Source organism: Klebsiella sp. JN_Kp126, from assembly GCF_033843325.1.
GTDB lineage: Bacteria > Pseudomonadota > Gammaproteobacteria > Enterobacterales > Enterobacteriaceae > Klebsiella > Klebsiella michiganensis.
Genome location: NZ_JAWXQV010000081.1, coordinates 1 through 56,711, shown reverse-complemented (window position 1 = coordinate 56,711; position 56,711 = coordinate 1). Strand labels below are relative to the sequence as shown.

Annotated in this window: 52 protein-coding genes and 1 pseudogene (1 of these 53 running past the window's edge); 25 read left to right on the top strand and 28 right to left on the bottom strand. The window is 57.6% G+C overall.

Going from position 1 to position 56,711, the window contains the following annotated elements; genetic code table 11:
- The 3 genes from SIK97_RS19790 to SIK97_RS19780 form a co-directional block, all read right to left on the bottom strand.
- On the bottom strand, nt 1-301 hold the start of the coding sequence (locus tag SIK97_RS19790) for an ABC transporter ATP-binding protein (protein ID WP_014229231.1). Its footprint begins 710 nt before the window's first position; the window shows 301 of its 1,011 coding nt (coding positions 1-301); its start codon is at nt 299-301; its stop codon lies beyond the left edge, outside the window.
- A 19-nt stretch (nt 302-320) separates the two neighbouring features.
- Nucleotides 321-1,466: a putative ABC transporter substrate-binding protein YdcS gene (gene ydcS / locus SIK97_RS19785; RefSeq protein ID WP_014838383.1), complete on the bottom strand. Its 1,146-nt coding sequence runs from the start codon at nt 1,464-1,466 to the stop codon at nt 321-323.
- 443 nt (nt 1,467-1,909) lie between these two features.
- On the bottom strand, nt 1,910-3,322 hold the full coding sequence (locus tag SIK97_RS19780) for a PLP-dependent aminotransferase family protein (RefSeq protein ID WP_004850592.1): 1,413 nt from the start codon (nt 3,320-3,322) through the stop codon (nt 1,910-1,912).
- Between the two features lie 784 nt (nt 3,323-4,106).
- Here SIK97_RS19780 and SIK97_RS19775 point away from each other — a divergent pair.
- The 4 genes from SIK97_RS19775 to SIK97_RS19760 all read left to right on the top strand — a co-directional run bounded on the left by SIK97_RS19775 (nt 4,107) and on the right by SIK97_RS19760 (nt 7,042).
- Entirely contained in the window at nt 4,107-5,504 is a 1,398-nt protein-coding gene (locus tag SIK97_RS19775; protein ID WP_014229228.1) for a cytochrome ubiquinol oxidase subunit I, read from the top strand.
- On the top strand, nt 5,504-6,514 hold the full coding sequence (gene cydB / locus SIK97_RS19770) for a cytochrome d ubiquinol oxidase subunit II (RefSeq protein WP_004850589.1): 1,011 nt from the start codon (nt 5,504-5,506) through the stop codon (nt 6,512-6,514). The genes SIK97_RS19775 and cydB overlap by 1 nt, the downstream gene beginning before the upstream one ends.
- Nucleotides 6,514-6,639 (top strand): DUF2474 domain-containing protein, encoded by a 126-nt coding sequence (locus SIK97_RS19765; protein ID WP_004850587.1) that lies wholly within the window; start codon nt 6,514-6,516, stop codon nt 6,637-6,639. The genes cydB and SIK97_RS19765 overlap by 1 nt, the downstream gene beginning before the upstream one ends.
- A gap of 169 nt (nt 6,640-6,808) precedes the next feature.
- The gene (locus SIK97_RS19760) at nt 6,809-7,042 is read left to right on the top strand and encodes a DUF2554 family protein (protein ID WP_004850586.1); all 234 of its coding nucleotides are present in this window, start codon (nt 6,809-6,811) and stop codon (nt 7,040-7,042) included.
- An 11-nt stretch (nt 7,043-7,053) separates the two neighbouring features.
- Here the strand turns inward: SIK97_RS19760 and SIK97_RS19755 are convergent, their stop codons facing one another.
- Both SIK97_RS19755 and SIK97_RS19750 read right to left on the bottom strand, forming a co-directional pair.
- A complete protein-coding gene (locus SIK97_RS19755) occupies nt 7,054-9,018 on the bottom strand; it encodes a peptidase U32 family protein (RefSeq protein WP_057173857.1) in 1,965 nt (654 codons plus the stop codon).
- 166 nt (nt 9,019-9,184) lie between these two features.
- Nucleotides 9,185-9,797 (bottom strand): annotated as a pseudogene (locus SIK97_RS19750) (helix-turn-helix domain-containing protein).
- 179 nt (nt 9,798-9,976) lie between these two features.
- Here SIK97_RS19750 and SIK97_RS19745 point away from each other — a divergent pair.
- The gene (locus SIK97_RS19745; protein WP_057173847.1) at nt 9,977-11,143 is read left to right on the top strand and encodes a benzoate/H(+) symporter BenE family transporter; all 1,167 of its coding nucleotides are present in this window, start codon (nt 9,977-9,979) and stop codon (nt 11,141-11,143) included.
- Here the strand turns inward: SIK97_RS19745 and SIK97_RS19740 are convergent.
- Nucleotides 11,123-11,989: an AraC family transcriptional regulator gene (locus tag SIK97_RS19740; protein ID WP_025107898.1), complete on the bottom strand. Its 867-nt coding sequence runs from the start codon at nt 11,987-11,989 to the stop codon at nt 11,123-11,125. The genes SIK97_RS19745 and SIK97_RS19740 overlap by 21 nt on opposite strands.
- A gap of 182 nt (nt 11,990-12,171) precedes the next feature.
- On the opposite strand from SIK97_RS19740, the gene SIK97_RS19735 reads away from it, so the two are divergent.
- The gene (locus SIK97_RS19735) at nt 12,172-13,089 is read left to right on the top strand and encodes a DMT family transporter (protein WP_014838374.1); all 918 of its coding nucleotides are present in this window, start codon (nt 12,172-12,174) and stop codon (nt 13,087-13,089) included.
- A gap of 75 nt (nt 13,090-13,164) precedes the next feature.
- Here the strand turns inward: SIK97_RS19735 and SIK97_RS19730 are convergent, their stop codons facing one another.
- Both SIK97_RS19730 and SIK97_RS19725 read right to left on the bottom strand, forming a co-directional pair.
- Complete coding sequence (locus tag SIK97_RS19730; RefSeq protein ID WP_014229219.1) at nt 13,165-13,833, bottom strand: DUF3313 domain-containing protein; 669 nt, start codon at nt 13,831-13,833, stop codon at nt 13,165-13,167.
- Between the two features lie 138 nt (nt 13,834-13,971).
- Nucleotides 13,972-15,564, bottom strand: a complete 1,593-nt coding sequence (locus SIK97_RS19725; RefSeq protein ID WP_057173848.1) for an ABC transporter substrate-binding protein — start codon at nt 15,562-15,564, stop codon at nt 13,972-13,974.
- A 113-nt stretch (nt 15,565-15,677) separates the two neighbouring features.
- Between SIK97_RS19725 and pepT the strand changes: the two genes are divergently transcribed.
- Nucleotides 15,678-16,907, top strand: a complete 1,230-nt coding sequence (gene pepT, locus SIK97_RS19720) for a peptidase T (protein ID WP_014229217.1) — start codon at nt 15,678-15,680, stop codon at nt 16,905-16,907.
- On the opposite strand, the gene tehB is transcribed toward pepT, so the two are convergent.
- The gene (gene tehB / locus SIK97_RS19715) at nt 16,904-17,500 is read right to left on the bottom strand and encodes a tellurite resistance methyltransferase TehB (RefSeq protein WP_032693454.1); all 597 of its coding nucleotides are present in this window, start codon (nt 17,498-17,500) and stop codon (nt 16,904-16,906) included. The genes pepT and tehB overlap by 4 nt on opposite strands.
- Nucleotides 17,501-17,502: 2 nt before the next feature.
- Complete coding sequence (gene tehA, locus SIK97_RS19710) at nt 17,503-18,501, bottom strand: dicarboxylate transporter/tellurite-resistance protein TehA (protein WP_047723834.1); 999 nt, start codon at nt 18,499-18,501, stop codon at nt 17,503-17,505.
- A gap of 110 nt (nt 18,502-18,611) precedes the next feature.
- Between tehA and ydcK the strand changes: the two genes are divergently transcribed.
- Complete coding sequence (gene ydcK / locus SIK97_RS19705; RefSeq protein ID WP_014838369.1) at nt 18,612-19,592, top strand: YdcK family protein; 981 nt, start codon at nt 18,612-18,614, stop codon at nt 19,590-19,592.
- Between the two features lie 122 nt (nt 19,593-19,714).
- Here ydcK and rimL read toward each other — a convergent pair whose 3' ends face one another.
- From rimL to SIK97_RS19680, 5 genes are all read right to left on the bottom strand, one after another.
- Nucleotides 19,715-20,299, bottom strand: a complete 585-nt coding sequence (gene rimL / locus SIK97_RS19700) for a 50S ribosomal protein L7/L12-serine acetyltransferase (protein ID WP_057173849.1) — start codon at nt 20,297-20,299, stop codon at nt 19,715-19,717.
- A 75-nt stretch (nt 20,300-20,374) separates the two neighbouring features.
- The gene (locus SIK97_RS19695) at nt 20,375-22,030 is read right to left on the bottom strand and encodes a glucan biosynthesis protein D (RefSeq protein ID WP_004850560.1); all 1,656 of its coding nucleotides are present in this window, start codon (nt 22,028-22,030) and stop codon (nt 20,375-20,377) included.
- Between the two features lie 250 nt (nt 22,031-22,280).
- Nucleotides 22,281-22,904, bottom strand: a complete 624-nt coding sequence (ycaC, locus tag SIK97_RS19690) for an isochorismate family cysteine hydrolase YcaC (RefSeq protein WP_004850558.1) — start codon at nt 22,902-22,904, stop codon at nt 22,281-22,283.
- Between the two features lie 173 nt (nt 22,905-23,077).
- Entirely contained in the window at nt 23,078-24,586 is a 1,509-nt protein-coding gene (locus tag SIK97_RS19685) for a carboxylesterase/lipase family protein (RefSeq protein ID WP_057173850.1), read from the bottom strand.
- A 42-nt stretch (nt 24,587-24,628) separates the two neighbouring features.
- Nucleotides 24,629-25,972, bottom strand: coding sequence for a VOC family protein (locus tag SIK97_RS19680; RefSeq protein ID WP_032749245.1), 1,344 nt, complete (start codon nt 25,970-25,972; stop codon nt 24,629-24,631).
- A gap of 239 nt (nt 25,973-26,211) precedes the next feature.
- Here SIK97_RS19680 and pcaH point away from each other — a divergent pair, with 239 nt between their 5' ends.
- From pcaH to SIK97_RS19655, 5 genes are all read left to right on the top strand, one after another.
- Nucleotides 26,212-26,952, top strand: coding sequence for a protocatechuate 3,4-dioxygenase subunit beta (gene pcaH, locus SIK97_RS19675; protein WP_032749246.1), 741 nt, complete (start codon nt 26,212-26,214; stop codon nt 26,950-26,952).
- On the top strand, nt 26,949-27,569 hold the full coding sequence (gene pcaG / locus SIK97_RS19670; RefSeq protein WP_004850549.1) for a protocatechuate 3,4-dioxygenase subunit alpha: 621 nt from the start codon (nt 26,949-26,951) through the stop codon (nt 27,567-27,569). Before pcaH ends, pcaG begins: the two co-directional genes overlap by 4 nt.
- 171 nt (nt 27,570-27,740) lie before the next feature.
- Nucleotides 27,741-28,664: a LysR substrate-binding domain-containing protein gene (locus tag SIK97_RS19665; RefSeq protein WP_004850547.1), complete on the top strand. Its 924-nt coding sequence runs from the start codon at nt 27,741-27,743 to the stop codon at nt 28,662-28,664.
- Nucleotides 28,665-28,956: 292 nt separating this feature from the next.
- Entirely contained in the window at nt 28,957-31,329 is a 2,373-nt protein-coding gene (locus SIK97_RS19660) for a membrane-bound PQQ-dependent dehydrogenase, glucose/quinate/shikimate family (RefSeq protein ID WP_032749248.1), read from the top strand.
- A 175-nt stretch (nt 31,330-31,504) separates the two neighbouring features.
- A complete protein-coding gene (locus SIK97_RS19655; RefSeq protein ID WP_025107907.1) occupies nt 31,505-31,780 on the top strand; it encodes a hypothetical protein in 276 nt (91 codons plus the stop codon).
- A 52-nt stretch (nt 31,781-31,832) separates the two neighbouring features.
- Here SIK97_RS19655 and SIK97_RS19650 read toward each other — a convergent pair whose 3' ends face one another.
- The 4 genes from SIK97_RS19650 to cybB all read right to left on the bottom strand — a co-directional run bounded on the left by SIK97_RS19650 (nt 31,833) and on the right by cybB (nt 34,448).
- Nucleotides 31,833-32,951: an S-(hydroxymethyl)glutathione dehydrogenase/class III alcohol dehydrogenase gene (locus SIK97_RS19650; RefSeq protein ID WP_014229209.1), complete on the bottom strand. Its 1,119-nt coding sequence runs from the start codon at nt 32,949-32,951 to the stop codon at nt 31,833-31,835.
- 22 nt (nt 32,952-32,973) lie between these two features.
- Nucleotides 32,974-33,249 carry a metal/formaldehyde-sensitive transcriptional repressor gene (locus tag SIK97_RS19645; RefSeq protein ID WP_004101746.1) on the bottom strand — a complete coding sequence of 92 codons (276 nt, stop codon included), beginning with the start codon at nt 33,247-33,249 and terminating at the stop codon, nt 32,974-32,976.
- Nucleotides 33,250-33,353: 104 nt separating this feature from the next.
- On the bottom strand, nt 33,354-33,827 hold the full coding sequence (locus tag SIK97_RS19640; RefSeq protein ID WP_057173852.1) for a GNAT family N-acetyltransferase: 474 nt from the start codon (nt 33,825-33,827) through the stop codon (nt 33,354-33,356).
- A gap of 93 nt (nt 33,828-33,920) precedes the next feature.
- Complete coding sequence (gene cybB, locus SIK97_RS19635) at nt 33,921-34,448, bottom strand: cytochrome b561 (protein ID WP_025107908.1); 528 nt, start codon at nt 34,446-34,448, stop codon at nt 33,921-33,923.
- Nucleotides 34,449-34,673: 225 nt separating this feature from the next.
- Between cybB and SIK97_RS19630 the strand changes: the two genes are divergently transcribed.
- Together SIK97_RS19630 and SIK97_RS19625 are read left to right on the top strand one after the other, a co-directional pair.
- Nucleotides 34,674-34,916 carry a DinI-like family protein gene (locus SIK97_RS19630; protein ID WP_032749252.1) on the top strand — a complete coding sequence of 81 codons (243 nt, stop codon included), beginning with the start codon at nt 34,674-34,676 and terminating at the stop codon, nt 34,914-34,916.
- A gap of 21 nt (nt 34,917-34,937) precedes the next feature.
- Nucleotides 34,938-35,102, top strand: a complete 165-nt coding sequence (locus tag SIK97_RS19625; protein WP_004850538.1) for a hypothetical protein — start codon at nt 34,938-34,940, stop codon at nt 35,100-35,102.
- 120 nt (nt 35,103-35,222) lie between these two features.
- Here the strand turns inward: SIK97_RS19625 and SIK97_RS19620 are convergent, their stop codons facing one another.
- Nucleotides 35,223-35,420, bottom strand: coding sequence for a hypothetical protein (locus SIK97_RS19620; RefSeq protein WP_014229206.1), 198 nt, complete (start codon nt 35,418-35,420; stop codon nt 35,223-35,225).
- A gap of 291 nt (nt 35,421-35,711) precedes the next feature.
- On the opposite strand from SIK97_RS19620, the gene ydfZ reads away from it, so the two are divergent.
- Entirely contained in the window at nt 35,712-35,915 is a 204-nt protein-coding gene (ydfZ, locus tag SIK97_RS19615) for a putative selenium delivery protein YdfZ (RefSeq protein ID WP_004850536.1), read from the top strand.
- 65 nt (nt 35,916-35,980) lie between these two features.
- On the opposite strand, the gene SIK97_RS19610 is transcribed toward ydfZ, so the two are convergent.
- Entirely contained in the window at nt 35,981-36,952 is a 972-nt protein-coding gene (locus SIK97_RS19610; RefSeq protein WP_014229205.1) for a sensor domain-containing diguanylate cyclase, read from the bottom strand.
- A gap of 132 nt (nt 36,953-37,084) precedes the next feature.
- Nucleotides 37,085-38,008: a LysR family transcriptional regulator gene (locus SIK97_RS19605; RefSeq protein ID WP_162557344.1), complete on the bottom strand. Its 924-nt coding sequence runs from the start codon at nt 38,006-38,008 to the stop codon at nt 37,085-37,087.
- A gap of 89 nt (nt 38,009-38,097) precedes the next feature.
- On the opposite strand from SIK97_RS19605, the gene SIK97_RS19600 reads away from it, so the two are divergent.
- Entirely contained in the window at nt 38,098-38,592 is a 495-nt protein-coding gene (locus tag SIK97_RS19600; RefSeq protein ID WP_014838362.1) for a GNAT family N-acetyltransferase, read from the top strand.
- Between the two features lie 255 nt (nt 38,593-38,847).
- Entirely contained in the window at nt 38,848-39,846 is a 999-nt protein-coding gene (gene gap, locus SIK97_RS19595) for a type I glyceraldehyde-3-phosphate dehydrogenase (protein WP_004850532.1), read from the top strand.
- Between the two features lie 175 nt (nt 39,847-40,021).
- Here gap and aldA read toward each other — a convergent pair whose 3' ends face one another.
- Together aldA and SIK97_RS19585 are read right to left on the bottom strand one after the other, a co-directional pair.
- Nucleotides 40,022-41,461 (bottom strand): aldehyde dehydrogenase, encoded by a 1,440-nt coding sequence (aldA, locus tag SIK97_RS19590; RefSeq protein ID WP_032749259.1) that lies wholly within the window; start codon nt 41,459-41,461, stop codon nt 40,022-40,024.
- 271 nt (nt 41,462-41,732) lie between these two features.
- On the bottom strand, nt 41,733-42,524 hold the full coding sequence (locus tag SIK97_RS19585) for a YdcF family protein (RefSeq protein WP_032749261.1): 792 nt from the start codon (nt 42,522-42,524) through the stop codon (nt 41,733-41,735).
- A 411-nt stretch (nt 42,525-42,935) separates the two neighbouring features.
- Here SIK97_RS19585 and SIK97_RS19580 point away from each other — a divergent pair, with 411 nt between their 5' ends.
- From SIK97_RS19580 to SIK97_RS19555, 6 genes are all read left to right on the top strand, one after another.
- Nucleotides 42,936-44,210, top strand: coding sequence for a Glu/Leu/Phe/Val family dehydrogenase (locus tag SIK97_RS19580; protein ID WP_014229200.1), 1,275 nt, complete (start codon nt 42,936-42,938; stop codon nt 44,208-44,210).
- A gap of 174 nt (nt 44,211-44,384) precedes the next feature.
- The gene (locus SIK97_RS19575; protein ID WP_014229199.1) at nt 44,385-44,816 is read left to right on the top strand and encodes a MarR family winged helix-turn-helix transcriptional regulator; all 432 of its coding nucleotides are present in this window, start codon (nt 44,385-44,387) and stop codon (nt 44,814-44,816) included.
- Nucleotides 44,816-46,468: an MFS transporter gene (locus SIK97_RS19570; RefSeq protein WP_014229198.1), complete on the top strand. Its 1,653-nt coding sequence runs from the start codon at nt 44,816-44,818 to the stop codon at nt 46,466-46,468. Before SIK97_RS19575 ends, SIK97_RS19570 begins: the two co-directional genes overlap by 1 nt.
- Before the next feature lie 22 nt (nt 46,469-46,490).
- Nucleotides 46,491-47,576 (top strand): HlyD family secretion protein, encoded by a 1,086-nt coding sequence (locus tag SIK97_RS19565; RefSeq protein ID WP_049102419.1) that lies wholly within the window; start codon nt 46,491-46,493, stop codon nt 47,574-47,576.
- Nucleotides 47,573-48,952: an efflux transporter outer membrane subunit gene (locus SIK97_RS19560; protein WP_014229196.1), complete on the top strand. Its 1,380-nt coding sequence runs from the start codon at nt 47,573-47,575 to the stop codon at nt 48,950-48,952. Before SIK97_RS19565 ends, SIK97_RS19560 begins: the two co-directional genes overlap by 4 nt.
- A gap of 15 nt (nt 48,953-48,967) precedes the next feature.
- Entirely contained in the window at nt 48,968-49,627 is a 660-nt protein-coding gene (locus SIK97_RS19555; protein ID WP_049102426.1) for an O-methyltransferase, read from the top strand.
- Between the two features lie 48 nt (nt 49,628-49,675).
- Here the strand turns inward: SIK97_RS19555 and hrpA are convergent, their stop codons facing one another.
- Nucleotides 49,676-53,578 (bottom strand): ATP-dependent RNA helicase HrpA, encoded by a 3,903-nt coding sequence (gene hrpA / locus SIK97_RS19550; RefSeq protein WP_032749267.1) that lies wholly within the window; start codon nt 53,576-53,578, stop codon nt 49,676-49,678.
- 204 nt (nt 53,579-53,782) lie between these two features.
- On the opposite strand from hrpA, the gene azoR reads away from it, so the two are divergent.
- On the top strand, nt 53,783-54,388 hold the full coding sequence (azoR, locus tag SIK97_RS19545; RefSeq protein WP_014229193.1) for an FMN-dependent NADH-azoreductase: 606 nt from the start codon (nt 53,783-53,785) through the stop codon (nt 54,386-54,388).
- Nucleotides 54,389-54,425: 37 nt separating this feature from the next.
- Here azoR and SIK97_RS19540 read toward each other — a convergent pair whose 3' ends face one another.
- Genes SIK97_RS19540 through paaX form a run of 3 tightly spaced genes read right to left on the bottom strand, consistent with a single transcriptional unit; the run spans nt 54,426 to nt 56,377 of the window.
- The gene (locus tag SIK97_RS19540) at nt 54,426-54,836 is read right to left on the bottom strand and encodes a GFA family protein (RefSeq protein WP_100248309.1); all 411 of its coding nucleotides are present in this window, start codon (nt 54,834-54,836) and stop codon (nt 54,426-54,428) included.
- 8 nt (nt 54,837-54,844) lie between these two features.
- Nucleotides 54,845-55,441, bottom strand: coding sequence for a phenylacetic acid degradation protein PaaY (paaY, locus tag SIK97_RS19535; protein WP_057173854.1), 597 nt, complete (start codon nt 55,439-55,441; stop codon nt 54,845-54,847).
- Between the two features lie 9 nt (nt 55,442-55,450).
- A complete protein-coding gene (gene paaX, locus SIK97_RS19530) occupies nt 55,451-56,377 on the bottom strand; it encodes a phenylacetic acid degradation operon negative regulatory protein PaaX (RefSeq protein WP_165795106.1) in 927 nt (308 codons plus the stop codon).
- Between the last annotated feature and the right edge of the window lie 334 nt (nt 56,378-56,711).

The window sequence follows — 56,711 nt, the reverse complement described above, 5'->3', positions numbered from 1 at the left end:
TCAGCCCGTAGGCGACGTTATCGAGGACCGACATATGAGGAAACAGCGCGTAATCCTGGAACACCGTATTCACGTCGCGCTGCCACGGCGGCAGTTCGCTGGCCGCTTTACCAAAAATGCGAATGGCGCCGCCCGAAAGCTGTTCAAACCCGGCAATCAGGCGCAGGCAGGTGGTTTTGCCGGAGCCGGAGGGCCCCAGCATGGAGAAAAATTCGCCATCGCGAATGGCGATGCTGACGCCGTCCACCGCCCGCACGTCGCCGTACAGCCGCGAAACATTATCGAACTCTACCGCGTGCATGTTCTTCGCCTCCGGCGACTTAACGACCGCCCATAATCGCAATGTAATCCTGGGTCCAGCGGCTATAGGGAACAAATTTCCCGCCTTCCGCTACCGGCGTTTTCCAGAACGCGATTTTGGCAAATTCGTTGTAACCATTGGTCTCGCAGCCTTTGTCCCCCAGCAGCGCGCTGGCTTTGCACCCCTCGGGTACCACCGGTAGCGAACCAAACCAGGCCGCGACATCCCCCTGCACTTTCGGCGTCAGCGACCAGTTCATCCATTTATAGGCGCAGACCGGGTGTTTCGCGTCGCTATGCAGCATAGTGGTATCCGCCCAGCCGGTGACGCCCTCTTTCGGGAAAACGGTCGCAATCGGCTGACCTTCCGCCTTCAGACCGTTGGCCTGATAGGGCCAGGCGCTGGAGGCCACGACGCCTTCGTTTTTAAAATCGCTCATCTGTACGGTGGTATCGTGCCAGTAGCGATGAATCAGGGCGTGCTGATCGCGCAGCACCTTGAGTACCGCCTGATATTGCGCTTCGGTAAGCTGATAGGGGTCACTGATACCCAGCTGCGGCTGGGTGGCTTTGACGAACAGCGCGGCATCGGCAATATAAATCGGCCCGTCATAGGCCTGCACGCGGCCCAGGTTGGTTTTACCGTCCGGCAGGTTTTGTTTGACGAACACCACGCTCCAGCTGTCCGGCGGCGTCGGGAAGGTTTTCGTGTTGTACATTAGCAGGTTCGGCCCCCACTGGTAGGGAGTGCCGTAAACCTTACCGTTGACGTTGAACCACGCGCCATTTTCCACGCGCGGGTCGAGGGACTTCCAGTTAGCGATCAGTGCGGTGTCAATCGGCTGCACGCGCTTACCCATAATCAGGCGCAGCGAGGCGTCGCCGGACGCGGTGACCAGGTCATAACCGCCTTTCGCCATCAGGCTGACCATCTCGTCGGACGTGGCGGCGGTTTTGACGTTGACCTGACAGCCGGATTCTTTTTCAAACTGGGTTACCCAGTCGTAGCTTTTATCGGTCTGTCCCCGTTCGATATATCCCGGCCAGGCGATAATATCGAGACGGCCTTCGCCTTTATCGAGAGATGTCGGCGGCTCGGCGGCCTGCGCCGTCAGGCATACCATACCCAGCACGCAAAGGCTGCCACGGGCAATTTTTTTGCTCATCAGGTCTTACTCCTGTCACAAGAAAATGAGCGGCAGCCATGCCGTAAAAATATCTCCCTTAATAACAGTAGACGGCGCGCTATGGCCTCCCGGGGAAATTTATTCAGGTTGTGACAAGGGGCGCATTACGCACAAAACGTGCGACACGGGCTGACTTTGCGGATTATAGACAAGCGGTTAGCGAGTTAATATGACTATGCAAATTTCATATGGTTTACCGCGAAACAATAATAACTGGCATGATATTCAACCTGCGTCAGCGGCATATTTTTAAGGAAAGGGATAACCGCTGGATATAAACAAAACCCCGGATAAATGAAAAAACCGTTTTCTCTGCCGCCGCGGTTTTTTGCCGGGTGGCGGCCGGACCGGTCAGGGATATTCTGCGCTTGCCCGGGCGCCAATAAACTTCCCCTGCCCGGGCAAGCGGACCGCCATCCCAGCTACGCCAGCATCTCGCGAATCAGTTCGCCCAGCCGCTTAACCCCCTGCTCCTCTCTTTCGCCCCAGCCCCACGCGGTATTAAAGCGAAAAAATGCGGTCCAGCTAGCGGAGGTGGAGAACATTTTCCCCGGCGCAATGCTGATATTATACGCCAGCGCGCGGGCGCTCAGCTCCCCCGCGTCGCTCCCGGCGGGGAGCTCAAGCCAGAGAAAATAGCCGCTGTCGCTATGATGGATTTTCACCTCTGCGGGCAGATGGCGCAGCAGCGCCTGCCAGGCCAGCTGCTTGCGCTCGGCAAGCTGGCGGCGCAAACGCCGCAAATGGGCGTCATAGCGCTTGGTCGAGAGGTAATCCACCAGCGCCAGCTGCATGGGTGAACTGGTTGAGAGCGTGCTCATCAGCTGTAGCTGCTGAATGCGTCGGGCGTGCCTGCCCGCCGCCACCCAACCAATGCGGAACCCGGGCACCAGGCACTTGGAAAAAGAGCTGCAGTGCAGCGTCATATCGTCGCGATCCCAGTACTTTGCCGGCAGCGGTTTCTCGCGGCCGAAATAGAGCTCGCTGTAGACATCATCTTCAATCAGCATCACCTTGTAGCGCGCCAGCAGCGCGACCAGCTGCGTTTTTTTCTCCGCGCTGAGGGTAAAGCCGAGCGGATTTTGCCCGTTGGTCATCAGCCAGCAGGCTTTAACCGGGTAATTCTGCAACGCCTGCTCCAGCGCGTCGAGGTCAATGCCCTCTTTAACATCGGTCGCCACCGACAGCGCCTTCAGGCGCAGCCTCTCCAGCGCCTGCAGCGCCCCGTAGAAGCAGGGGTTTTCCACAACGACCCAATCGCCCGGTTCAGTAACGGCCTGCAGGCTAAGGTTCAACGCCTCCAGCGCTCCGGCGGTGATGACGATTTCATCCGGCGAGATATTCATTCCCTGCAGCGCGTAGCGGCGGGCAATGGCATGGCGGAGTTCATCATTCCCCGGCGGCAGGTTTTCAATCACGCTCATGGCGGTGGCGGTTTTGCTGACCTGCGCCAGAGAGCGGTTAAGCTGCGGCAGCGGAAACAGGCGCGGATCGGGAAAAGCGGAGGCAAAGGGCAGCATGGACGCCTGACGGCTGGCCTGCAGCACCTCGAAGATGTAGGTATTGATATCAACGGACTCATCGCGCGTCACCTGGGCGGGCGGCTCAGGCTGGCGCTGTTTGATCGGCTGCGGCGCGACATAATAGCCGGACTGCGGGCGGGCAATGATCCGGCCCTGGCTTTCCAGCAGCTGGTAGGCGTGGCTGACGGTCATGAAACTCATCCCGCTGCTGACCACCTGTTCCCGCAGTGAGGGCAGCCGGTCGCCGGGTAACCACACCCCAAGGCCAATCTGTTCGGTAATCTGCTGCGCCAGCTGCTGGTACTTTTTCATATAACAATCCGCAAGAAAATGTCAGCACAATTGTATATCAGTTTATAAAATAGGCCAGTATTTATATACTGACCTATTTTCAAAGATTGGCATTGGCGATAGCACGAATTACTTACAGCTAAGCCATTCGTTTATTGCTCATATATTCATCTGATGCAGAATAAACTCAGGTGATTAAACGATAAGCTATTATTTAAAATAGCATAACCATCCCACTAACAACCAGTATCCAGAAAAAAGTCATAATTAACAAAACAGTACACAAGCTACGAAGTCCATTAGTCGACACAATCACATCCTCTGTAAAATATAATCAATAAATACACTATCCAATAACAACCCATAAAATTACGGGTATGTATTAAACATATCCTTAACTCAGCGTTCAAATCACGCTGAGTTAAAATCCCAGATTAAAATCCACAGCACACGAAACCCGCGTTAATGAAGGCGTACGTGCGCGCGGTAAAAACGGCCAATTATTTTATTATAGGATTGATATACAACTTATGAATTATTCAGGATATTTATACTTAGATTTAAAATATAACTATCGCTTACCCAAAGGAACGTTTAAATACTGACTTGCAGCGCTAACGTCAAATTAAAATAACATACTATCCGCGGGTGTGAAATAGCTTGATTTTAGAAAAATAGGAATTATCACAAGAAACAGAAGCTCAAATCGACAACTGTTATAGATAAAAACAGGGTTTCTGTTCCTGCTATCCGCCATGGTGGAGGCCTAGAATTGCGCTGAATCAATTTTATTGCGGAGTTTTGCATGTTCGGTCTTGATGCATTCCACCTGGCGCGGATCCAGTTCGCCTTCACCGTGTCATTTCATATCATCTTCCCCGCCATCACCATCGGGTTAGCCAGCTACCTGGCGGTTCTCGAAGGCTTATGGTTAAAAACGAAAAACCCGACCTGGCGCTCGCTCTACCACTTCTGGTCGAAAATCTTCGCCGTCAACTTCGGCATGGGGGTGGTCTCAGGTCTGGTCATGGCCTATCAGTTTGGTACCAACTGGAGCGGATTCTCCGAGTTTGCCGGGAGCATAACCGGCCCGCTGCTGACCTACGAAGTTCTGACCGCCTTCTTCCTTGAAGCCGGATTCCTCGGCGTCATGCTGTTCGGCTGGAACCGCGTCGGGCCGGGCCTGCACTTCTTCGCCACCTGCATGGTGGCGCTGGGGACGATAATCTCCACCTTCTGGATCCTCGCGTCCAATAGCTGGATGCAAACGCCGCAGGGGTTTGAGATCGTCAATGGCCAGGTGGTGCCGGTGGACTGGTTCGCGGTTATCTTTAACCCGTCGTTTCCCTACCGTCTGCTGCATATGTCGGTGGCGGCCTTTCTCAGCAGCGCGCTGTTCGTCGGCGCATCGGCAGCCTGGCACCTGCTGCGCGGCAACAACACGCCCGCCGTTCGCGCGATGTTCTCCATGGCGCTGTGGATGACGCTGATTGTCGCCCCGGTTCAGGCCATGATTGGCGATATGCACGGGCTGAATACGCTCAAGCACCAGCCGGCGAAAATCGCCGCTATCGAGGGTCACTGGGAGAATATCCCCGGAGAACCCACCCCGCTGCTGCTGTTCGGCTGGCCGGATATGCAGCAGGAACGGACGCGCTATGGTCTGGAAATCCCGGCCCTCGGCAGCCTGATCCTCACCCACAGCCTGGATAAACAGGTTCCCGCGCTGAAAGAGTTCGCGGCGGAAGATCGCCCTAACGCCACCATCGTGTTCTGGTCCTTCCGTCTGATGGCCGGTCTCGGCATGCTGATGATCCTGCTCGGCGCGCTGGCCCTGTGGCTGCGCTATCGCGGTCGCCTCTATCACTCCCGACCCTTTTTACGCTTTGCGCTATGGATGGGGCCATCGGGGCTTATCGCTATCCTCGCGGGCTGGGTGACCACCGAGGTGGGCCGCCAGCCGTGGGTCGTCTACGGCGTACAGCGTACCGCAGATGCCGTCTCCGCTCACGGCGACCTGCATATGTCCATCAGTCTGCTGACGTTTATCGTCGTCTACGCTTCGGTATTCGGCGTCGGTTATAGCTATATGCTGCGTCTGATTCGCAAAGGGCCGCAGGACGCTCAGCCGCCTGGCGCCGGTACGCCTGCCCGCCCGCTTTCCGCCGCAACGGACCATGTACAGCAGAAGGAGTCCTGGTAATGGGTATCGATTTATCGGTTATTTGGTTTGTCATCATCGTCTTCGCCACCCTGATGTATATCGTGATGGACGGCTTCGACCTGGGCATTGGCATTTTATTCAGTACCACGCGGGACGCGGCGGATCGCGACGTCATGGTGAACAGCGTCGCGCCGGTCTGGGATGGCAACGAGACCTGGCTGGTGCTCGGCGGCGCGGGCCTGTTTGGCGCTTTTCCGCTGGCCTATGCGGTAATTATCGACGCGCTGGCGATCCCCCTTACCCTGATGCTGATCGGGCTTATTTTCCGCGGCGTCGCTTTTGAATTCCGCTTTAACGCGACGCCATCGCACCGCCCGTTCTGGGATCGCGCCTTTATGGGCGGTTCGATTCTGGCCACCTTCACCCAGGGGATGGTCGTCGGCGCGGTGATCAACGGCTTCGCGGTCAGCGGCCGCAGCTTCAGCGGCGGGATGTTTGACTGGTTTACGCCGTTTACCCTGTTCTGCGGCCTGGGACTGTGCATTGCGTATGCGCTGCTGGGCGCCAGCTGGCTGGTGATGAAGAGCGAGAATGCGCTCCACCGCAATATGCGCGTGACCGCGCGCGGTTTGCTGCTGGCGCTGCTGGCGGTAATTGTCGCCATCAGCATCTGGACCCCGCTGGCGCAGACGGCCATCGCCGAGCGCTGGTTTAGCTTGCCAAATCTCTTCTTCCTGCTGCCGGTACCGCTGCTGGTCGCGGCGATAAGCGCCTGGCTGTGGCGAGCGCTGCGCAACAGCGCCAGCCACCTGCTGCCGTTTGTCCTCACGCTAGGGCTGATCTTTCTCGGCTTTAGCGGGCTGGGAATCAGTATCTGGCCGTATATTATTCCACCGGGCATCACCCTCTGGCAGGCCGCCGCGCCGCCGCAAAGCCAGGGCTTTATGCTGGTTGGCGCGCTGCTTATTCTGCCGGTGATCCTCGGCTACACCTTCTGGAGCTACTACGTTTTTCGCGGCAAAGTTCAACACGGCGAGGGGTATCACTGATGCAACGAGTATGGCTTAAGCGCACGTTATGGATGGTGGTCCTGTGGGGAGGCAGCGTGCTGGCGCTGGCGGCGGTAAGCATGGGATTTCGGCTGCTGATGACGGCCGCCGGGCTGAAGGCCTGATCCGCCCGTCACGTAATGTTATTCGGCCCGATGGCGACACCATCGGGCTTTTTTTCGCCATCCGTCAGGCGATGCTGACAAAGGCTTTTCGCTTCTTTGCCAACCGACGTAATAATCTCACCCAGCCCCTGGCATAGTAGCCCCATTCGCCGATAGCATGGAAAAAGAGATGTTCAGAAGAAGCGTTTCAACATTACTGCTGGCGTGCGCCCTGTTTTCCGGGCACGTGCTGGCCCGCCAGCACGGACACGATTTCTTCCCGGTACAGAGTCTCGAACAGCAGTTACAGCACGAAGCCGATAGCGACGAGCTGCGCAGCCAGGCGGAAGACGCCGCCTCCGACCTGCGCGAGCAGCACCACTGGCAGAATGCGCGGAAACCAAAAATGCATCACTACCAGTAGCGATTTCGTTATCAGGCGCCCTTGCGTTTCGGCAGGGTTTTCATCAGCTCATCGGGACTCACGGACGCCACGATGCTGCCCGGCAGCGGCATTTTCAGGATATGGTTTTTTATCTTACCGACCACGTGCATTTCGCATGGGCGGCAGTCAAACTTCAGCGTCAGCACTTCATCGCCGTGGATCAGCTGCATTGGCGTCGCTTTCCAGCTTTTAATCGAACCTTTGGCCTGTTTCGGACACAGGTTGAAGGCAAAGCGCAGGCAGTGCTTGGTAATCATGACCGGCACGTCGCCCTTCTCTTCATGAGCTTCATAGGCGGCGTCGATCAGCTGGACGCCGTAACGTTGATAAAACTCGCGCGCTTTGTGGTTGTAGACGTTAGCCAGAAACGACAGATGCGTTTCCGGATAGACCGGCGGCGGCACCGAAACCGGCTTGCGGCTGCCGCGCACCACGGCCTTCAGACGCGCATCATCAAGCATTTCCGCCGTTTCACGGCGCAGCTGGTTCAGCAGACTGTTTGGCACGAACAGCGCGCCGGGCAGGTTAATCTCAACGTTGCGCGAATAGTAAAGGGTCTGGCCGAGCTTCGCCACGCCATCGCGCAGGTTCGCCAGCGCTTTCTCCGCCTGGGTCGCCTCGGCAAACTCGCCGTCCAGCGTGTGGGTGACGCTCACGCCCTCTTCGCTGGTCATCGTCAGGACCAGCTGCTCCTGCCAGCCGCTCAGTTCGATATCGACGGCGATGCGGCGCTCGCTGGAGGTTTTCAGCAGCGCCTGCTGCCAGTTATGATCGAGGTTGCGGTTTAACGGCTGATGCGGACGCACTTTGTGTAAATCCGCGGGCATCTCGTTCGGCCATACGCGATAGCGGTTTTCGCCGGTTTTCTCCACCGTGTTGGCGCGAAAGCCGACGATTTCACGTTTGATCATCACGTTCAGGCCGTCGCCGTTGGTCAGCGTTTCGCTCACCTCAACGTCGAGAAAATCTTTACCGACTTTCAGGACTTCCCCCACCGGCAGACCAATAAACTTCGGCGAGTCAAACGCGCCAATATCACCTTTGCGCGCGTTGACAAAATAGTCGGTGCTGCCGCGATGGAAGGTCTTATCCGTTGACGGAACAAAGAAGTGTTCGGTACGCCCCGCCGAGGCGCGGGCCAGGTCGCCGCGATCGTCAATGATGGCGTCGAGCATCTGGCGATAGTGCGCGGTGATGTTCTTCACATAGCTCATATCTTTGTAGCGCCCTTCAATCTTGAAGGAACGTACCCCGGCATCGATCAGCGCGGCCAGGTTGGCGGTCTGATCGTTGTCTTTCATCGACAGCAGGTGCTTTTCATACGCCACCACGCGGCCCTGGTCATCTTTCAGGGTATAGGGCAGACGGCAGGCCTGCGAGCAGTCGCCGCGGTTGGCGCTGCGCCCGGTCTGAGCATGGGAAATATTGCACTGGCCGGAATAGGCCACGCACAGCGCGCCGTGGATGAAGAACTCAATGGTCGCGTCGGTGTTGTCGTAAATCGCTTTGATCTGCTGAAGATTCAGCTCGCGGGCGAGCACGATTTGGCTGAAGCCGACGTCGGAGAGAAATTTTGCTTTCTCAACGCTGCGGATATCGCACTGGGTGCTGGCGTGCAGCTCAATCGGCGGAATATCCAGCTCCATGACCCCCATATCCTGGACAATCAGCGCGTCCACGCCGGTTTCATGCAGGTCGGTTATCAGGCGCTGCGCCGGCTCCAGTTCATCATCATGAAGAATGGTGTTCAGGGTCACGAACACTTTCGCGCCGTAGCGATGGGCAAACGGTACCAGACCGGCGATATCGCTCAGGCTGTTGCTGGCGTTGTGGCGCGCGCCAAAGCCCGGCCCGCCGATGTAGACCGCATCCGCGCCGTGTAAAATCGCTTCACGGGCGATCCCGGCATCGCGGGCAGGACTCAGTAGTTCAAGATGATGGTTTTGCAGGCGCATACGCTCGTCGTTATCCATTATAGGGGGTCGAAATGGCGGCTATTGTAGTCAGAACCTGGCGCAGACCAAAACATTTTCCATCGCCGCCGCGGAAGGAATTTTCAGTTTTTAGCAAAGCATTGAAGGAAAAGATATTTCCCAGAAAAAGTGCCTGAGGATAGAGTCATCACGTATTCCGGATTTTCCTCGTCACGTTGTGATTTGTTGTCTCAGTCATTTGCCTGGCCGCGAGTTTACTCGCGGCTTTTTTATTTCGGGTAGTGGATCAGCGAATGGAAATGGGCAGTCTGCGCGCCGCTATTGCGATAGGCGTGCGCTAAATCGCCGGCGAAACGCCGCCCTTCTCCGGGCTGCAGCGATTGCCAGCTGTCCTGCAGGCAAAGATCCAGCACGCCGCTAATCACCACCACATGTTCGATAACCCCTTGCTCATGCGGCGTTGACTCACTCAGCGCGCCCGGGGCCAGGGTGATGGAGAAGTGATCGAAGCGCAGCACCGGGTCCCAAGGGAAAAGCGGCGTGACCACCATGGCCTGCTGCTGGGGATCAAACGCCGTCGGTTCACCGGCCTCATCGGCAACGATAAAGGCGGAAAACGGCACGTTAAGCCCGGTGGCGATTTTCCATAACGTCGCTACCGTCGGGCTGGATTCGTTGCGTTCAATCTGGCCCAGCATGGCCTTCGACACGCCGGTCTCTTCCGCCAGGCGCGACAGGCTCCAGCCGCGCTGCTGGCGCAGCGTTTTTAACGTTGCCGACAGGTGTTGCGCAATATCCATTCAACCTCCCAATAATATCTGAAGGAATTATACGCACATTCACCTGATTCTACAGGGAATTGACGTATAGCGCTCGCCCGGGCTCCGCTATCCGGGTCTGGCGTTGCCGAAAAGCCAGTTGTGCGTTATAACGCACAATGCTACATTATACCGACCGTTATAACGCACAAGGCACCCCCATGCGCTCTTTCACTCTCCCTTTTCCGAGTCTGCTCGCCGGCTTCGTCGCCGTGCTGGTCGGCTATGCCAGCTCTGCCGCCATTATCTGGCAGGCAGCGGCGGCGGCAGGCGCCGATGCTGCGCAAATCGCTGGCTGGATGACCGCCTTAGGTCTGGGAATGGGCATCAGCACCCTGGCCCTCACCGTCTGGCGAAAGGTGCCCATCCTGACGGCCTGGTCAACGCCCGGCGCGGCGCTGCTGGTCAGCAGCCTGCAGGGGGTCACGCTCTCCCAGGCGGTTGGCGTCTTTATTTTTGCCAACGCCTTAATCGTGCTTTGCGGCATCACCGGCATATTTGCCCGGCTCATGAAGATTATTCCCCATTCGCTGGCGGCGGCGATGCTGGCCGGCATATTGCTGCGCTTTGGCATGCAGGCTTTCGCCAGCCTGCAGGCTAATCTGCTGTTATGCGGCAGTATGTTAGCCGTATGGTTACTGTGCAAAGCCTGGCTTCCCCGCTTCGCGGTTGTCGCCGCTCTGCTGACAGGAAGCGCGGTGGCCGGATTGAGCGGAGAAGTGACAACGTCACAAATAAGTTTCAGCATTGTCGCCCCTTCCTGGATCGCCCCTGAATTTACGCCAGCGCTGTTGATCAGCGTCGGTATACCATTTTTCCTCGTCACCATGGCGTCGCAAAACGCCCCCGGCTTCGCCACCCTCCAGGCCTCGGGCTATCGGGTCCCCGCTTCAACGCTTATTGTCGCCACCGGCGGCCTGGCGCTGCTGCTGTCGCCTTTCGGGGTCTACTCGATCTGCATCGCCGCCATTACGGCCGCGATTTGCCAGAGCCCGGAAGCCCATCCGGACCCGCAAAAACGCTGGCTCGCGGCGGCGGCGGCGGGCGTGTTTTATCTGCTGGCGGGGATATTTGGCGGCTCAATCACCTCGTTGATGTCGGCGCTGCCGATAGCGTGGGTCCAGATGCTTGCCGGGCTGGCGCTGCTCGGTACCATCGGCGGCAGCCTGTTTCAGGCATTGAATCATGAGAGTGAGCGCGATGCGGCGGTAGTAACGTTTCTGGTCACCGCCAGCGGCGTGACGCTGGCCGGTATCGGCTCAGCGTTTTGGGGGCTGGTTCTCGGCGGCGTCAGCTACGTTTTGCTGTCAACGCTGCGCCGCGCGTAGCTGCGAGGGCGTCAGGCCGGTGGCGCTTTTCACCCGGTTGCTGAAGTGGCTGGCGCTGCTAAAACCGCAGGCCATGGCGATATCGGTTAACGGCAGCCGACTCTGGCTAATCAGCGCCTGCGCTTTAACCATCCGGCGCTGCATAACGTACTGGTGCGGCGCCATCTTCATCGACTGGCGAAACATCCGCGCAAAATGGTATTCGCTTAACGCCGCTTCCTGCGCCAGTTCGGCAAGAGTGAGCGGCTGGTCGAGGTTCTCCTCAATCCATGCCAGCAGATTGCGCAAGACGTGCGGCGCCAGCCCGCCGGTCACCGTCGGTAAACGCCACTGAACGTTCGAATAGTGCTGAATCAGGTGGGTGAGCAGCAGCGTGCTGGCCGAACTCAACGTTAGCTGATTCGCCTGCTGCTGCCAGTCGTTGTCGAGGAGAAACTGGCGGTAGACGGCGGTGATTTTGTCATCGCTGGAAAACGTTTTCTCCTGCAGCGTGAACGAGGCCGGGCTGCGGTCCCAAATCTGCTCGCCTACCCGGCGCAGGTGCTCATCGGTGCAGTAAAGATGCACAAAAGAGAGATCGCCGCGGATATCCCAGGTGCTCTCATCGCCTTTCGGCATCAGGCAAAAACGATCCGGCCCGCCGCCGTTTTTCCAGCCGTGGGGCGTTTTTTGGTAGCTTTCGTAGCCATCGGCAATATACAGGCTCAGGGTATGGTGGTCACTTTGTACCGTGATGGTATCAAGATTGTTATACCACGCCGCCAGCTGAATACCGGAGTTGAGGTTCACCGTCCCCCGCAGCACGGCATTTTTTTGACGCAATGTTTCGAAAGTCCCGTAAGCCATAGCCTTCACAGTTCAGATTCCGCAGATCGCTAGTCTAAGAAGAGTCGCCGGCAGATACCAGCATTCCCCCGCCGCTAATGAAAAATAAGCGCAAGAATTTGCAAGTCGGCGACAAGCTGATGACAGCGCCGAATTCGCCCAAGCCGCACAATGACCGGTACAACACTCACAGGAGAGACATTTTGAACGCATTACTCTACGGGTTGGTCGTGGTTATCTGGGGCACCACCTGGATTGCTATCTTTTTGCAGCAGGGGCCGGTTGCCGCGCCGGTGTCTATTTTCTGGCGCTTCGCCGTCGCCAGCGTCGCGATGTTGACCATTCTGCTGGTTACCCGCCGCCTGCGCCCGCTGGCCGCGCGCGACCATCTCTTTTGCCTGCTACAGGGCTGCTGCGTTTTCTGCTTTAATTTCTGGTGTTTCTATACCGCCGCCGCGTATATCAATACCGGGCTGGAGTCGGTGATCTTCTCCATGGCGGTGTTGTTTAACGCGATCAATAGCTTTCTCTTCTATCGCCAGCAGCCTCCGGGCCGATTCTGGCTGGCCGCCGCGCTGGGGCTGGCGGGGATCGTGACGCTATTCTGGGATGATTTATGGGCCAGCGGCCTGAACGCCTCGCTCCTGCTGGGTATTGCCCTCAGCGCATTGGGCACCTATGGGTTTTCGCTCGGCAATATGCTCAGCATCCGCCACCAGCGCCGCGGTCTGGAGACGTTGACCACCAACAGCTGGGCCATGCTTTACGGCACCCTGGTCATGGGCGCGATCGCGCTGGTTCGCGGTGATAATTTCGCGCCGCAGTGGACCCTCAGCTATATGGGCGCGCTACTGTATCTCGCCGTGTTTGGCTCGGTGATTGCTTTTGGCGCCTATTTTACGCTGGTGGGGCGAATCGGCGCGGGTAAAGCGGCATACAGCACCCTGCTGTTTCCACTCGTCGCGCTGACCATTTCGACTTTTTATGAAGGTTACGTCTGGCACAGTAGCGCCGTGGCAGGACTGGCGCTGATCCTGGTCGGAAATCTGGTGATGTTCGCTCGCCCGGAGCAGTGGCTGCTGCGGCGCAGGCTGGCCTGGGTTCGCTCGGATCGCTGCTGACGCTCGCGCTGCCGTCGAGGAGAAATGAAAAAGGCGCTATCAACCACTAGCGCCTTTATTCACGGCTACGCCTGATTAACGGTTATTGGGGTCGAATTTCACCGCGTCAATCGCCATATCATCAATGACCTGCTTCAGGGTCTCGACGGTGAGCGGCGTATTTTCGTTGGACAGGTTTTTACCTTCGCCCTTACGGACCACTTTGATAACCGGCTTTTTGGTCGCCGCATCAATCAGCTCCCCTTCAAAAAACAGGTTGGTGTCCATGGTACGGTGGCCCGTTGCCGCCTGCGTACCGGCGATAATCATCGCCACCGGAATCACTTCGTAGAACTGCAGCCCTTCTTTGCTGGAATCCACGCCGGTGATGGCGCCGCGGAAGATCAGGCTGCGCTTGCCCGGGGTGGTTGCCAGCGGTTTACGCTCGGAAATAGCCTGTTTCATCTCTTTATTGGTGTAATTCAGGATATCCCTGAGCGCCTTCTCGCCCACCTGGGTGGTGGGTTTTGGTACCGGGTAATAGGTGATCGGGTTATAGACGATATTGTCATAGTTGCTCGGATTGTAATCCGGCGAAATCCAGCGCAGTTCCGGTTTGCCGGACGCCGAGGTGGTTTCTTTTAAGTTAGAGTAATCTTTTAAAAATCCCGAATATTGTTCCGGCTTAGCGATTTTGGATGAGCAGCCGGCCAATGCTAAAAGGCCAGCAAGCGCGGCGACTTTAAAAAATAACGGAGTACGCATATAGGTTAATCCCTGTGAATACCATTTATCGGCAAGAGTTATAGCAAATAACAGGGTAAGTTTTGTGGCAAAAACGGTGCTACGTCAAGTAGCTGGAAAAAATAAACCCGCCGTTACCGGCGGGCCGTGATTGGCTGTTTATCTGATATCAACCTGATAAAAAATATGCTTGCCAAAGGGGTCTATTTCGTAGCCTGACACGTTTTTACGCACCGGTTCAAATATTGTCGAGTGGGCAATCATGACTGCCGGCATCTGGTCATGCATCATCTGCTGCGCCTGGCGATAGAGCGCTTCGCGTTTTTGGCGATCGGTTATCGATTTTGCCTCGGCGATAATTTTATCAAACGGCTGATAGCACCATTTTGCCGAGTTTGACCCGCCGTTCGCCGACTGGCAGGTAAAGAGTGGGCCGAAGAAGTTATCCGGATCGCCGGTCGCGGTCGTCCAGCCCATCAGCGCCGCCTGATGTTCGCCATCCTTCACCCGCTTTAAGTATTCACCCCACTCATAGGTTGTGATTTTCGTTTGCACGCCAATTTTCGCCCAGTCGGCCTGGATCATTTCGGCCATGCGTTTGGCGTTCGGGTTATAGGGTCGCTGCACCGGCATCGCCCACAGATCGATGGTAATTGGCCCCGCAACCCCCGATTCCGCCAGCAGCGCTTTGGCTTTCTGCGGGTCGTAGTCATAATCCTTCAGCTGGCTATCCGCGCTCCATACGCCCGGCGGCAGCAGGTTTTTCGCCGCCGTACCGGTACCGTGGAACACCGCTTCAATGATCGCCGGTTTATTGATCGCCATCGCCAGGGCCTGACGCACCTTAACGTTGTCCAGCGGCGCTTTTTGGGTGTTAAACGCCAGGAAACCGGTGTTAAGGCCCGCTTTGCTCATCAGGTTGATCGCGTTGTTCTCTTTCATTCGCGGCAGGTCGGCCGGATTGGGGAACGGCATCACCTGACACTCGTTTTTCTCCAGCTTGGCGTAGCGCACCGAGGCGTCCGGCGTGATACTAAAAATGAGACGATCGATATGCGCCTTCCCCTGCCAGTATTCCGGGAACGCGGTGAAAAGAATTCGGGAATCTTTTTGATATTGCGCGAGTTTGAAAGGTCCGGTACCAATCGGGTCCATATCCACGCGCTCTGGCGTGCCGGCTTTTAGCATCGCATCGGCATATTCCGCCGATAAAATAGAAGCGAAATACCAGGCAAGATCGGCCACAAAGGGCGCTTCGGGATGGGCCAGCGTGAAACGCACCGTATATTCATCAGGCTTATCAATCGCGGTAATTAACTGGCCAAATTCGAGGCTTTCAAAATTGGAGTAATTGCCGCTGGAGATATTATGATAAGGATGGTGAGGATCTTTTTGCCGAATAAACGAAAAAATAACGTCGTCGGCATTAAAATCGCGGCTGGGTTTAAAATATTTATTACTCTGGAATTTAACGCCTTTGCGTAAATGAAAAGTATAAACTTTCCCATCTTCGCTGACTTCCCAGCTTTCGGCGAGGCTCGGCACCAGTTCTGTGGTACCGGCTTTGAAATCGACCAGTCGGTTATAGACCGGCACCGCGCTGGCGTCCACGCTGGTCCCGGAGGTGTAGAGTTGCGGGTTAAAGTTTTCCGGCGATCCTTCTGAACAGTAGACCAGCGTTTTTGCGCTAATGGCCGAGCTGGCCGTCAGGGCCGCTAACGCCAGAGCAAGCGTCGTGAATCTGCGTTGCATAGGTTTTCCTTTTTAATTTGTCAGCTAATGAATAGCTTGTTGTTTTCCCTTTCATACATAACACTAAAGCCTGATTGCAAACACCTGAAAACTCGAATAAAGAAGGAATCACTATGTCATCAGCCCTAGCCAGTCAATTAACCCAACGCTTCTTTCGCTACCTGGCGATAACCAGCCAAAGCGACCCGCGAGCCACGACGCTGCCTACCACCGCCGGGCAACACGCGATGGCGCAGGCCCTTGCGGATGAGCTACGCCAGCTGGGGCTGGATGAGATTGTGATTGACGAGCACGCCACCGTCACGGCGGTGAAAAAAGGCAACGTCGCAGGCGCGCCGCGGATTGGCTTTATTACCCACATCGATACCGTTGACGTCGGTTTGTCGCCGGATATTCATCCACAAATTCTGCGTTTTACTGGTGAAGATCTCTGTTTGAACAGGGATAAAGATATCTGGCTGCGCGTTGCGGAACATCCGGAAATCCTCGCTTATCCCAATGAAGAGATTATTTTCAGCGACGGCACCAGCGTGCTCGGGGCGGATAACAAGTCCGCCGTTACGGTGGTGATGACGGTGCTGGAAAACCTGACGGCGGAACACCGCCACGGCGACATCGTGGTCGCGTTTGTGCCGGATGAAGAAGTGGGCCTGCGCGGCGCGAAGGCGCTGGATCTCGCGCGCTTTGCCGTCGATTTTGCCTGGACCATCGACTGCTGCGAGCTCGGCGAAATCGTCTATGAAAACTTTAACGCCGCCGCGGCGGAGATTCGCTTTACCGGCGTGACCGCTCACCCCATGTCATCAAAGGGCGTGCTGGTGAACCCGCTGCTGATGGCCACCGATTACATGAGCCATTTCGATCGCCAGCAAACGCCGGAGCATACCGCCGGACGCGAGGGCTACGTTTGGTTTAACGGTATCCAGGGCGATCAGAACAGCACCCTGCTGCAGGCCAGCATTCGCGATTTCGACCTCGAAAGTTTTCATCGCCGTAAGCAGCAAATTAGCGAGGTGGCGCAGAAAATCGCCGCGCAGTATCCGACCGGAAAGGTGGAATTTCACATCAGCGATACCTATAGCAACATCAGCAATGCCATCGGCGAAGACCGCCGCGCCGTTGATCTGATGTTCGAAGCGATGGAAAGCTTAGGCATTACGCCGAAACCGACGCCGATGCGCGGCGGCACCGACGGCGCGGCCCTGTCGGCAAAAGGCGTATTAACGCCCAACTTCTTTACCGGCGCGCACAACTTCCACTCGAAATTTGAGTTTCTGCCGCTGCGCGCCTTTGAGGCCTCTTATCAGACCGCATTACAGCTCTGCCTGTTAGCGGCGCGTTAAGCCGGTTTGCGCGCCAGCATCGTGGCGAAACGCAGCTTAATCCGGTTCCCGCTGGCGTCGGTGCGGTGGAGTTCACCGACGTCTTCGTTATATTTGAGTAACGTCCAGCCTTCATAATCATTGCGCAGCTCTCCCGGTTTAAACGCGAACGGGAAGCCGACGCTGCACGGATAATCGTCGGTATCCATAGCCGCAACAATCAGATTGTAGCCGCCGGGTCTGGTGCAGCGCTGCATGTTAGCAATCAGACCCGGGATGGTCTTCGCGTCGAGGAACATCATCACCACGGTCGAAAGAATAAAGTCATACTCGCCGTCAAAGCTGAGGGCGTTAAGGTCCTTAATCGCCGTCCGCAGATTCTCCAGCCCTTCCGCCTGACGAATGCGCTCAAGATTGCCGATGCTGGCCGGATTTTTATCCCACGCGGTGACATCAAACCCGTTGGCCGCCAGATAGAGGCTATTGCGCCCGTTGCCGCAGCCCAGATCCAGCGCCTTGCCCGGCGCGATCAGGGTGGCGGCGTGCAGCACCTCGGAGTGGGTGCGGGTCATCCCGTATTTATCGGTGAAGTAATTTTCGTCACGAAGCGTCATGGTTAATCCTTATTTTTTAATAATGTGTCGCGCTCAACGCGAATCAGCAGTTTACCGCGCATCAGCAGCAGGAAGGTACGAATCAGCAGCAGCCCGACGATCAGATTGGTGAAGAGAAACAGCGGGAGCGCGAGGGTATGGAAAAAGCCGTCCGGATGCTGATGACCGAGATGCAGGCCGGTGGTCGCCAGCGCGGAGATGCCGAACGAGAAGCTCCAGAACGAGGCGTTAAACGGCTGGCGCAGGTACCACGGCATCAGGCGCAGCATGAACAGCAGCTGCAGCAGACCATAGCCGAACAGCAGCTTAGCGAAGGTATCCGCCTCGCCGCCGTTCACGCTCAGCCAGGCGCTGCACGCCACCAGCGCCGGCGCCAGCTGAATGCCGAGGGCAGTGCGCATGGCCATCGGCAGTTCGCCGTCGCTGCGCAGGCGCTGCAGAATCACCGGTTCAAGGCTAAGCCAGGAGAATAAGCCGGCGCCAAGAAACACCAGTCCGGCGTCGGTAAAGCCCAGCGCGCCGCAGGCCATGGCGCTGATAAAGTTATTCGCCACCGTCGGCAGATAGAGACCCGGGGTGGTCGCCTCATTGGGATGCTTCCCCCGCCATAGCCCGGCGCTCTGCCAGGCCGCATAGCTTAGCTGCAGCACTACGCCAATCGCGAATAACACCAGCGAGAGCGGCCGCAGCCAGGGAACAAAGCCGATGGCCACCAGCATGGTCGTCGCCGGAAACAGGCTGACAAAACTGCTGGCCACCGGATGGCGCATCTCCTGCAGTACGCTGTGCGGGAAACGGACTGCACGGCTGATAAACGCCAGCGCCAGCAGCGCCCAGACGAGGGTGGCCACGATAACCAGACCGTCGCCGATTGTCCGGCTCACCGGCCAGATCGTGCTGGCGTAGCGCCAGGCGAAGCCCATGCCGATAATGCCCAGAACCATACCAAAATAGCCCGCCGGGAGATTCAGCACCCGGCTCACACCCTGCTCTTTATTCATTTTGTTTAAATTTTCAATTTATCTTAAGTTGCATTCTAAAGGAACCTTCAAAAACACGCTACGGCGTTTTTTGCTATGTTTATGTTAACCATATGTAATGAGAAAGGCAGATGCGCAAATATTACCTCAGCGAGAAGGTTCGCCAGTTTCACTATGAAGCCGACGGAAACAAACATAGCGTCAATCTGCGGCAAATTGTCGCCTTACGCGATTTCGCTGACGTGAAGCGCGGCGATGAAGGCGGCTGGCTGGACAATGAAGCAGCCCTGAGTCACGAAGGCGAGTGCTGGATTTATGACCCGAATAGCGCGGTGTTTGCCGGTGCGAAAATCGAGGGTAATGCCCGCTTAACCGGCGAGTGCATTATCAGCCATGGCGCCATCGTCAGCGATAACGCGCGACTGGACAGCGTGCAGGCAAGCCACTGCGCGCGAATAAGTGACAACGTCACCGTTTCGCATTCGCAGATTCGGGGTTATTGTCACCTGGCCGACAATGCGCAGATCCTCCCCCACTCGCTTATTATCGCCGCCCAGGGTCTGACCGCCGACAGCGACAAAATCCTGCGCATTTATCAGCGGGCAACGGTCAGCGCTTCGCGCATCGTTCACCAGGCACAAGTTTACGGCGACGCGTTTGTCGAACACGCGTTTGTTGAGCATCGGGCGGAAATCTTCGATTGCGCGCGGCTGGAGGGTAACGACGAAAACGACGTCTGGGTCTGCGATAACGCGCGAGTTTATGGCCACGCGAGGATTATCGCCGGGCGGGAAGAGGACGCCATCCCCACCCTGCGCTACAGCTCGCAGGTGGCGGAGCACGCGGTGGTCGAAGGCAACTGCCTGCTGAAGCATCGGGTGATGGTCGGCGGGCATGCGCACCTGCGCGGCGGGCCGATTCTGCTGGACGATAGCGTGTTAATTGAAGGGCATGCGGTGATTTGCGGCGATGTGGTGATTGAACATCAGGTGACGATCGGCGACAGGGCGCGAATTGAAGCCAGCGCGGGCGACGCCATTTCTATCAGAGGGGAGAAAGTGATAAACGGCGACGAACTTTTTACCCGCACGCCCATTGTCGGCTTTCTATAACCTTTGCTCCCGACCGCGTGGTTTATCAGCTTCAGGCCCCTGCGCGCTGTTCCCCGGGGGGCGGCGCTCAACGCGCCTTGCCCGGGCTACATCTCAGCGCGGCCCGTAGCCCGGGCAAGGCGTCAGCCGCGAGCCGGGAATTGCCCGGTGTCACAATCAATAATGCGCCCGTAGATATTCTGGTCATCGTACGAACCGTTCAGATACTCGGCCTGCTTCAGGCACCCTTCGAGGGTGAAACCGTTACGCAGGGCGACCTGATTGCTTCTCTGGTTTGCTACCCGACATTTAATCACGAAGCGGCGAACCGTCCCGCTGCGGGCAAAAGCGTCCATCAGCGCCTGCAGCGCCTGAGAAAGTAGCCCCTGCCCCTGGTGGCTTTCATCAATCCAGTAGCCGATGTATGCGGTCTTATTGATCGGCTCAATTTGGTTAAACGACAGCACGCCGACGATCTCTTCTCGCAGAAAGAGCAAAAACATTTTGGCGTAACCGCGCTGGTGCAGCATCACGTTGCCCTGCACGTGGCGGCGGGTTTCGTCTTCGTGACTGACTTCAGCGGGCCAGCTCAGCGATTGCTGGAGCCAGCGCTGGTTCTTGATCACCAGCTGATGCAGCTCAGCGACGTGGCTTTCATCCACAGCGCGCAGAGAAAGCGACTCGGTGACGGGGATAGTTTCGCTCGCAGGCGCGTTTTCGGCAGTCATAATGGACTCTGATTAATAGTCTGATTAAAAAACAAACGCCCGCTAAGTTACCTTAGCGGGCGGAATCAAGGGCAATTATTTCATTACCCGATCGTCAACATAGTTACGCTTGTCTGGCGCTGGCGGGAAGTACTGATAGAGCCAGGTTTCGCTGATCGCTTCCCCCTGGCAGCGCAGGAACATGCGCATTTCGACCGGGTCGGTCGAATCCGAGGTCGGGTACCAGTCAAACTGGATGCGATAGCCATCAAACGGTTCCACGTAGAGAATTTCTATCTGCTTCGCTTCGCCGCTCGACAGGGTAATCACCGGCTCAATGCCTCTTGGCGCCGCGGCCTTCAGGTCGCCGCCGACAAAATCGATAGCAAAACGACGGGTCCATTTATCCGGGTAGTGCTCACCCGGCGCCCAGCCTTCCGGGAAACCGCCCATTCCGGTACGCGTGGCCAATACCCGCGCCAGCGGCGAACGGACCGGCGGCTGCGCGCTCCAGTAGAGTCGATAGCGGAAGTCCAGCTCATCCCCTGCTTTAACCGGCTTCTCGGGCTGCCAGAAGCAAACGATATTGTCCAGCGTTTCACCGGTCGTCGGGATCTCCATCAGGTTGACGGCCCCTTTACCCCACTGGTTGCGCGGCTCCACCCACAGGCTCGGGCGTTTGTTATACCAGCCCATGATGTCCTGATAGTGGGAGAAGTCGCGATCCAGCTGCAGCAGGCCAAAACCGCGCGGATTTTTATCCTGGAAAGCGTTGAACTGCAGCTTCTGCGGGTTGTTCAGCGGGCGGCACACCCACTCGCCGTTGCCCAGCCACATCGACAGGCGGTCGGAGTCGTGGATCTGCGGATGGATAGTGTCGCACATCCGCCGTTCGTTATTGCCGCAGCTGAACATACTGGTCATCGGCGCGATGCCCAGCTGTTTGATGTCTTTACGCGCGTAGATGTGGTTTTCCACATCCATAATCACCTGCGTCTCCTGACAGTTAACCACGAACTTATAGGCGCCGGTGACGCTTGGGCTGTCGAGCAGCGCATAGACGGTAAATACCGTCGCCCCCGGTTTCACGGTCTCAAACCAGAAGGAGGTGAAGTCCGGGAACTCTTCCGGCGTATCGGTAAAGGTATCGATCGCCAGGCCGCGGGCGGACAGTCCGTATTGATAAGTGCTGTCTACCGCGCGGAAGTAGCTCGCGCCGAGGAAGGCGACGATATCGCGGCGCGCCAGCTCCGGCGCCTTAAACACGCGGAACCCGGCAAAGCCGAGATCGCTCTGGCCTTCCAGCTGTTTGGTGTCGACGCCGGCGTCATTATATTTAAACAGCTCGGGACGGAAGTGAATTTCCCGCGCCTGCTGGGTTTGTGAATCCAGGGAGAACATCCGTACGCGGCGGCGGAACCCCATCCCGACGTGGAAGAACTGAATATCCAGCTTGCGCTCTTCGATATTACTCCACAGGGAGTGCGCAGCATCGTACTGAATGCTGTTGTAGGCCTGCGGGGTCAGGTTTGCCAGGGTTGGCGGCAGATCGCGCGGCGCGCCGCCCCAGGGCTGACGCGCAAGATCGTGGGCCATCGACTGAAGTACGGAATAGTCAAAGCGACGGGTCTGGCCGTCGGCAATTCCCGAGTCCTCGGCGAAGGCCGCTTTCGAGAATAGAGAGGCAACTCCTGACGTTCCGCATACGGCGGCAACAGCCATGGAAGATTTGAGAAAACGTCTGCGGTTCATGCCTGAGAGAGCATCCTTCTTCATATGTGAATTGAGACGCGACGTAACAAACCCATGCGTCGTGAATGTCGCTCACTCTAGACAAAAATGATTGATAATCCAATTGTTGACGGCAGAAATGCGTGAAAAAAATATGTCCACCGGACCAGACCGAATTACCGATATCCGGGGGGCGGCGATGATTTCGCCAACCGGCGGCGTTTCATGCTGAATCAGGAAGCGGCCAGACGAACGCTGGCCGCGCAGGCGATTATTTTTGCTGCAGAAGGTTAAAACTGGTCATCAGGTTGCGATAATCCGGAATATGGTTGGAGAACAGCGTTCCCAGCCCTTCGATATCATTACGCCAGTCGCGGTGTAGTTCGCAGGCAACGCCAAACCACGACATCAGCTGTACCCCGGCCTGCGACATACGATCCCAGGCGGCATCGCGGGTAATCGGGTTAAAGGTACCGGAAGCGTCGGTCACCACAAACACCTCAAACCCCTCTTCAATGGCCGAAAGCGCCGGAAAGGCCACGCAAACTTCCGTCACCACCCCGGCAATAATCAGCTGCTTTTTGCCCGTCGCTTTGACTGCCTTAACAAAATCTTCGTTATCCCAGGCGTTAATATTACCCGGGCGCGCGATATAGGGCGCATCGGGGAATTGCGCTTTCAGCTCCGGCACCAGCGGGCCATTGGGGCCGTTCTCAAAGCTGGTGGTTAAGATAGTCGGCAGACCGAAGTACTTCGCCAGGTCGCCAAGGGCAAGGACGTTGTTCTTGAATTTATCGGGATCGATATCGCGTACCAGAGAGAGTAATCCGGTCTGGTGATCGACCAGCAGCACGGCGGCATCACTTTTATCCAGACGAACATACGGTTTGGCCATGGTTTCTTCCTCATTTTAACGTCAGATCTTCCGTCAGAACGCAGGTTCTGCGGATGCAGGGTTAACAGAACCGATCTTAGTGTAATCGCTGACTGAGGATTAGCCGCCTAAAGTGGGACGCATTGTTCCATTTGCAGAACGTACCGCGGCAAACGGAGATCTTCCGGACAGCGTTAATCCAGCGTCACATGGTGCTTCATCACCCGCCGAAACAGCGCCAGACGCGCGCGCATAAAACGGTTTTCCACTTTAAAACCGGCCCGCTTGTGCAAACCGATACGCAACAGACGGTCTCGTCCGCGCACGCTGGCGGGCCAGCGCACCGGTCCGGAGAGCTCGTGGCAGCCGTTACCCGCTACACGGGCAAAGCTAGCCCAATAGTCGGCAACCCGGGCGGCAAAGGTCCGGTCGCGCTCGTTCGCATACTGTCGTACCGGCTCGGCAAGGTCGAGGTTGTCAAAAACATACGCCACTTCATTACCGTGCCACGCGCCGTGCGGATAGGTTTGGTGTTCCGCCTCGGCAACGTAGTCAAACCAGTAGCGCCAGCACGGTTGCCCTACCCGCTGCTGCGCCTGCATCACCACGTAACCCAGGGTGGTAAAGGCCATATCGCGGCAGACTTCACGCCCTAATGCCTCATCGCCCTTGACGCCGGGATAGAGCAGCTTAATCAAACCGAGACCAAAACGGCGTTCGCGGCGAAGCTTCTGGATCTGCCCGGCGATATCGATGCCAAACACCGCCATGACGCTGGCCTCATCGCTGTTCGAGCCGATCATCACCGGCAGCGGGTGCTGACACCCGCTAAAAAAAGTCTCCAGCATCGGCTGCGGCAGTACGGCATCGCCAACAATGGGCGCCGGGCCGATGGTAAGCGGCGCGGTCAACGACCAGAACGCGTCCGCCGGAATCGCCCGCAGCTGTTCGGCGCTGGCCTGCGGTAAAGAGAAGTGCTCCGCGATGAGCTGCCCTTTGGCCAGCGCCTTTTCCCGCGGCAGATCCGGCAAGGTATAGCCGCTCTGAATAATCGCCTTATGGAACAGTCCTCTGGATTTTGGCGAAACCATGAGCGACAGCACGCTGCGTGCCCCGGCGGACTCGCCGAACAGCGTCACGTTGGCCGCATCGCCGCCGAAGGCGTGAATGTTCTCCTGAACCCACTGCAGGGCGGCGATCTGATCGAGCAGCGCAAAATTATAGATGCGCTCCCCCTCTTCTTCCTCCAGCGCCGGATGGGCAAAAAAGCCCAGATGCCCCAGCCGGTAGTTAACCGTGACTACCACTACGTCACGGGACGCTAAGGCTTTACCATCATAGGGCGGTAAGCTTCCCGCGCCGATGGTATAGCCGCCGCCGTGCAGCCAGACCATCACCGGCAGCGGCTGCGCGCGCGAAGCGGGTGACCAGACGTTAAGGTACAGGCAATCCTCGGAAAAGCGGCCGGGATCGCCGCCGCCGAGCTCACGACAGTACTCAATATCCTGCCAGCTGGAGGCCGAGAAATTCTCCGCCCTGCGCACGCCCTGCCAGCGGGCGGCAGGCTGCGGCGCGCGCCAGCGGAGATCGCCGACGGGCGGCGCGGCATAGGGTATACCGCGCCAGATATGCATGTTCTCTTCAGCGGTGCCGGATAGGGTGCCCTGCCGGGTTTTCACCAGCGGGGTAGACGGATTCTGCATGACCTGCTTCCTTTAACGACTCATGCCAGCAGAGTACTGATTTTACAGCAGACCGCAACGTCGTTTACTGCGCTCTTCCGCCTGTTGATAAAGAGCAAACTCATCATAGACCGGACAGCCCAGCGCCTCCTCAAAGGCCTGGCGGCTGGCGTTGCCGTGGCTGCGGGTCTGTATCTCGTTGCCCAGGTTAGACTGAAAAATCCCGGCGGCGCTGACCGGCAAAAAGTCTTCATAAATAATCGGTTGTGCGATGACCCAGCCGCGTTCAATCAGCGGCTGCGGATCGTCACCCGGACGAAACGCCTGACGGTGCGCTTCGCCGGCGGGCGTCAGGCGATAGCGAAAGTACGCCAGCCCCTGCTGACGCAGCAGGAATTCGCTGTCCGGGAACGGGCTAAACACCTCCTGCAGATGACGCTGATGGGTGAGATTATCTTTGCCCACCCCCGCCTCGCCAAGCAGTCGGTCGTACAGGGCGCGGCCCTTCGGCGTTAAGGCGATACCGCGCTGCTCGATTTCGCCAAAGCGAGCCGTATGCGTGCCTCTATGCTCTCCGGCAAACATCACCGGTTCCTCAAGGGCCTTAAAGCTGGTCTGGCGCAGTAAAATGGGCACATCGCGGCGCGGCGGCCCTTCTATCAACGCTTTTGGCGCGATACCGCACTCGGGCATTAACGCCTGTACCCGGTCAATATCCAGGGTGCGCGGCGTCAGATGATTAATGTGGCAGCCGGGGAAACAGACCACATCGGCAATCAGCCGGTGCTCTTCATGCAGCGCGTGATAGGTTTCCTCATCGACGGTGGCGTGTCGATGCCAGCGAAAGGTTTCCAGCGCCTGTTGCACAAACTCACGCGCCTCTGCGGCGGTAAACTCCCCTTTCTGTGCATGTAACGCGATCAGTTCACGACAGCGCGGCGTGAAGATATCCCGTCGGGAAAGGATATCCGCCGCCCGCTGACGCAAAGCTTCATTGGCGATAAGTTCAAGTCGCAGAAGCGAGGTAAAAACGCGAAACGGATTGCGCGCCAGCGCGGCGTCATCAATGGGGCGAAACGCGGTGGAGTGAACCGGTACGCCGGCCTGCGACAGATCGTAATAGCTGACGGGATACATTCCCATAATGGCAAACATGCGACGCAAGGTCGCCAGTTCCTCCGCCGTACCGACGCGGATCGCGCCGTGGCGTTCAACGTTCAGCCGCGCCAGTTCATCGGCGTTGGCCAGTTGTTCGTGCAGCGTCGGGTTATTCTCCAGTATGGCCAGGTTAACGTCGGCCACCAGCTCCAGTAGCGTCCCGTACTGCGGAACTTCCTGCTGGTACATCGCCGACATCGCCTGCGAAAAGCTTTCCCGAATCTCATCAGCCGTGATGGTGTTCGCCATGATGTCTTACCTCCAGTGAATTCTCCCTGGAGTGTAGGAAAGCTCTCTGCAGACGGCGGGAAGAATTTACAAACTGTGATGCCGGTAGCTGGCCGGTTTATTTTCACCCGCTCACTTCATAACCGCCGGTTATGTTAAACACCCTTTAATTTCACTTTAAATTAACAAAACATTTACACACACTGCGAGTGGCGACATTACAACAACATGCCTCTCTACCGATAATATGGAGTACCCTCATGAACGAAAAATGGTCACCGCGCGAGGTCCTGCACCGCGACTACAGCAGCCATCCTCCCGCTTACGCCCCGGGCTATAAAACCAGCGTGCTGCGCTCGCCGCGCAATGCGCTCATTTCCCTGCAGAATTCCCTTTCTGAAATCACCGGACCGGTGTTCAGCAGCGACGATCTCGGCGCGCTCGATAACGACCTGATCCTCAACTACGCCAAAGACGGCCTGCCGATTGGCGAAAGGATAATCGTCCACGGCTACGTTCGCGATGGATTTGGCCGACCAATGAAAAATACGCTGGTCGAAGTCTGGCAGGCCAACGCGGGCGGACGCTACCGGCATAAGAAAGATCAATATCTGGCGCCTATCGACCCGAACTTTGGCGGCTGCGGACGGGTGCTGACCGACGAAAACGGCTACTATTGTTTCCGCACCATCAAGCCCGGCCCCTATCCGTGGCGCAACCAGGTAAGCGACTGGCGTCCGGCGCATATTCACTTTTCGCTCTCCGGCGACGCCTGGGCACAGCGCCTGATCACGCAGATGTATTTCGAAGGCGATCCGCTGATTAAACAGTGTCCTATTGTTAAAACCATCAATAACGATGATGCCATCAGGACATTAATCGCCGAGCTGGATACCCATGCCGCCGTACCGCTGGACTCTCTGGCTTACCGTTTTGATCTCGTGCTGCGCGGCCATCGCGCAACGCTGTTTGAAAACCGCACGCAGGGGGCCGCCCGATGAAAGATTATTTACCTGAAACCGCGTCACAAACCGCCGGCCCTTATGTGCATATCGGCCTCGCGCCGGACGCCGCCGGTTTCCATATCTTTGAGAAAAATTTTGGCCCGACGCTGACAACGGCAGACACCGAGGGCGAACGTATTACTATCGAAGGCAGAGTCATCGATGGCTCCGGCACGCCGGTGCGCGATGTGCTGCTGGAAATCTGGCAGGCCAACGCCGCCGGGCGCTATAACCATCCCGACGACCGACAGCAGGGCAAGAAGCTGGATGCGGCGTTTCGCGGCTGGGGACGCAGCTGCTCGGACTTCACCAGCGGCGTCTGGCGCTTCGAAACCATTAAACCCGGGGCCGTGGTAGGTCGCGATGGGCGCACCATGGCGCCGCACGTCAATCTGTGGGTGGTCGCCCGCGGGATTAATATTGGCCTCAACACGCGGATGTACTTTTCCGACGAGCAGGATGCCAACCAGGTCGACCCGGTGCTGAATCTGATTGAGTGGGAAGTGCGTCGCCAGACCCTCATCGCGCAGCGCGAGGTCCGCGGCGCGGAGATCGTGTATCGCTTCGATATTCACCTGCAGGGCGAAAACGAAACCGTCTTCTTCGATATCTGAGTTTTTTTTCCTTTTTCCGCCCCTGCCGGTCAGGGGCGACGCTATATGGCAAACTCAATAAAATCAACTTGTAAAATAATAATATAAAATGTTAATAATATTTTGCTATGAAGTTAACAATTTTAATCGCCCTTACTTGTCACTGGGACGCCTCTGTTTTTAACATTGATTATGCAAAAAAATGGTCTTTTCAGTCAGCGCATTCGCTTGCGCCATCTACATACTTTCGTGGCCGTCGCTCAACAGGGAACCCTTGGGCGTGCGGCTGAAACCTTAAATCTGAGTCAACCGGCCTTATCCAAAACGCTAAACGAACTGGAGCAGCTGACCGGTACCCGGCTGTTTGAGCGTGGACGCCTCGGCGCGCAGCTCACGCTGGTCGGCGAACAGTTTCTCACCCACGCGGTTAAAGTGCTCGACGCGCTCAATACCGCGGGACAGGCGCTAAACCGTAAAGAAGGCCTCAACAGCGATATCGTGCGCATCGGGGCGCTCCCCACCGCCGCGCTGGGGATCCTGCCCTCGGTGATCGGCCAGTTCCATCAGCAGCAAAAAGATATCACCCTGCAGGTGGCGACCATGAATAACACCATGCTGCTGGCCGGACTAAAATCGGGAGAAATCGATATCGGTATCGGACGGATGTCCGATCCGGAGTTGATGAGCGGGTTGAACTATGAACTGCTGTTTCTCGAATCCCTGAAGCTGGTGGTTCGTCCGGGGCATCCGCTGCTGCAGGAAACGGTTACGCTGAGTCGGGTCATGGAGTGGCCGGTGGTGGTTTCGCCCAAAGGTACGCTGCCGCGACAGAACGCCGAAACCCTGCTGCAAAGCCAGGGCTGCAAAATTCCGTCTGGCTGCATCGAGACGCTGTCGGCTTCCCTGTCGCGCCAGCTCACCGTCGATTACGACTACGTCTGGTTTGTCCCCTCCGGTGCGGTCAAAGACGACCTGCGCCGTGGGCTGCTGGCCGCGCTGCCGGTGCCCACCCAGGGCGCGGGCGAACCGATAGGTATTCTCACCCGGGTGGACGCCACGCTCACCGCGGGAACACAAACCCTGCTGAGCGCCATTCGTAAATCGATGCCCGTCTGATCGCCCTCTCCCCGACCGTTATCCGCGTCGGGGAAATCTGACCGCCTGATTTCCTTTTCGCACCCACCACATTCACCATAATAATCAATTAGTGCGAAATCATTCATTAACAATTGCGTAAATTTCTTTAACAGATCTATCATAGCCACGATTTCACCAAATGGTTCACTCGAAATCAATAACAGTAAAAAACCTGCTTTTATGAAGGTCAGAATCGCTTCATTCAAAAGCCTTCACTTGAGAAATTGATTCATCTGGTTCACGCCTGTTCAGGGGTGGTTAAGGAGAAAAAATGGCAACTGGCAACGCGCCGCGAGGATTCCCCCGGGTCCTGCAGTGGCTTCTCGCCGGGCTGATGCTGATCATCGGCCTGGCTATCGGTATTCTTGGTGCAAAGCTCGCCTCCGTTGGCGGGACCTTCTATTTTGCGATCATGGGCCTGGTGATGGTTATCGCCGCGGTGCTCATTTTCCGCAGCCGTCGCGGCGGTATCATACTGTACGCGATAGCGTTTATCGCCTCGATCGTCTGGGCCATTAGCGATGCCGGCTGGACCTACTGGCCGCTGTTCTCGCGCCTGTTCGCACTCGGTGTACTGGCCTTCCTTGCCGCGCTGGTCTGGCCGTTTCTGTCCCGGCAGCCGGCGAAAAAAGGGCCGTCGTTTGGCCTGGCAGCGGTGCTGGCGGTGGTACTGTTGGTCAGTTTCGGCTGGATGTTTAAATCCCAGCCGCTGGTCAGCGCCAGCGAGGCGGTGCCGGTTAAACCGGTCGCCGCGGGCGAGCAGCAGAAAAACTGGGCGCACTGGGGCAACACCACCCACGGCGACCGTTTCGCCGCCCTCGACCAGATTAACAAACAGAACGTTGACCAGCTGCAGGTTGCCTGGGTCGCCCACACCGGGGATATCCCGCAGAGCAACGGCTCCGGCGCGGAAGACCAGAATACGCCGCTGCAGATTGGCGATACGCTTTACGTCTGTACACCCTACAGCAAGGTGCTGGCGCTGGATGTCGATAGCGGTAAAGAGAAATGGCGCTATGATTCAAAAGCTACCGCGCCGAACTGGCAGCGCTGCCGCGGCTTAGGCTATTACGAAGAGAGCCAGGCCCAGGTTTCCCCTGCCGCCGACGCGCAGCCGGCCGCCTGCTCCCGCCGCCTGTTCCTGCCAACCACCGACGCCCGTCTGATCGCTATTGATGCCGATAACGGTAAACTGTGCGACGCCTTCGGCGACCACGGTATTGTGGACCTGAGCGTTGGCATGGGGGAAATCAAAGCGGGTTACTACCAGCAGACCTCCACGCCGCTGGTGGCGGGTAACGTGGTCGTGGTTGGCGGTCGCGTGGCGGATAACTTCTCCACCGGCGAACCCCCGGGCGTCGTTCGCGCCTATGATGTTCATACCGGCAAACTGGCGTGGGCATGGGATCCGGGCAACCCGAACCTGACCGGCGAACCGCCGGCAGGACAGACCTACACCCGCGGTACGCCGAACGTCTGGTCGGCCATGTCCTATGACGCGAAGCTGAATCTGATTTATCTGCCGACCGGTAACGCAACGCCGGACTTCTTTGGCGGCGAACGTACCGCGCTGGACGATAAATACAGTTCCTCCATCGTGGCCGTTGACGCCACGACCGGCCAGGTACGCTGGCATTATCAGACCACCCATCACGATCTCTGGGATTTCGACCTGCCTTCCCAGCCGCTGTTGTACGATCTGCCTGACGGTAAAGGCGGCACCACGCCGGTGCTGGTGCAAACCAGCAAGCAGGGCATGATCTTTATGCTAAACCGCGCCACCGGTGAACCGGTCGCCAAGGTTGAGGAACGTCCAGTCCCGGCGGGCAACGTCAAGGGCGAGCGCTACTCGCCGACCCAGCCCTACTCCGTCGGCATGCCAATGATCGGCAACGAGACGCTGACCGAGTCGGATATGTGGGGCGCGACGCCTGTCGACCTGCTGCTGTGCCGCATCCAGTTTAAAGAGATGCGTCACCAGGGCGTCTTCACCCCGCCGGGCGAGGATCGTTCGCTGCAGTATCCCGGCTCGCTGGGCGGGATGAACTGGGGCAGCGTGTCGGTTGACCCGAATAACAGCCTGATGTTCGTCAATGATATGCGCCTTGGCCTCGCCAACTATATGGTGCCGCGCGCCAAAGTGGCGAAGGACGCCAGCGGTATCGAAATGGGGATTGTGCCGATGGAGGGCACGCCGTTCGGCGCCATGCGCGAACGCTTCCTGTCTCCGCTGGGCATTCCGTGCCAGAAACCACCGTTCGGCACTATGTCAGCGGTTGATTTGAAAACCGGCAAACTGGTGTGGCAGGTTCCGGTGGGCACCGTTGAGGACACCGGCCCGCTGGGGATCCGCATGCACATGCCAATCCCTATCGGTATGCCGACACTGGGCGCCTCGTTATCAACCCAGTCCGGCCTGCTGTTCTTCGCGGGCACCCAGGACTTCTACCTGCGCGCGTTTGATACCGCCAACGGGAAAGAGATCTGGAAATCGCGTCTGCCGGTCGGCAGTCAATCCGGCCCGATGACCTACGTATCGCCGAAAACCGGCAAACAGTACATCATCATCAACGCGGGCGGCGCTCGCCAGTCGCCGGACCGCGGCGATTATATTATCGCCTACGCGCTTCCGCAGCAGAAGTAACCACCAGGGCCCCAAACGGGGCCCTTTTTGCTGGCAAAGCGCCTATCCCGGGAGCCGCACGGTGACGGCTGGCGCAAAAGCAAAATCATCTTCTCCCCCTAAGCAAGCCATTTTCATTCAGCTATGTTATTATTGCGAATGGTTATCAATAATAACAACTGAACAAGGATAATGGATGAAAAGTTCACCCTGCCGCCTGCTCGCAGGCACCTTCATGTTAGCCGCCGCCTCGGCTCAGGCGTTAAAAGCCCCGGAAGTGGACCTGCGCGATCCGACGATTTGGGAAGAGAAAGCGGCGTCTCCGCTCACCGCCAGCCCACAGCCCTGCGAGGTGTTCAGCGGCCCGCACTGCGCGGTCTGGGAAGATGAGAAATCGGATATTCAGCGTGAACGGGAGCGGCGGGAACAGCGGCGATGGCAGAATGGTTATGAAAACCTGCGGCGGGAGTAATCCCTCTTAAACGATAACCCGGGCATGCCCGGGTTATTTTTCACCAGGAAAATCAATTCTCGCCGAAATGAATGACGGTACGAATGGATTTACCTTCATGCATCAGATCAAACGCTTCGTTGATTTGATCCAGCGGCATACGGTGGGTAATAAACGGATCGAGGCGAATTTTCCCCGCCATCGCCTCTTCAACCATTCCCGGCAGCTGGGTACGCCCTTTCACGCCGCCGAACGCGGAGCCGCGCCAGACGCGCCCGGTGACCAGCTGGAATGGGCGGGTTTTAATCTCCTGGCCCGCGCCGGCAACGCCGATGATGACGCTTTCGCCCCAGCCTTTGTGGCAGCACTCCAGCGCCGCGCGCATCACGTTGACGTTACCGATACACTCGAAGCTAAAGTCGACGCCGCCGTCGGTGAGTTCAACAATCACATCCTGAACCGGCTTATCGTAATCATTCGGGTTGATAAAGTCGGTCGCGCCCATCTCTTTTGCGAGTGTGAATTTTTCCGGGTTGGTATCCACCGCCAGAATGCGCCCGGCTTTCGCCTGTACCGCGCCCTGGATCACCGCCAGGCCGATCCCGCCGAGGCCGAAGACGGCGACGGTATCGCCCTCTTTTACTTTCGCCGTATTGTGCACCGCGCCGATGCCGGTAGTGACGCCGCAGCCCAGCAGGCAGACTTTATCCAGCGGCGCCTGCGGGTTCACTTTTGCCAGCGAAATTTCGGCCACTACGGTGTATTCGCTGAAGGTGCTGGTCCCCATATAGTGATAAATCGGTTCACCGTTATAGGAGAAACGGGTGGTGCCGTCCGGCATCAGGCCTTTACCCTGAGTAGCGCGCACCGCCTGGCAGAGGTTAGTTTTGCCGGATTTACAGAACTTACACTCGCGGCATTCGGCGGTATACAGAGGAATAACGTGGTCGCCCGGCTGCAGGCTGGTCACGCCTTCCCCCACTTCAACGACAATCCCGCCGCCTTCATGGCCCAGTACCGCCGGGAAAACGCCTTCCGGATCGTCGCCTGAGAGGGTAAAGGCATCGGTGTGGCATACGCCGGTATGGGTGATTTTGACCAGCACTTCGCCTTTTTTTGGCGGCGCGACGTCAATCTCAACGATTGAAAGCGGCTGGCCTGGGCCAAACGCGACGGCTGCACGTGATTTCATATCTCTCTTCCTCGTGGTGATTTTATTTTAAATAGGACCGTAGCAGATGCCCGACTTCCGCCATTCTGGCGGCGCGCTGGTCTGGCGTCGTTTCGCCGCTGACCAGTTCATCCTGCAGATGAATTTCAACCATCTCTCCCATCAGGCCGTTGGCGGCGCCGCGAATTGAGGCGATTTGTTGCAGAATGGTCATACAGGGTTCGCCGGATTCCAGCGCCCGCTCGAGCGCTTCAACCTGGCCACGGATGCGCCTTACCCGACTGAGGGCACGCTTTTTATCTTCAGGTGAATGTGGCATGGTGACGCCCTCCATATCATATAGGGGGGTATACTATATTTATTGTTGCCATGAGGCAAATGGCTTCGCCGCTTTAACCGTAGCATAGCGGCGAGAATTTGCGCTTAGTCGAGGCTAAGGATCATCGATTCACAGCGTAAGTCGGCGTTCGCCATTTTCGAATGCCAGCGCTTTTCGCCGATTGAAGTGAATCCCAGGCGCAGATAAAAACCGGCCGCGTTTGGCGTTGCATCGAGGGTAATGTGCCTGAACTTGCGTTGTTTCTCCTCCCCGATGATGGCCGCCATAATCATGCTGGCGCAGCCTTTACCCTCCCACGTCGGCAAAGTAAATATGGCTTCAACGCTACCCGCTTTGATATCCAGATAGCCGCTGGCAACTGGCTTGCCCAGCCCATCATCAACAACAAAAAACGGATTATCGCGCACCGCATGGCGGTAACCTTCAGGCATGTTGTCGGGTGTCCAGGCCTGCAGGACTTCCGCAGCATAGCTTTCCCGGCAGCCGTGGCGAATCGCCTGATTACGAACCTCCCAAAGGGCCGGAGCCTCTTCTGCGATGGCATGTCTGACTTTCATACCCTTCCCCTTCGTTTTTATTGTTGATAACATTTTTATCACAATTAAAGTAAAGAGAGACAAAAAAACCCGCCGAAGCGGGTTTATCGAAGTTTAACGCCTGCGCGGCATCATCCTCAGCAGCGTGTTATCTTTCCAGAAGTAGTGGTGCAACAGCGCCGCCAGCGCGTGCAGGCCAATGATAAAGTAGCCGGTATTGGCCAGCAGCTCGTGCCACGCTTTCAGGGTATCCACCAGCTCAAAGTTGCTTTCCGCCGCGTGCGGCATGGTCAGGCCAAACGCGAACCACGGGTTACCGCGGTAGTACATCATGACCATGCCGATGGCCGGCAGCGCGATAAACAGCAGATAGATAACCAGATGCCCCAGATGTGCGAAGCCGGTCATCATCGGCGACGGCTTAGGCACAATTGGCGGCGCCGGGGATTTGAGACGCACCAACAGGCGCACCACCATCAGAACAAAAATAGAAATCCCGCAGGAGACGTGAATCATATTGATGACGGGCCGCGCGCTGCGGGGGAAAAAGCCCCGCAGCTCCATCGCCGCGTAAGCGCCTATCACTAAAAGAAACACCAGCCAGTGGATGCCAATTTGCAGGCCAGAATATTTATCGCGCATGAGAAACCCTTAATAAAACGGTGATATCGCCAACATAAACACCTTTTATTAAAAATTCATTAACTTTTACGTACTTATAAAAAAACAATTGTCGGTTTCACGCATTTAATGCAAAAGCGGCGAGTTATCCCCGGCGCAGGAATACGGGGAACGTATACCTCGGCCTTGACGCTGTATATAATCACAGTACAATACTCCCTGCTATTACCATAAACGGGATAAAAAATGTTCGTAGAGCTGATTTATGACAAAAGAAATTTCGAGGGATTGGCCGGCGCTAAAGAGATCATTCTTAATGAACTGACGAAGCGAGTGCATCGCATTTTTCCCGATGCCGACGTCCGCGTTAAGCCGATGATGACCCTGGCTTCCATCCATACTGACGCCAGCAAGCACGAGAAGGAGCAGATCAGCCGCGCCGTGCAGGAGATGTTCGAAGAAGCCGATATGTGGATGCAGGAAGATTAACGGACGAGTGTTGAGGAAACGATGAACACTTTCAGCATAATAGCCATCCCCCTCTTTGCCGCAGCGGTGGTGATGTTGACGTTGGGGGCGACCCGGAAAAACCGTGCCTGCGCTATCGTCGGCGGCGTTTTGATGGCCGCGACCGTGGTTAACGCGGTGACCGGCATGGCGCTACAGGGCGGGTAACAGAATGAGTTTTGTCTGGTACATGGCGCTGATATGCATTGTGATAGCGTATCTTATGATGACCTTCCTCCCCGTTTAATCCCGGGTTTTCGCCTACCCGGGCTTCTTCTACCGGCGGGATCATACCCCCTTGCGCACCAGCGTTGCCGCCTGCATAAAAATCTCGTCCTCGACGCCATCCCCCTTCTGCCTGCCCAGCCTCACCAGTTCTTCAACAATGCTTTCCCGGTTGATTGGCTTCTGGCCAGAGACCAGGCCAATAACCGCCGCGCCAATGGCAAGACCAATCAGCCCCGTTTGCTCTTCTTTGTTCTTCATCGTTCCGCTCCGTTATGCCCGAAAAAAGTTTAGCAGCCGCATCAGCGACTGCAACCCGGGCCTCCACGGGGGTTGATACCCGCGGAATCGTCTTCAAAAGCAGTACGGATTCCGGGTCAGGCAAAGCCTGTCTCCGGCTCGTTAGCCCGTTGAGGGACGCTAAAAAGTGTGAAGTTGATCAAAAACAACAAAATGACGGGCCGAGAGGCGTATTGGTATTACGTCCGCGCCGGGGGCAGCCCGGCGCGAGAAGCGATTGTTACCACCCGATGATTAAAAGGAGAAATCAGCATGATCACTTACGATCGTAACCGCAATCCTATTACTAACGGCAGCCAGGTGATGATTAACGGGACGGGTAAAACCGGTAAAATTATCGCTATCCACGCTACGGGCTTAACGCCAGCCCAGCTGCGCCGTAATAAGACAGTCGAAGTGGAAGGGACGGAAGGTAAGTTCGAGCCCGTTGAACTGATCCGCCTTGGTCTCCACTAAGGAAGCGCAAGCCGCCGCGGCATCAGCCAGACGCCGAATATCGGCTGGCGACGCCGGGCGGTTCCCTACCGGCGCTCGGCGCCATGGCTGGTCTTCGCCTGATACATGCGCCGGTCCGCCACCGCAACGATCTCATTGAGGCTATGATGCGTTGCAGGATCGTATTCAACGCAGCCCCAGGAAAAGGCCAGCTGCCACGGATTGCCCGCCTGTTGATTATATTCAGCAACGTTATTGCTTAGCTGCGCCATCGCGATGCCCGCCGCCTGCTGGGCAGTATTAGCAAGCAGGATAATAAACTCATCTCCGCCCTGCCTGGCAATGATATCCGACTCCCGGAAGGTGGCTTTCATCAAATCAGCCATCGCCGTCAGGGCTTTATCCCCCTGTTCATGACCCCAGGTATCGTTAATCAGCTTAAAGCGATCGAGATCGATAAATACGAGGCTCGCCGGTTCATTGCGCCGCCTGGCCGTCAGCAGCGCGTACTCCGCTAACGACATAAAACCCCGGCGGTTGAACAGCCCCGTCAGCTCATCGGCGGTCGCCGCGTCGAGCACCTTGAATTCATCTTCAACGATGGCGGCCAGGTCGCTTAATATTTGTATCTCATGCACGGAAAAGGCGCGCGGCTTGTGGTCCATCAGGCAGAACGCGCCGACCGTCGCGCCGTCAGGCAGCTGTACCGGGTATCCGGCATAAAAGCGGATAAAAGGCGCTTCCGTGACCAGCGGGTTATCGTGAAAGCGCAGATCCTGCTGCAGGTCATTAACGATTAAAGGGTCGGTCTGCAGAATAGTATGCGCGCAGAACGTGATATCCCTCGGCAGGGTATCGACTTCAAGTCCGGCGCAGGATTTAACATGCAGGGTATTTTCTCCCACGAGGCTAACCGACGCCACCGGCAGATCGTAGAGCGTACGCGCAAGCCGGGTCAGGCGATCGAAACGCTCTTCTTTTCCGCTATTAAGTAATCCGGATGCCCGCAGCGATTGCAGGCGACGCAGTTCATCGGGATGGAGTCCGGCTAATTTCAATTTTTCTCTCTTACGTTATCAGGATAGATGACGCTGCGCTTACCACTGAAGCGCGCATCAGGCTGTTAACAGACGATTCACATTTGTTGTCTCATGAGTTAAGCATATATCGCTGACTCGTCAAACGAGACATCAGGTTCGTTCCGTCGCGGCCCACTCCCTCAGCCTCTCTTTCAGCCACTGACTCGCGCCGCGCTGCCCGCTCCGCTTGTGGGAATAGATTTTCACTTCAAACGGCGGAACCTCAAACGGTAATTCAAAGACCTTCAGCGTCGCCGCGTCAGTCATTTTTGCCGCGGCAGAGCGCGGTATCGCCATAAGCAGTTCACTTTGCGCAATAATAGCTGGCGCGCTCAGCATAGAGGGGGTTTTGATGGTGATATGCCGCGAGAAGCCCATTTTCGCAAGCTGCACGTCGAGAACGCCCTGGCTTTCATTCCACGGGGTGACTACCAGATGCTGTGCTGCCAGGTAGTCCGTCAGCGTGAGCCGGGATCGCCTGGCGCTGCTTATCGCAACATAATCATCTTTCAGCCAGCAAATCTCATCCAGCTCCGGATGCTCTGCTTCATCCAGCGCGCTAAATCCCAGCGCTAAATCCACCTCGCCGGCCAGCAGTTCCGTCAGCGCCGGGCTGTGCGGCAGATAGCGCAGTTCGAAACGCAGGCCTGGCGCCTGTTGCTGTAGCCTGGGCATCAGCGTCGGGAAAACGCACTGCGCGGTGAAGTCCGTGATCGCTATCTGTAGGCAGTCGGTACTGGCTGAGGCAACAAACTTCGGCTGCGGAGTAAGCTCCTGATCTAAAAACTTGAGCGCCGAAGCGATGGAAGGCGCGAGCTGGGTGGCGTATACGCTGGGGCACATACGATGACCTTCGCGATAGAAAAGCGGGTCGTTGAGCGCGGCGCGCAGTCTGGATAGCGCGTGGCTTAACGCTGATGTGCTCATCGCCAGCTCTTCCGCCGCCAGGCGGACCGAACGATAGCGGTAGACCGCCTCAAATACCGGCAGCAGATTCAAATCAAGACGGCGAAGCGCAGGATGCATAATATTCATCATTGGGTGATTTCATTGCACTTAATTCTTCTAACCTTAACGTTTATGCTTGGCGGTATCAAACTCACGATGGCACAACAGGTACTCCAATGAATATGACCATTCGTCAGGCCCGCCCGGCGGACGCAAAAGCAATTTATGACATGATTTACGAGCTTGCGGTTTATGAAAAAGCGCCGGAGCAGGTGGTCACCACGGTAGATGAAATCCAGGCATCGCTTTTCGCCAGCGACAGCAAAACGGAAGCGCTAATCTGCGAGATTGACAATAAGGTTGCCGGGTACGCGGTGTTCTTCACCAGCTATTCCACCTGGCTCGGTCGAAACGGCATCTATATGGAAGATCTGTACGTCACTCCCGAATTTCGCGGTCGCGGCGCTGGAAAAGCGCTATTGCGAACCATCGCTCAGCTGGCGGTAAAAAGAGAGTGCGGTCGCCTGGAGTGGAGCGTGCTCGACTGGAACCAACCGGCCATTGATTTTTATCTGAGCATTGGCGCCGTTGCGCAAAGTGAGTGGGTTCGCTATCGCCTTGACGGCGCCGCGCTTGCCGCTTTTGCTGAACGGGGCGGGAACGCCGAATAATCGGCCACCCGGCGGGCCCTTCCCGGGCCCATCTTTTCAACCCCTTGCCAATATGCCCGCGGCGTATAAAGCTGAAACAAAAAATTATTAACCCTTAATGCCCCGCCCACAACCCGCCGAATTTATTCACTTTTCCGTACGCGTTTTTATCAGCATTTAACGGCGCCGGAAAAATCGTTGGTTGCCCTATTCCGCCAGCTGAACTAAGCCTGGAGAAGTTTTCACCTGACAGTTCAACTGACCTGGAGATTCTTCATGAGTAAACTCGGGATTAATGGATTTGGGCGTATTGGACGTTTAGTACTGCGCCGATTACTGGAGGTTAATAGTCCTTTAGAGGTCGTCGCTATCAACGACCTCACCTCCCCCAAGGTACTGGCCTACCTGCTTAAGCATGATTCTAACTACGGACCATTCCCGTGGAGCGTCGATTTTACTGAAGATGCGCTTATCGTTGACGGCAAAAAAATTACCGTTTATGCCGAAAAAGAGGCTCAGCATATTCCGTGGAAAGCGGTCGGTGCCGAGCTGATTGTCGAGTGTACGGGTTTTTATACCTCCGCGGAAAAAGCGCAAGCTCATCTGACCGCCGGCGCTAAAAAAGTGCTTATCTCCGCGCCCGCTGGCGATATGAAAACCATTGTCTATAACGTTAACGACGACACGCTGGAGGCAAACGATACGATTATTTCCGTGGCCTCCTGCACCACCAACTGCCTGGCGCCGATGGCGAAAGTGCTGAATGACGCCTTTGGTATTAAGGTGGGGACCATGACCACGATTCACGCCTATACCGGTACGCAATCGCTGGTTGACGGCCCCCGCGGCAAAGATCTACGCGCTTCCCGCGCGGCGGCGGAAAATATCATTCCGCATACAACCGGGGCGGCGAAAGCTATCGGGCTGGTTATTCCAGCGCTTAGCGGCAAGCTGAAGGGCCACGCCCAGCGCGTGCCGACGAAAACCGGGTCGGTGACTGAGCTGGTGTCGGTGCTGGAGAAAAAGGTCTCCGCCGAAGAAGTCAATCAGGCGATGAAAAACGCGGCGACGAACAACGAATCATTCGGTTACACCGAAGAGGAGATCGTCTCGTCGGACGTGATTGGCAGCCATTTCGGTTCCATTTATGACGCCACGCAGCTGGAGATTGCCGAGGTTGGCGATCTCCAGCTGGTGAAAACCGTCTCCTGGTACGATAACGAGTATGGCTTCGTTACCCAGCTTATCCGCGTACTGGATAAGTTCGCCAAATAAATCCCGGGGGCGGCGCAACGCGCCTTGCCCGGGCTACAGGTACGTGCGGCCTGCGTTTGGGTAGCCCGGGTAAGGCGTCAGCCGGGAGGCGTCAGCCGGGAGGCGGTCTGCGGGCTGGGTGGCCCGGACAGATGCGCAGCATCGCCTCCGGGAAGCCCACCGGTTCTCTGCTGACTCAGGCCTGCAGATAGACCACCTGGGTTTGCAGATACTCATTCAGACCATGACGCCCGTCGGCGCCGCCGATGCCCGATTTACGCCATCCGGCATGGAAACCCTGCATCGCTTCGAAATTCTCGCGATTAATATAGGTTTCACCAAACTTCAACCCTTTGATCGCCTTCATCGCGACGTTCAAATCGCGGGTATAGATTGACGACGTCAGCCCGTAATCGCTGTCGTTGGCCATCGCCAGCGCTTCTTCAAGGGTATCAAACGCCACCACCGGCAGCACCGGGCCGAACGTCTCTTCATGCACGATATCCATCTCCTGGCGCACGTCCAGCAGCAGCGTCGGCGGATAGAAATAGCCCTTACCCGTCACCGCTTTCCCACCCAGGACAACGCGCGCGCCCTGGGCCACCGCTTTCGCCACCTTCTGCTCCACGCGCTCCAGCGCGGCGGCGTTAATCAACGGTCCCATTGCGATATCGTCGCGAGACGCCGGATCGCCAAACTGCACCGCCTTCAGCGCTTCGCCCAGACGGTTAACGAAGCGATCGTAAATGCCCTTTTGCACATATACGCGCTCAACGCAGTTACACACCTGCCCGCTATTAATTACGCGAGAATCCACCACCGCCTTAACCGCCAGCTCAAGATCCGCATCGTCCATCACGATAGCGGGCGCTTTACCGCCCAGCTCCAGACACACTTTGGTGATGTTTTTCGCCGCTGCGGCCATAATCTTCTCGCCCGCGGCAACGCTGCCGGTCATGCTGACCATCGCCACTTTCGGATTGCTCGCCAGCTCCTGGCCCACGGTTTCGCCGCGCCCCAGCACCAGGTTAAAGACCCCTTTCGGCAGGCCGATATCATGGACGATTTGCGCAAAAGCGATGGCGTTATTCGGCGTAAATTCACTCGGTTTAATCACGATGGTATTACCGGTAATGAGCGCCGGCGCCAGCTTGCGGGCAATCAGGAAGAACGGAAAATTCCACGGCAGAATGCCGGTGGTCACGCCCAGCGCGCGCTTGAATACCAGAATATTTTCCCCCGGCCGGTCGCTCTGTACAATTTCACCTTCATAACGGCGCGCCCATTCGGCCATATAATCCATATAATCGGCGGTAAAGGAGACCTCCACCGCGGCCAGCTGCTGTATTTTTCCGCCCTCGGCGACGATCAGCGCGGCGATCTCCTCGGCCCGCTCGCGGATACCGGCAGCGATTTTGCGCAGCCACCCCGCTCGTTCAATCGCCGGCAGGGCTTCCCAGCCCGGCTGCGCGCGCTCAGCGGCCAGAATCGCGCGCCGGGCATCTTCCGCACTGCCGTCGGGAATACGCGAAAGCAGCGCTTCCGTCGCCGGATTGATCACATCAATCCATGCATCACCGCGGCCGGGTTCAAACTGGCCGTCAATATACATAGGGTGTTGAACGGGTGCTGTCATGGTCTGCTCCTCAGGATTATTGTTTTTAACAGGTGAATTAGATGTTAAAAATTATCGTCCATCAGGCAAAGGGACAGCATGAGCGCTTGTTTTTGTGAGATATTTCATAAAAACGGAGCAATCCGGGGCGTAAAAAATCACAATTCAATAACAGATGATGCCCGTTTGCGATATCGCTAACGCAAACGGGCAGGATGAGAGTTACCGGCTAATAGGTCCTGCGTTCGAAGGGGAAATGCGGGCTGGCTATCATGGCATGCCGCGCCATTCCCTAAGCCAGCTGACGCGCGCTTAGCGCATCGGAGAGCAGGCGGTCGTCGCGCAGCGTCTGCCACGCCTGAGCGATGTGCGGCGGAATATCCACATGAGCGATAAATCCCTTACCCAGGGGGCCGTAGCCCTGCGGGTTATCCGCCAGCCGCGGTAGTTCACCGAGGATTAGCGCCAGATAGCGCCCCACCGGCCACAGACCCGCCTCTTTCCCGCTGAACGTGACGCCGTCACGCCCGTTACACAACACCGGTGAACAGCCCGGCGCGCTGTACCACGTCGGCGCACGCGGGTCGTCTTGCCAGACGCGGGCAAATGTCGCCATCGTTCGCCGCTGCATGGTCGGATCCTGAACCACCACGCCCGTACGGTGCGCAATGCCGTTGTGCTCCAGCATCTGCCGGGTAAAACGCGCGTTCTCGCCGCAGTTGGTGGAGCGGTCTTCCACCACGATTCGTTGGCGCGGAATCGCCCAGAACTGATGGGCAATGTCGGCCAGAATATGCGCCTCGGCGCGATCATCTACCGGAATGGTGCGGTAGCGCGGGTCATTCAACACCGACTGGTATAAAAACGAGGTGGAGTGGCCGATACCGCCGCTGATCAGCAGAGGAACGGCGTGATGCGCCGCCAGCCGGCAGGCGAAATCAATGGTCGGGATCACCGCATTGCCTGCCAGCACCACCAGCTCTATTTGCGGATCCTGCGGTAAATCATCCTGCGCCAGCCAGGCCCCCAGCTGATTCGCCGCGGCCAGTACCGCCTCCGGCAGCGATGGAAAATGCTCTGACATGTTCTCTCCTTTTAGCGTTCTTAGCCTGACATTAACGGCCACCATCTTAGACGGTACAGCGTACTTTGGGGTAATAAAGTGCGAACAGAATACCCACGCCCGTTAAGCAACAAAGTCAACACATATACATAGCGTTTTATTCACTTTTTGAAGAGGGTCAAGATTCTGATAAATAGAGATAAAGGGTCACAACTACGGCTTTAATGCACAAAGATGCATATTCATCCATTGATGACCTTGTTTTCCGTTTTTTTATTCATAAAAAGCCGAACCCCAGCCGCAACGACAGCATATTCTGCATTTTTGCCAAATACCGTCCCATTAAATTGGTGATAACATTCTCGTTACAGAGTTTATAGCTGTACCTTTCCACGGTTAACAAAATAATTATCACTGCGAAACAGGACTCTTATGGAAAAGTTATCTTACGCTTCTGAAAGTAGTACATCTCCATGGACCACCTACCTGCGTCAAATCGATCGCGTTGCGCCTTACCTCGGCGATCTCGCCTACTGGATTGAAACCCTGCGCCATCCGAAACGCGCGCTGATCGTTGATATTCCGGTACAAATGGATGATGGCACTATCCGCCACTTCGAAGGCTACCGCGTCCAGCACAACCTCTCGCGTGGACCGGGTAAAGGCGGCGTGCGCTACCATCCGGATGTCGATTTGAATGAAGTGATGGCGCTTTCAGCCTGGATGACCATCAAGTGTGCGGCAGTCAATATTCCCTACGGCGGCGCCAAGGGCGGTATCCGCGTCGATCCGTTCTCATTATCAGAAGGTGAACTGGAACGTTTGACCCGTCGTTATACCAGCGAGATCGGCATTATCATCGGGCCGCAAAAAGATATTCCGGCGCCGGACGTTGGTACCAACGGTAAAGTGATGGCCTGGATGATGGATACTTACTCCATGAACCACGGCACCACCATCACCGGCGTGGTCACCGGCAAGCCTATTCACCTCGGCGGTTCGCTGGGCCGTGAAAAAGCCACCGGCCGCGGCGTATTCGTCACCGGTCGCGAAGTGGCTCGCCGCAGCGGTATCGAAATCGAGGGTGCCAAAGTCGCGCTGCAGGGTTTTGGTAACGTGGGCAGCGAAGCGGCCCGCCTGTTCGCAGGCGTCGGCGCGCGGATTGTGGTGATTCAGGACCACACCGCCACGCTGTATAACGAGGGCGGCATTGATATGGCCGCGCTGACCGCATGGCAGGCGGAGAACAAGCAAATTGCCGGCTTCCCGGGCGCCCGCGAAATTGACAAAGAAGCGTTCTGGACGACGCCGATGGATATTCTGATCCCGGCGGCGCTGGAAGGTCAGATTACGCGCGAGCGCGCGGAAACCCTCAGCTGCAAACTGGTGCTTGAAGGCGCTAACGGCCCGACCTATCCGGAAGCGGACGACGTGCTGGCCGAGCGCGGCATCGTGGTGGTGCCGGACGTTATCTGTAATGCCGGCGGCGTCACCGTGAGCTACTTCGAATGGGTGCAGGATATGGCCAGCTTCTTCTGGAGCGAAGAAGAGATCAACGCCAAAATGGACCGTATCATGACCGATGCGATCGTTCACGTTTACGAAAAAGCGGTGGAAAAAGCGTGCTCTTTGCGTACCGCCGCCTATATCGTGGCCTGTGAGCGAATTCTGATGGCGCGTAAAGATCGCGGTATTTATCCGGGATAATCTCCCCTCTCAGCCCGGTTAATGCCGGGCTGAGATCAGAATTCTCTTCCCCCTCCCAAAGCATCTTCCACAATAAACGCACATACCGTTAACCTGTTTTTATCAATCAGGCTTGAATTCTCGTTCTGGTCAGGCAAAAATCATTAGAGCTCTAACGATATTGCAGACTGATCTATGGATAACCGACAGCTTAACTTTTCCCATCTTTTATATCTGACCGCCCACCACTGGCGCCTGGCGGTCAACCGTCGGCTCAAGGACCTCGGCATGAGCCAGGCCAGCTGGGTCGCCGTTTCCGCCATCGCGCGCAACGAAAAGCCGCTATCGCAAAGCGAGCTGGCCCAGGAGCTCGGCGTCGAAAGCGCAACCCTCGTACCGCTGCTCAACCGGCTGGTCGATCTCGGTCTGGTCGAGCGGGTGAAAACCGAACGCGACAAGCGTAAACGACTGCTGATCGCTACCGCCAAAGGCCTTGAGGTGTATCAGCAGGTGAAAACGGTGGCCGATGATTTGCGGGAGGAGATCCTTACCGCCATTACCCCCGAAGAGCAGCGGCAGACGCAGCGGGTACTGGAGAAGCTGCTGCGCGAGGTTGAGAAAAAATAATGCCGCGTCGTCACGCTAATCCCTATGTTCCTCACGACTGGGCCCCGCACGAAAAACCGGCGATCCTCGGCTCGCCGTCGACCCCCATTCACAGTACGCCAAAACGTATTGCCTACGGGATCGTCGGGCTGCTGGTCTGCCTGACGGGCGCGCTCGGCAACGCGGTGGTAACCGCCAATCTCCAGCTGTTGCAGGGTACCTTTGCCGCCTGGTCAACCGAGATTGCCTGGCTCCCGGCGGTCTACGTGATGACCAACGTCTCCATAAACCTGCTGCTGGTGAAGTTTCGCCAGCAGTTCGGCCTGCGCGCTTTTACCGAGGGTTTTCTCGTTCTCTACGTGCTGGTGACCTTTTTCCACCTGTTCGTTAACGACCTCAGTTCAGCGCTGATGGTGCGCGCCGCCCACGGCATGGTAGCCGCAGCGCTAAGCTCGCTGGGGATTTATTATCAGGTGCAGGCCTGGCCCGCCCGCCATCGGCTCAAAGCGCTGACCATCGGCATCACCGGTTCATCCCTGGCGATCCCGCTGGCGCGCCTGTTCTCAACCGAGCTGCTGCAAATCGACGAGTGGCGCGGGCTGTACTTCTTTGAGCTGGGGCTGGCGCTGGTGTCGCTGGCCTGCGTGATCGCCCTCAAGCTGCCGCCAAGCGATCGTAAAAAGGTGTTTGAGAAGAAAGACTTCATCACCTTCTTCCTGCTGGCGCCGGGGATGGCGCTGGTCACCGCGGTGCTGTCGCTGGGACGGCTGGACTGGTGGTTTGAAGCGCCGTGGATCGGCTGGGCGCTGGCGGGCGCGGTGGTGCTGATTGTCTCCGCGATTGCCTTTGAGCATAACCGCAGCAACCCGCTGCTCAATATCAAATGGCTCTCCAGCGGCAGTATTCTGCGCCTCGGGCTGATTATGCTGCTGATCCGCATCGTGCTGGCGGAGCAGAATACCGGCGTTATCGGCTGGCTGCAGTACGTCGGTTTGCAGAATGAACAGATGACCAACCTGGCATGGTCGATTTTCGCCGGGATCGTCTGCGGCATCGTCGCCAGCTGCCTGACGCTCAACCCGCAGCGCCTCTACTGGCCCACCGCCACGGCGCTGGCGTTGATTATGGTTGCCTCGCTGCTCGACAGCCAGTCGACGATCCTCACGCGACCGGAGCAGCTGATGTTCAGCCAGTTTCTGCTGGGCTTCGGCAGCGCCTTTTTCCTCGCCCCGGCGATGCTGGCGGGGATTGGCGGCGTCATTGCCGACCAGCGCAACCTGGTGAGCTTCTCGGTGCTGTTCGGCATGAGTCAGAATATCGGCGGCCTGCTGGGCTCCGCTATTCTCGGCACCTTTCAGACCTGGCGGGAGAAGTTTCACTCCAGCCAGCTCGCCGACCAGCTTACCACACTCAATCCGCTGATTACCGAGCGTTTGCAGCAGTACAGCCAGATGTATCAAAGCCAGATTGGCGACAGCACGTTGCTCAACGTTCAGGCCACCACGCTGCTGCAAAACGCCGCCACCCTGCAGGCCAATATTCTCGCTTACAATGATACCTATCTGCTGACGGCGGCGATTTCAGCCGCCACGCTGGTATGGGTTTTCTGGCGCTTAATAAGATTACGTATTACCGCTCGTATCGCGCTGAAGCGCGCGACGGGAAGCAAATAAAAATTTTCACTCTGGAGTTATTATGAGTCAGCAGGATGCGGCCAAACAGCAGGCCAATACCCGAAATAATATTCGCATCGTCTCTATTTTTACCGCCGCCGCCATTGGCATCGTTGGCGTACTGGTTATTCTCTACGCCTGGCAGCTGCCGCCGTTTACCCGAGAAAGCCAGTTTACCGATAACGCCTACGTTCGCGGGCAAACCACGTTTATCAGCCCGCAGGTCAACGGTTATATCACCGAGGTTAAGGTCCAGGATTTTAATCAGGTAAAAGCCGGCGACGTGCTGTTTCAAATCGACGACCGCATCTATAAGCAGCGCGTCCATCAGGCGGAAGCTCAGCTGGCGATGAAAGAGGCGGCGCTGAAGAACAATCAGCAGCAGCGTAAAAGCGCCGAAGCGGCCATCACGCGTAACGAAGCGGCGCTGCAAAACGCCCGCGCGCAGAATCTGAAAACCCAGGCGGATTTAAAACGCGTTCAGGAGCTGACCGCCGACGGCTCGTTATCGATTCGCGAACGCGATTCCGCCCGCGCCAGCGCGGCGCAGGGCACCGCGGATATCGAGCAGGCCAAAGCAACGCTGGAGATGTCGCGCCAGGATTTGCAATCAACCATCGTTAATCGTGACTCGCTGCTCGCCGACGTCGCCAATGCGAAAGCCGCGCTGGAGCTGGCGCAGATAGACCTGCAAAACACCCGTATTATCGCGCCGACGGACGGTCAGCTTGGGCAAATCTCCGTTCGCCTTGGCGCATACGTGACCGCCGGGACGCATTTGACCTCGCTGGTGCCGCCGCAGCACTGGCTGATCGCTAACCTGAAAGAGACCCAGCTGGCCCAGGTGCGCGTCGGACAGCCGGTGACCTTTACCGTGGATGCGCTGAACAGCGAGAAATTCACCGGTACGGTGCAGAGCATCTCCCCGGCGACCGGCGTGGAGTTCAGCGCTATTTCGCCGGATAACGCCACCGGTAACTTTGTCAAAATCGCCCAGCGCATTCCGGTACGCATCGCCGTTGATGAGGGGCAGAAAAACGGCCAGCGCCTGCGGCCGGGCATGTCGGTGCAGGTCACCATCGATACCCGCGCGGAGGAGCAGCAATGATCCGTCCGCTCGCTCTCGCCGTTATGCTTGCGCTGGCCGGCTGCCAGTCCGCCGACGTTCAACGGGCCGCGCCCGGGCTGCAGATCCCCGCCGCCTGGCGGGCGGATGTCGGCCCCTCCAGCCCGGTTGAGGGCGTGTGGTGGCGCAACTTCCACGACAGTACGCTCAATCTATACGTTGACCAGGCGCTGCGCTACAACAGCGACGTGCTGATAGCCCGCGAACGGGTCAACGAGTACCAGGCGCGGGCTTACGCCGCCGATAGCAGCCTGTTTCCCTCCCTTGACGCCGGATTGACCGGCACCCGCGCGCGGTCACAGTCGGCCGCTACCGGCCTGCCGGTCCACAGTACGGTGTATAAAGGCGCGCTAACCGCCAGCTACGATGTTGATCTCTGGGGCGCAAACCGCAGCGCCGCCAGCGCGGCGCAAGCCAGCCTGGAGGCGCAAAAGGCGGCTGCCGCAGCGGCGAATCTGACCGTCGCCTCTTCGGTGGCGGCCGGCTATATCACCCTGCTCTCGCTGGATGAACAGCTGCGGGTGACGCAGCAAACGTTAAAATCGCGCGAAGATGCCTTCAACCTGGCGAAGCGCCAGTTTGAGACGGGCTATACCTCACGCCTGGAGCTGATGCAGGCGGACTCCGAACTGCGCTCCACGCGCGCGCAAATTCCGCCGCTGCGCCACCAAATCGCCCAGCAGGAAAATGCGCTCAGCCTTCTGCTCGGCGCCAATCCGGACGCCGTTAAGCGCAACGCGTTCGCGCAGCTGTCGCCGCTATCGCTACCTTCCCAGCTGCCGTCAACCCTGCTCAACCGCCGACCGGATATCGTTCAGGCCCAGCGTCAGCTGGTGGCCGCCGACGCCACCCTGGCGTCATCGCAGGCGCAGCTGCTGCCGTCCATTAACCTTACCGCCACCGGCAGCCTGCAGGATCGCACCCTGCCCGACCTGCTGGATAATCCGCTACGCTTATGGAGCCTCGGCGGCAGCATTCTGGCGCCGCTGCTCAACCGCCAGGCGCTGAATGCCCAGGTGGACGTTTCGATGGCCCAGCGCAATCAGGCGCTGTTTAGCTATGAGAAAACGGTACGCGGCGCGTTTAAAGAGGTGAATGACAGTCTCGATGCCATCGGCCGCTACGGCGAGCAGCTGGCGGAGCTGCAGGCGCAGGAGAAGGTGGCCCAGGAGACGCTGCGCATCGCGCAAAACCGCTATCGCAACGGCTACTCCTCCTATCTGGACGTGCTGGACGCCCAGCGCACGCTGTTTTCCACCCAGCTCAGCGTGGTACAGGTAAAAAACAACCTGCTGCTGGCGCAAGTTGATTTGTACCGGTCGCTGGGAGGCGGCTGGTCTGATTCATCAGGGATGTAATACGGGAAATCTGACATGCAACAACAGTGGTCGGCAGTAGATAATTATCTCGTGACAGCGTTAATCCCCACCGATCCGCTACTCAGCCAGGTTCTGGAGAATAACCAGCGCGCCGGGCTTCCGGCTATCGACGTTGCCGCTAATCAGGGGCAGTTTCTGGCCCTGCTGGTGCGCATGACGGGCGCCAGACGCATCCTCGAGATTGGCACGCTCGGCGGCTACAGCACCATCTGGATGGCCAGAGAGTTGCCCGCCGATGGCGAATTACTTACCCTGGAGGCCGACGCGCACCATGCCGCCGTCGCCCGCGAGAACCTGCGCCTGGCGGGCGTGGACGATCGCGTTGCGGTGCTGGAAGGTCCGGCGCTGACCAGCCTCGAAACGCTGGGAGAGCGCCCGCCGTTCGATCTCATTTTTATCGATGCGGATAAGCCCAATAATCCCCACTATCTGCGCTGGGCGTTACGCTATTCCCGTCCGGGGACAGTGATTGTGGGCGATAACGTGGTGCGCGATGGCGAAGTGACGAATCCGGATAGCGCGGATGAGCGGGTGCAGGGCGTCAGAGCGTTTATCGACATGATGGGCAGCGACCCGCGACTGACGGTCACGGCCCTGCAAACCGTGGGCAGCAAAGGCTGGGATGGGTTCACCCTCGCGTGGGTGAACGCCTGACGCTATCCGCCTTCCCCGGCAGCCTGCGCCACCGGGGAAAGCGACGGCCTAGGCCGTAATCTGCTCCATTGCCTGCAGTACCCGCTTGTCGGAAATCGGATACGGCGTGCCGAGCTGCTGGGCGAACAGGCTGACGCGCAGCTCTTCAATCATCCAGCGGATCTCCTGCACGTCGTCATCCTGACGGCGCTGAGGCGGCAGCTTATTCAGCCACTGCTGCCACGTCTGCTGGATGCTCTCCACTTTAAGCATCTGCGCGCGGTCGCGGTGCGGATCGATGGCCATTTTCTCCAGCCGTTTTTCAATCGCCTGCAGATAGCGCAGCGTGTCTCCAAGGCGGCGGAAGCCGTTACCGGTGACGAAACCGCGATACACCAGCCCGCTCATCTGCGATTTGATATCCGACAGCCCCAGCGCCATGGTCATATCCACGCGCCCTTTCAGGCGTTTGTTGACGTTAAAGACCGCGGTCAGGATCTGTTCGACCTGTTTGGCAATGTCCACAACCGTCTCGTTCAGCTCGGCGCGCACCTTTTCATGCAGCGCGGCAAAGCCCTCTTCGCTCCATACCGGGCCGCCCGCTTCGTCAATCAGCTTATCCACGCCGCAGGCGATGCAGTCATCGATCAGATCCAGCACTTTACCGTAGGGGTTGAAATAGAGCCCCAGCTTGGCTTTATTCGGCAGCTTTTCGTGCAGATACTTTATCGGCGACGGGATATTCAGCAGCAGCAGGCGGCGCAGGCCGCGCCACATCTCCTGCTGCTGCTCCAGCGGATTATCAAACAGCTTGATGGCCACGCTGTCGCGTTCGTCCACCAGCGCCGGCCAGGCCTTAACTTTGTAGTTGCCGCGCTTCTGCTCGTAGCTTTCCGGAAGCCGGCCAAAGCTCCAGATATGCAGCCCGCTCTGCTCGATACCGTCATCGGCGACCGCGGACAGCGTCTCCTGCACCTTACCTTTCAGCGCATCTTTCAGATCCTGCAGCGAACGCCCTTCCTGCAGCTTCTTGTTTTTCTCGTCCACCACCCGGAAAGTGATTTTCAGGTGATCGGGCACCTGATCCCATTGCCAGGCCTCGCGGTCGATAGTCACGCCGGTCATCCGCCGCAGCTCGCGCTCCAGTGAATCCAGCAGCGGCAGCTCCAGCGGCGTCGCGCGGCCGAGAAACGCTTCCGCGTAGTTTGGCGCCGGAACAAAATTGCGGCGCACCGGCTTCGGCAGCGATTTAATCAGGGCGATAACCAGCTCCCGGCGCAGCCCCGGGATCTGCCACTCAAACCCGGCCTCTTCCACCTGGTTGAGCAGCGGCAGCGGAATATGCACCGTCACGCCGTCGGCGTCGGCGCCCGGCTCGAACTGATAGGTCAGACGCAGCTTGAGGTTGCCCTGATGCCAGAAGTTCGGATAGTCGAGCTTGCTGACCTGCTCCGCGCCTTCCTTAATCAGCATGCTCTTTTCAAAGTTGAGCAGATCCGGCGTCTCGCGGCTGGCCTGCTTCCACCATTTATCAAAGTGGCGCGCGGAGATGACGTCATGGCTGATGCGCTGGTCGTAGAACTCAAACAGCGTTTCGTCATCGACAAGAATGTCGCGACGGCGCGATTTATGCTCCAGCTCTTCAATTTCGTTGCGCAGCTTCAGGTTTTCGCGGAAGAAAGCGTGGCGAGTCTGCCAGTCGCCCTCCACCAGAGCGTGGCGGATAAAGAGCTCGCGGCACAGCGCCGGGTCAATCTGGCTGTAGTTGACCTTGCGGGCAGCGACAATCGGCAGGCCGTAAACGGTCACCTTCTCCGTCGCCATCACCGCGCCCTGCCCGCGCTCCCAGTGGGGTTCGCTGTACGAGCGTTTGATCAGATGCTGCGCCACCGGCTCGACCCACTCCGGCTCAATGCGCGCGGCGATGCGCCCCCACAGGCGGCTGGTCTCCACCAGTTCGGCGACCATCGTCCATTTCGGCGGCTTTTTAAACAGCCCCGATCCGGGGAAGATGGAGAAGCGGGCGTTGCGCGCGCCGGTAAACTCCTGCTTGTCGGCGTCTTTCATACCGATGTGCGACAGCAGACCGGTCAGCAGCGCGGTGTGAATTTCGCGATACTCCGCCGGCTCGCTATTGACCGGCAGGCCGAGCTCTTTGACCACCTGACGCAGCTGGGTGTAGATATCCTGCCACTCGCGCACGCGCAGGTAGTTGAGAAAATCGACCCGGCACTGGCGGCGGAACTGGTTCGAGGAGAGCGCTTTTTGCTGCTCGCCCAGGTAGTTCCACAGGTTGACGAACGCCAGGAAGTCGGACTCTTTGTCGTGGAAGCGGCGGTGTTTCTCGTCGGACGCCTGCTGCTTGTCCATTGGCCGCTCGCGCGGATCCTGAATAGAGAGCGCCGAGGTGATAATCATCGCCTCGCGCACGCAGCCGTGTTTTTGCGCTTCCAGCACCATGCGCGCCAGACGCGGGTCCACCGGTAGCTGGCTCAGCTGGCGGCCCATCGGCGTCAGCTTATAGGCGGTCTGCTGTTCGTCAGTGGTAATCGCTCCCAGCTCTTCCAGCAGGCGCACGCCGTCCTGAATATTGCGTTTGTCCGGCGCTTCAACGAACGGGAACGCGGCAATATCGCCGAGCCCGAGCGCGGTCATTTGCAGAATAACCGACGCCAGGTTGGTGCGCAGAATCTCCGGGTCGGTAAACTCCGGACGCGACAGGAAGTCGTCTTCAGAATAAAGACGAATACAGATCCCTTCGGAGACGCGGCCGCAGCGGCCCTTACGCTGGTTAGCCGACGCCTGGGAAACCGGCTCAATCGGTAGGCGCTGTACTTTGGTCCGGAAGCTGTAGCGGCTGATACGCGCGGTGCCTGGATCGATAACGTACTTGATGCCCGGCACGGTCAGCGAGGTTTCCGCGACGTTGGTGGCCAGCACTATCCGCCGCCCGCTGTGGGCCTGGAACACGCGATTCTGTTCGCTGTTGGACAGTCGCGCATACAGCGGCAGCACTTCGGTATGGCGCAGATTCAGCTTATTGAGCGCATCGGCGGTATCGCGAATTTCGCGCTCGCCGCTCATAAAAATGAGGATATCGCCGGGGCTTTCACGCCCGAGCTCATCAACGGCGTCGAAAATCGCCTGCAGCTGATCGCGCTCGGTGTCGTCGGCGTCTTCAACGATGGGTCGATAGCGCACTTCTACCGGGTAAGTGCGCCCGGACACTTCGATAATCGGGGCGTTGTTAAAGTGGCGCGAGAAGCGTTCCGGATCGATGGTCGCCGAGGTGATAATAATTTTCAGATCCGGGCGACGGGGCAGCAGTTCCCGCAAATAACCGAGCAGGAAGTCGATATTGAGGCTGCGTTCGTGCGCTTCATCGATAATGATGGTGTCATACTGCATCAGCAGCCGGTCCTGCTGGATTTCCGCCAGCAGAATACCGTCGGTCATCAGCTTAACCATGGTGTTATCGCTGACGTGGTCGCTAAAGCGGACTTTATAGCCGATGCAGCCGCCGGGCTCCGTTTGCAGCTCTTCGGCGATACGGTTGGCGACGGTACGCGCGGCCAGGCGACGCGGCTGCGTATGGCCAATTAAGCCTTTAACGCCGCGCCCCAGCTCCATACAAATTTTTGGCAGCTGGGTGGTTTTCCCCGACCCGGTTTCCCCCGCCACAATTACCACCTGGTGATCGCGAACGGCTTCGAGAATCTCCTGTTTTTTCTGGCTAACCGGCAGGTTTTCCGGATAAGCGATCGCCGGCCGCGCGGCTTCGCGCAGCAGGACTCTCCCTGCCGCCTGTTCAATTTCTTGCGCCATCTCCTGAAGAATGGCCTGTTGGGCATCAGGATTTTTAACCTTCTTCACGCCGTGCAGGCGACGGGCGAAGCGCGACTTATCGCGCAGCATCAGGCCATCAAGCCGTTCAAAGAGCGATGAGAAGGTTATTTTTTGTTGTTCTGTCATAGCGTTATCGGGCAGCGCACTGCCGGGAAAAATCTCTTTTGAAGTATTGCGTTAGAGTACCACATCCGCGCATTTCGTGCCTTGTTCAAAAAAACTGAATACAGAGTTCGATTTATTGCGCTTTCTCTGTGGCATGATTGTGAATAGAGTGTCAACAAGCACCAGGGCATCGGCCCGTCAATCACATTAAAAAAGGAAACACCCATGAGCAAAGTATTAGTTCTGAAATCCAGTATTCTGGCAGGGTACTCGCAATCTGGTCAGCTGTCCGACTATTTTGTTGAACAATGGCGTGAAAAGCACGCGGAAGACGTTATCACCGTGCGCGACCTGGCTGCAAACCCAATTCCGGTACTGGACGGTGAGCTGGTTGGCGCTCTGCGTCCGAGCGACGCGCCGCTGACGCCGCGTCAGCAGGAAGCGCTGGCGCTTTCTGACGAACTGATCGCTGAACTGCAGGCGAACGATGTGATTGTTATCGCGGCGCCGATGTACAACTTCAACATCCCGACCCAGCTGAAAAACTACTTCGACCTGGTGGCGCGCGCTGGCGTGACCTTCCGCTACACCGAGAAAGGGCCGGAAGGTCTGGTGAAAGGTAAACGTGCGGTTGTCGTCACCAGCCGCGGCGGTATCCATAAAGATACCCCGACCGATCTGGTGACCCCTTACCTCTCCACCTTCCTCGGCTTTATCGGCATTACCGATGTGAACTTCGTGTTTGCTGAAGGCATCGCCTACGGCCCGGAAGTCGCAGCGAAAGCGCAGTCTGATGCGAAAGCCGCTATCGACAGCGTTGTAGCCGCGTAAGAGTTGACTCCTCCCGCTTCCCGGCGGGAGGAGAGTTTCATTTTTTCTCGTAGCGCAAATACCCCACCACGCCACCGCCGCCATCTTTCGGATGATTCACGCCGTCGTTGACCTCCACGCAGGGAAAATCGAAGGGCGACAAGCCGTCAATGCAGGCCACATTCACGCCGTACTGCTGCGGGTTTGAACGCCGCTGATGAAAGGTGTAGATCCCGCATACCGAGCAGAAAAAGTGCACGGCTTGACCGGTATTAAAACGATACTCCGTGAGCTTATCCCGTCCGCGCACCACCTCTATTCCTGAAAGCGGCGCGGAGACCGCGACCGCCCCACGCATCCGGCAATATGAACAGTTACAGCGGCGAACGGTGTTGAAGCCATCGCTAAGCTCAACGGTAAACGCCACCGCGCCGCAGTGGCACCGAGCGGATAATTTCTCTGCCATGATTTTTCCCCTCAGGATGAAGATTTCGGCCGCAAATTCTCGTCAAAGGTCAGCCGCTTTCTGTCCGACTCTGCTTCTTTGAGCGGTTCCACCTGATGCAGCGTCTGTTTGCAGCGCTCCACCAGCACCTGATACTCCCGCGTCCCCTGCTTCTTCCAGGCCAGCTCCTGTTCACTTAATGTACGAATGGCTTTTGCCGGACTGCCGACAATCAGATGGTTGGCGGGCATTTCGGCGTTGGCTTTCACAAAGGCCGAAGCGCCGACGATGCTGTTTTCCCCAACCCTGGCCCCGTCAATAATCACCGCGCTCATCCCCACCAGCGCGTTGCGGCCGATGGTGCAGCCGTGCAGAATCGCGCCGTGGCCGATATGTCCCTCTTCTTCCACCACCGTGTCCTGGCCGGGAAAGCCGTGCATCACGCAGTTATCCTGGATGTTAGCGCCATCTTTCACCACGATACGGCCAAAATCGCCGCGCAGGCTGGCGTTAGGGCCGACGTAGACCCCTTTGCCGAGGATCACGTCGCCAATCAGCACGGCGGTGGGATGAACATAGCTTTCGTCCGGTACAACCGGCGTCATACCGTCAATCTGATAAATGGGCATAGTGCCTCCTTATACGCCCGACAGCCCGCCGAAGCGCTGGAAATAGAGCGGCCCCGGCGCGGGAAGTTCCCCCACCGAACTTTCGCCCTTCTCGCCGACAAACGCCAGCGCGCCGGGCGCAACGCGTTGATAAATATTGATGCACAGCTGGCGCGCGGTTTGTCCGGCCCAGTGCGCGGGGAGCAGTTCTTCGGGCAGCAGCGGATCTTTCAGCACCACCCGGCGATAGAAGTGAATCAGCAGGAGCTGAATTTGAAAGCAGCGTTCAGGCGTCAGCTCCGCGGGCTCGCAGTCGCGAAGCAGCGGCAGCAGCGGTCGAAACAGGGCGATAAACGTTTCATACATCGCGTTCTGCTCGGTAAGATGCCAGCACTCTTCAACGCGAGCGCGCAGCGCCGCCCGGGAGAGCGCCAGCGGGGAATGCGCTTCGAAGCAGATAACGTTTTCCGCTACGCCCGCTTCGTGCAGCAGAGATTGCACGTCCGCCAGCTTCTGCGATGGCGAAGCCAGCAGGCTCGGCGCCAGCGCGCCAAATCCCTGCCACAGCAGCTGTTTTTTGACTTCCGCCAGAGTGCTCTTCTCCAGCCCTTCCGACAGCAGCAGCAGCCAGGTACCGTCCCACTCCGGGGCGCTGGCGCGATAGATTTTATGCTCCGCCCGGCGGGTCAGGCGCAGGCCTTTGTCGCTGAGGCGGTAGAAGCTGCGGCGGCCAATGCGCACCACATCGAGCCACTCTTCTTTATTCAGGCGGAACAGCGCGGTACGCACGAATCGTTCGCCGAATCCGAGCCCTTCCAGCAGCGCCGCCACGCTGCCGAGCCAGACCTCTCCGCCGCGCTGGAGCAAGGCGTCGCCGTATAAAGAAGCAATAAGCGAGGTCCCGCTGATGGGCATCGCGGCGACGGCCTGTTGAATAAAGGTGTCGAGTTTACTCATCTGATTCATTCTGTTGTGATTTTTGTCCTTTTTGAATCATAGCACAGGAAATCCCGGAGGCGGTGCTGACGCACCTGTCCGGGCTACCGCCCCGCAGACGACGGTGAATTCGTAGCCCGGCTAAGCGCAGCGCGAGCCGGGAAGAGGCCGAGCTGATACATCAACCCCGGCACACTCCCCGGGTCGCGGCGTAAACGCCTTACCCGGGCTACCGCCCCGCAGACGACGGTGAATACGTAGCCCGGCTAAGCGCAGCGCGAGTCGGGAAGAGGCCCAGTGGATACATCAACCCCGGCACACTCCCCGGGTCGCGGCGTAAACGCCTTACCCGGGC

Bases quoted from the DNA above. Each gene is read 5' to 3' on its own strand.
- ydcS (WP_014838383.1), bottom strand. From the start codon at position 1,466: ATGAGCAAAAAAATTGCCCGTGGCAGCCTTTGCGTGCTGGGTATGGTA.
- SIK97_RS19780 (WP_004850592.1), bottom strand. From the start codon at position 3,322: ATGAAAAAGTACCAGCAGCTGGCGCAGCAGATTACCGAACAGATTGGC.
- SIK97_RS19775 (WP_014229228.1), top strand. From the start codon at position 4,107: ATGTTCGGTCTTGATGCATTCCACCTGGCGCGGATCCAGTTCGCCTTC.
- cydB (WP_004850589.1), top strand. From the start codon at position 5,504: ATGGGTATCGATTTATCGGTTATTTGGTTTGTCATCATCGTCTTCGCC.
- SIK97_RS19765 (WP_004850587.1), top strand. From the start codon at position 6,514: ATGCAACGAGTATGGCTTAAGCGCACGTTATGGATGGTGGTCCTGTGG.
- SIK97_RS19760 (WP_004850586.1), top strand. From the start codon at position 6,809: ATGTTCAGAAGAAGCGTTTCAACATTACTGCTGGCGTGCGCCCTGTTT.
- SIK97_RS19755 (WP_057173857.1), bottom strand. From the start codon at position 9,018: ATGCGCCTGCAAAACCATCATCTTGAACTACTGAGTCCTGCCCGCGAT.
- SIK97_RS19745 (WP_057173847.1), top strand. From the start codon at position 9,977: ATGCGCTCTTTCACTCTCCCTTTTCCGAGTCTGCTCGCCGGCTTCGTC.
- SIK97_RS19740 (WP_025107898.1), bottom strand. From the start codon at position 11,989: ATGGCTTACGGGACTTTCGAAACATTGCGTCAAAAAAATGCCGTGCTG.
- SIK97_RS19730 (WP_014229219.1), bottom strand. From the start codon at position 13,833: ATGCGTACTCCGTTATTTTTTAAAGTCGCCGCGCTTGCTGGCCTTTTA.
- SIK97_RS19725 (WP_057173848.1), bottom strand. From the start codon at position 15,564: ATGCAACGCAGATTCACGACGCTTGCTCTGGCGTTAGCGGCCCTGACG.
- pepT (WP_014229217.1), top strand. From the start codon at position 15,678: ATGTCATCAGCCCTAGCCAGTCAATTAACCCAACGCTTCTTTCGCTAC.
- tehB (WP_032693454.1), bottom strand. From the start codon at position 17,500: ATGACGCTTCGTGACGAAAATTACTTCACCGATAAATACGGGATGACC.
- tehA (WP_047723834.1), bottom strand. From the start codon at position 18,501: ATGAATAAAGAGCAGGGTGTGAGCCGGGTGCTGAATCTCCCGGCGGGC.
- ydcK (WP_014838369.1), top strand. From the start codon at position 18,612: ATGCGCAAATATTACCTCAGCGAGAAGGTTCGCCAGTTTCACTATGAA.
- rimL (WP_057173849.1), bottom strand. From the start codon at position 20,299: ATGACTGCCGAAAACGCGCCTGCGAGCGAAACTATCCCCGTCACCGAG.
- SIK97_RS19695 (WP_004850560.1), bottom strand. From the start codon at position 22,030: ATGAACCGCAGACGTTTTCTCAAATCTTCCATGGCTGTTGCCGCCGTA.
- ycaC (WP_004850558.1), bottom strand. From the start codon at position 22,904: ATGGCCAAACCGTATGTTCGTCTGGATAAAAGTGATGCCGCCGTGCTG.
- SIK97_RS19685 (WP_057173850.1), bottom strand. From the start codon at position 24,586: ATGCAGAATCCGTCTACCCCGCTGGTGAAAACCCGGCAGGGCACCCTA.
- SIK97_RS19680 (WP_032749245.1), bottom strand. From the start codon at position 25,972: ATGGCGAACACCATCACGGCTGATGAGATTCGGGAAAGCTTTTCGCAG.
- pcaH (WP_032749246.1), top strand. From the start codon at position 26,212: ATGAACGAAAAATGGTCACCGCGCGAGGTCCTGCACCGCGACTACAGC.
- pcaG (WP_004850549.1), top strand. From the start codon at position 26,949: ATGAAAGATTATTTACCTGAAACCGCGTCACAAACCGCCGGCCCTTAT.
- SIK97_RS19665 (WP_004850547.1), top strand. From the start codon at position 27,741: ATGCAAAAAAATGGTCTTTTCAGTCAGCGCATTCGCTTGCGCCATCTA.
- SIK97_RS19660 (WP_032749248.1), top strand. From the start codon at position 28,957: ATGGCAACTGGCAACGCGCCGCGAGGATTCCCCCGGGTCCTGCAGTGG.
- SIK97_RS19655 (WP_025107907.1), top strand. From the start codon at position 31,505: ATGAAAAGTTCACCCTGCCGCCTGCTCGCAGGCACCTTCATGTTAGCC.
- SIK97_RS19650 (WP_014229209.1), bottom strand. From the start codon at position 32,951: ATGAAATCACGTGCAGCCGTCGCGTTTGGCCCAGGCCAGCCGCTTTCA.
- SIK97_RS19645 (WP_004101746.1), bottom strand. From the start codon at position 33,249: ATGCCACATTCACCTGAAGATAAAAAGCGTGCCCTCAGTCGGGTAAGG.
- SIK97_RS19640 (WP_057173852.1), bottom strand. From the start codon at position 33,827: ATGAAAGTCAGACATGCCATCGCAGAAGAGGCTCCGGCCCTTTGGGAG.
- cybB (WP_025107908.1), bottom strand. From the start codon at position 34,448: ATGCGCGATAAATATTCTGGCCTGCAAATTGGCATCCACTGGCTGGTG.
- SIK97_RS19630 (WP_032749252.1), top strand. From the start codon at position 34,674: ATGTTCGTAGAGCTGATTTATGACAAAAGAAATTTCGAGGGATTGGCC.
- SIK97_RS19625 (WP_004850538.1), top strand. From the start codon at position 34,938: ATGAACACTTTCAGCATAATAGCCATCCCCCTCTTTGCCGCAGCGGTG.
- SIK97_RS19620 (WP_014229206.1), bottom strand. From the start codon at position 35,420: ATGAAGAACAAAGAAGAGCAAACGGGGCTGATTGGTCTTGCCATTGGC.
- ydfZ (WP_004850536.1), top strand. From the start codon at position 35,712: ATGATCACTTACGATCGTAACCGCAATCCTATTACTAACGGCAGCCAG.
- SIK97_RS19605 (WP_162557344.1), bottom strand. From the start codon at position 38,008: ATGAATATTATGCATCCTGCGCTTCGCCGTCTTGATTTGAATCTGCTG.
- SIK97_RS19600 (WP_014838362.1), top strand. From the start codon at position 38,098: ATGAATATGACCATTCGTCAGGCCCGCCCGGCGGACGCAAAAGCAATT.
- gap (WP_004850532.1), top strand. From the start codon at position 38,848: ATGAGTAAACTCGGGATTAATGGATTTGGGCGTATTGGACGTTTAGTA.
- aldA (WP_032749259.1), bottom strand. From the start codon at position 41,461: ATGACAGCACCCGTTCAACACCCTATGTATATTGACGGCCAGTTTGAA.
- SIK97_RS19585 (WP_032749261.1), bottom strand. From the start codon at position 42,524: ATGTCAGAGCATTTTCCATCGCTGCCGGAGGCGGTACTGGCCGCGGCG.
- SIK97_RS19580 (WP_014229200.1), top strand. From the start codon at position 42,936: ATGGAAAAGTTATCTTACGCTTCTGAAAGTAGTACATCTCCATGGACC.
- SIK97_RS19575 (WP_014229199.1), top strand. From the start codon at position 44,385: ATGGATAACCGACAGCTTAACTTTTCCCATCTTTTATATCTGACCGCC.
- SIK97_RS19570 (WP_014229198.1), top strand. From the start codon at position 44,816: ATGCCGCGTCGTCACGCTAATCCCTATGTTCCTCACGACTGGGCCCCG.
- SIK97_RS19565 (WP_049102419.1), top strand. From the start codon at position 46,491: ATGAGTCAGCAGGATGCGGCCAAACAGCAGGCCAATACCCGAAATAAT.
- SIK97_RS19560 (WP_014229196.1), top strand. From the start codon at position 47,573: ATGATCCGTCCGCTCGCTCTCGCCGTTATGCTTGCGCTGGCCGGCTGC.
- SIK97_RS19555 (WP_049102426.1), top strand. From the start codon at position 48,968: ATGCAACAACAGTGGTCGGCAGTAGATAATTATCTCGTGACAGCGTTA.
- hrpA (WP_032749267.1), bottom strand. From the start codon at position 53,578: ATGACAGAACAACAAAAAATAACCTTCTCATCGCTCTTTGAACGGCTT.
- azoR (WP_014229193.1), top strand. From the start codon at position 53,783: ATGAGCAAAGTATTAGTTCTGAAATCCAGTATTCTGGCAGGGTACTCG.
- paaY (WP_057173854.1), bottom strand. From the start codon at position 55,441: ATGCCCATTTATCAGATTGACGGTATGACGCCGGTTGTACCGGACGAA.
- paaX (WP_165795106.1), bottom strand. From the start codon at position 56,377: ATGAGTAAACTCGACACCTTTATTCAACAGGCCGTCGCCGCGATGCCC.